The organism is Athalassotoga sp., assembly GCF_049965695.1.
Taxonomy (GTDB): domain Bacteria; phylum Thermotogota; class Thermotogae; order Mesoaciditogales; family Mesoaciditogaceae; genus Athalassotoga.
The window spans coordinates 1-57,671 of the sequence record NZ_JBMFWB010000011.1; the positions used below are offsets into that span (position 1 = coordinate 1).

The window sequence follows — 57,671 nt, forward strand, 5'->3', positions numbered from 1 at the left end:
ACCAGCTACCCGTCATCGCCTTGGTGGGCCTTTACCTCACCAACTAACTGATGGGTCATGAGTCACTCCTCAAGCGGTGCAGTTGCACCTTTCCTCTCCCGAGCGTATGCGGTATTACCGTCCCTTTCGAAACGCTATCCCACCCTTGAGGGTATGTCCCCATGTACTACTCACCCGTTCGCCACTCAGCACGATTCCTCCTTGCGGATTCCTCGCCTGTCGTCCGACTTGCATGTGTTAGGCACGCCGCCAGCGTTTGTCCTGAGCCAGGATCGAACTCTCCGTCCAAACCTTACTCTTATAGCTGCCCGTTTTTCAATGAACTATGTCAATCAAAATTTAAAATGAACTCTTTACTCAGGCAGTTACCTCGGAGGCATTCTGCCTTTCGTAAAAACGCGAACCGAAGAATATGTTACCAAATAGAGATTAACAAACAATGTTTCAAATGTAAAATATGCGTTAAATCTATTTCTTTTCCTCGCCTTTTTTGTACGTCGGAGATTTTCTTATCTCCTTTTTCATGTAAAATTCTATCTCATCGTTTGGCATGAAAGTTTCGAATCCTGTAAGCCTAAGTCCGCCTTCCTGCGGTGCTTCAAGGTTTTCCACGTCATCTTTGAAGTGTTTTAAAGCCTCTATCTGACCATCGAAGACAACGTTTTTGTTTCTCACGATCCGTGCCATGCAATGTTTTTCCACATGGCCCTCGTAAAGTTGAAAGCCCGCTATATTTCCGATTTTCGATATGTTGAAAATCTGTAAAACTCTCGCATGTCCAACCGTTTCTTCGATGATTTCCGGCTCCATCATGCCTGCAAGCGCAGCCTTTATGTCTTCGATAAGTTCAAAAATTATCTCGTAATTTTTTATCTGTACTCCGAGTTGATCTGCCTTAAGTTCTGTCTTTGGCTCTACTCCAACTCTGAATCCAAGTATAACGGCCTGATCCGCCGATGCAAGCAAGACATCGTTTATGTTTATGTTTCCTATTCCGGCATGAACGATTTCTATCTTTATCTCTTCGGGTTCGGTCTTTTCGATCGCCGTTTTGAGGGCGCCTAAAGCCCCGAAAGTATCTGCTTTGATTATAAGGTTAAGCACTTTTTGACCTTCGGACTGGGAAAGTTCAAAGATATTCTCAAGTCTGACCCTTTTGGGTTGCACTTGATTTTGTTCATCTTTGTATTTTTCTATGTATTCACGCGCTTCCTTTTGAGAAGGCATGACGTAGAGTATAGAACCCGAGTCGGGTAAATCCTCAAAGCCCATTATCACAATTGGATCTGCGGGATGGGCCTCCTTTAAACTTCGGCCGGTATCATCAAAGATAGATCTGACCTTTCCGCAAGTTCTGCCGGCGACGAAATTATCTCCAAGTTTTAGAACGCCATCTTTGATTATAACCGTTGCGACGGGGCCTTTGAACTTATCAAGTTTAGATTCTATGATTATCGCCCTTGCCCTGCCAACAGCACACGCTTTTATCTCTTTCAATTCAGAGACCAGCAAAATCATTTCCAGCAGTTCATCCACTCCTTTGCCTGTTTTGGCGGATATGGGAACTACCGGCGTGTCTCCTCCCCAGTCGTCCGGTATGATGTTCAATTTGCTGACAAGATCCTGTTTTGTCAATTCAAGATTCGCATTTGGTTTATCAACTTTGTTTATGGCCACTATCACGGGAACTCCAGCATTTTTAGCATGATCGTAAGCCTCTATCGTTTGAGGCATAACACCGTCGTCTGCCGCAACCACCAAAACGACTATATCAGTTGCCTGAGCGCCTCGTGCACGCATCTCCGTGAACGCTTCGTGGCCTGGAGTATCTATGAAAGTTATGTTTTTCCCGTTTATCACGGCTTTGTAAGCACCTATCGATTGCGTTATGCCTCCCGCTTCTTTTTCTGCAAGATGAGTTTTTCTTATCCTGTCAAGCAAAGTGGTCTTACCGTGATCGACATGGCCCATGATCGTTACGACCGGAGGCCTCAAAGAGAATTTGTCTTTGTTTTCCTGATAAAATTTATCAAACTCTATTTTAAGAGGATCTGCCACTTCAACTGGTTTTTGGGTCTTGAATTCGACACGTATCGAATATTTACTTGCTATTTCTTCAATAAGCGGATGATCGAGAATCGTGTTTATAGTCAGCGCTTTTCCTTCCATGAAAAGATCTTTTATGATTTTTGTCGGAGGGATTAAGGTAAGATCGCAGAATTCTCTTAGAGTTATACTTTTATTCTCGTCAAGTTCCACGGTTCTTTCGACGTGTGAAACGATTTTGTCTTCAACGTAAACGTCCTTTTTCTGGGTTTCCTCTTCGAACTCGGCGTTGTTCTCGATGTGATCTTTTGGCTTTGAAGGTTTTTTCGTTTTTAAAGAAAGGTCTTTTTCGTCTTCTTCAGATGCGTATATCTCTACAAGCATGTTGACGATAGAATCTTCAAGCGTCGACATGTGATTTTTTGCCTCAACTCCAAGATCTTCAAGTTCAGCAAGCAAATCCTTGCTGCTCATGTTCAGGCGTTTAGCCAGTTCATGAACTCTTATCTTTTTATCCATCAAATCCCTCCAATTGAACTTTCTTTAATTATCTTTTTAATTCCTTCTATAAAAGTGTCCTCGATTATTCCAACCGCTGATGCTTCGGATTTTCCTATTGCTTTTCCCAAATCCGCTTTGTTAACTTTCAACTCGACAAACGGAACACCTTGAGTCTTACACTTTTGAATCAAAGCACTAACGCTTTCACCATGATCCGATGCAAAAACAAGAAATTTTTTAACTTGAAAACCGGAAATGTAAGTTTTAAGTGCCTTTTGTCCCAAAACAATTTTACCAGTTTTCGAAGCAATTCCAAGTATACTCAATATTCTTTCTTCGTAACGCACTTTCATCAATTTTTAAAACCTTCTCCCATGAATTGGCGTATTTCTATCTTCCAGCCTGTTAACTTAGAGGCCAGTCTTACATTTTGACCGTCTTTCCCTATGGCAAGAGATATCTGAGTCGGAGAAACCGTTATGTACATCCTGTGATCGTTCTCACTCAAAGAAATATCCATAACCTTTGCCGGCGAAAGCGCATTCGATACAAATTGCACAGGTTCCGAAGAAAATGAAACTATGTCTATTTTTTCTCCGTTCAATTCTTTTATAACCTGGCCAACACGACTTCCGCCTTCTCCTATGCACGATCCGACCGGATCGACGTTCGGATCGGTTGAAATGACGGCCATCTTTGTCCTTGATCCGGGTTCTCTCGCAATGGCGACAATTTTAACAATTCCGCCTTCTATCTCGGGCACGTATTTTTCAAATAACTTCTGGACAAGTTCATTTGCAACTCTGCTTAAAATTACAACTGGCCCTTTGTTTTTCTTTTCAACGGCCATAACGTAAGATTTGACAAATTGTCCCGCGTAAAATTTCTCGCCGGGTATTCTTTCTTTAGCGGGCAAAACGGCATCAACTTTATTCAACCTCAGATCCACGTCTCCATTTGATGGACGTATAACTTCCGCCGACACCACTGTATGGTAAAGGTCCATGTACTCTTGAAAGAGATTTTCTCTTTCTATTTCTTTCAACTTCTGTATTAAAACCTGCTTGGCAGTCTGTGCGGCTATTCTTCCAAATTTTTTGGTGTTGAGAGTTTCTCTGACGACTTTTGTCTGTATGAGGCCATCTTCATTTTTCTCTTCGACGTTTTCGAAAACGTTTATTTCTCCAGTTATCGAATCTATCTTAACCGTCAAATTGTCATCCTGAACGTTGAAATTTTTCTTGTAGGCCGTTGTAAGAGCCCTTTCAAGAATTTCGATCACTTCGTCCCGGCTCATGTTTTTTTCGCCTTGAAGTTGTTCCAACGCCTCTAAAAGGTTTAAATTTAACATACTTTCTGTCCTCCTTAAAATTCAACCACAAGATTAGCCGAAATTATTTTTGAAAATTCATAAGATTTTGTGTTGCCTTCAATCTCTATCGAAAAGGTATCCGTATCGATATCGCAACCATTTATCCTGCCTGTGACGGAAACGTTTTTACCGCTTTCATCGACGAATTTTATCTTTGCAAGTTTTCCTTTGAATCTTTCAAAGTCTTCTATCCTTCTCAATGGTCTGTCAAGACCCGGAGAAGAAACTTCTAAAATGTAATTTTCTATATCGCTTTCGGCATCAAGAATCGGATTTATCTCCTTTGAAAATTTCTCGCATTGTTCCACACTGACGTAACCCATCGGATCATCTATCACGATGTTGAGTAAAGACCTACCTTTTTGTTTTCTAAAATTAACATCGAATATCTCGAGTTTCATCCGTTTGGCAACATCATCGGCGATCTTGCGTATGGTATCAACAGTTTCCAAAATAAACACCTCTCAAATTGTGAAAACAAATTCGAGGGCTTCAGCCCTCGAATCAAATATATTTTACCATGAATCAAAACATCTGTCAAGGCGTTATTTTACAATTGAATAAAACCACTTCAAATTTCTAATCTATACTTGATCATTTTTAAATGTGAAATATCGTTGGCTCCGGCAGGCGCCCCCTCGATGTCTGGTCCTCGCTACGCTGCGGAGGCCATCTCGATGGCATCCTGCCCTGCGCCAAAATCAAAATTTACATTTCACTTTTAAAGAGATTTAGTACACTAAACAAAATCCGGATTTGGAATCATCGCTCCGGCAGGCACCCCAGCCCCACCCAATCTTTATTCGTCACTTTTGACTGTTCTTGTGGCCACAACATTTGATCCGGTGTTGAGGATATTTTCAACGATCACATCTCCAATTTTTACGGGAGCCTTAACTTTTTTTGATTTGATGATTGACATCGTATCCCTTATAAGTCTTTTGGGAATGGTTTTGTCCGTTTTAACCGAAACAAGGGGCATTTTACCGCCCACAACTTTAACGCTTGAGGTCAGGACTCTTTTAGGATCGGTTACCTCATCACGTGCGTATATCTCTCCTTTTGGGCATTTATTTCCTTTGACAGACACAAAATGTCCTTCATCATCTAAGGTAACTTTAAGATCACATCCTATCGGGCAAACTATGCAGGTCATTTCAACCGTTTTCATCGTTTCACCCCTTTTGCCGATAATTCAACTTTACCTTTCAAATCATGTTTTTTAGGATCAAGCGTTACTTCTATCATTTCGCTTGGTCTCGCGTTAACAGCAGCCTTTATAGCCTTACCGTTAACATTCACGGTCGCTATTTCCATAGGCCTATCAACGCGTATGTAAATTTTGAAGGGTGCCGTCGCCGTTGTGTATCTCGCACTCACAACCCTTATGCCTTCTTTGGGAGACAAAAAACCAACTCTCGGCGGTAAACTTCCTCCTTTGGCAACTACCGCTGCATTTCGTCCTGCCATTTCTCCTTCTACCGTTGCGAAATCAACGAGGTCGTGAATGCAGACGTTATTTCCGCAGGCAAACACATTTTCATAATTTGTCCTCATGAGATCATCGACGAATATACCTTCATCGCTACCCATCTCTATTTTTCTTTTGACAAGATCGTTTTCCGGTATCAACCCGACAGAGGCCACGAGTGTATCACATTCAATGAATCTCTCCGATTCTTTTAAAGGAACGCCATTTTCAAATTTTGAAACCGTTACACCTTCAAGTCTCTTTTTACCGTGAATTTTTATGACGCTCGTAGAAAGATGCAATGGTATGTTGAAATCTTCCAAACATTGCGCTATATTTCTCGTAAGTCCTCCGGGATAAGGCATTATCTCGTAAACACCCTCGACTTCAATGCCTTCAAGGGTAAGTCTTCTTGCCATTATCATTCCTATGTCTCCAGATCCAACTATTATAGCCCTGTGACCCGGGAGATGATTCTCAAGGTTCACAAATTTTTGCGCAAGACCTGCCGTGAAAATGCCTGACGGTCTTGTGCCGGGTATTCTCAAGGATTCAAAAGGTCTTTCACGTGCTCCAGTCGCAAGCACAAGCGCCCCGTATTCTATATCGTGAATGCCATTCGAATTCATAGCCTTCATTTTGTCGTTATCAAAATCTATGGACAAAACCATGGTTTCGTAAAGTGCGTCGAAATTACCCATTTTATCTTTGTAAATCTCATGATATTCCGGCCCTGTCAATTCCGTTTTGAATACCTGCAAGCCGAAGCCTGTGTGTATACATTGGTTAAGTACCCCACCGGTGGATGCTTCACGCTCTATCAAAAGTACAGATGCACCATTTTCTTTTGCACCCCAAACGGCTCCCATTCCTGCGGCTCCTCCTCCAAGTACAACGACATCGTATTTCATCTTCATCTTGAAACACCGTCCACAACTTGGGACCCAGGAAGATTTTTTTCCATCTCTTCGAATTCTTCTCCAAGTTCCTTTTTCATTATCTTCATTATGTTAACCGTGCAAAAAGATCCCTGACATCTCCCAAACATGGCCGTCGTTCTTAACTTAACGCCGTCAAGGGTCCTTGCACCTCTTCTTATGGCCTCGACAACTTCACCTTCTGTTACCTTGTTACACCTGCATATAACCCTTCCAAAGGCGGGATCTTCCTTTATGAGCGCATTTCTTTCGTCGTCTTCCATCTCGTAAGGCCTTGGAATTGGCTTTCTGTAAGGATCAAAATCAGATCTCAATTTTAGTTTTTTTATATCGGCAACCCATAAGGCAACATCTTCCGCTATTGCCGGAGCAGATGTTAAACCCGGGGATCTCGTGGCCACGATGTTGACCATTTTATCGTCTTTAACTATGACGAAATCTTTCAATTCATTTTCAGGTCTTAAACCCGCAAATGTTCTTATGGATTTGGAAAGATTTATGGAAGGAACAAGTTTTCTCGCATTTTCAACAATTTTTGCAAGTCCTTCGGTGGTCGTTTCGGTGCTTTCTTTGTAATCGGGAGGAAGATCTTCAGATGTAGGTCCAAGCAATAAAGTATCGTGAATCGTTGGAAGCACAAGTATGCCTTTTCCGGCCTTGCTCGGTACCGGGAAAACAACGGTTTTAACGAGTTGCGGCTGATCCAAAAGTATATATTCGCCCTTTCTGGGATGTAAAGGCGTAACTTTTACTCCAGCCGATTCCGCAAGTTCATCGGCCCACAAACCCGATGCGTTGATGACAAAATCGAAAGGAAGTGCTTCAATCGATTTTATCTCTGTAGAAAGGTGCAATTTTGCCCCATTTTTAACGGCATTTTCCACCGCAGATTGTGCAACTTCCCATGGCCCGACTATACCCGTCGACGGTGCCCATAACGATGCGACGACTTCTCTTGAAAGGTTAGGCTCTTTCTCAAGAGATTCGTATTTTGAAAGTATCTTCAAACCTTCAACACCGTTTTTCTTTCCGTAATCGACCAACTCTTCAAGAATTTTAATATCTTCCTGATTAAAAGCCACAACAAGCGATCCTGTTCTTTTAAGAGGAAAACCGAGTTCTTCGGAGAGTTTTGTGTAAAGTGCATTCCCGTGGGCACAATACTTTGCCCTTACGGTTTCCGGTTCATCATCGTATCCAGCGTGAATCACACCGGAATTGGCTTTTGTCACTCCCCAGCCAACATCCGGCAATTTTTCGAATATCTCGACATCGACATCTTTATACTTTGTAAGGTTTCTTGCGATAAGAGAACCCACAACGCCAGCACCTATGACGGCTACTTTCAAGGTACCACCTCCAAAAATAAAAGCCACACACAAAAATGTGCGTGGCTCTCTCTTATTCTCTGCCGTACGTACTTTTTAGATTATACCATTCATTGGCAAGATCACCAAAGAAAATTTTTGCTTGTCGAGACGGCCACTATGCCACGTGCCGTAAGTGCATTGACCTGTTCCTTTGTCGTGACAAGCCCGCCGGCAATTAAAGGAAAAGAAAATCTTTTCAATTCATCTTCTTCAATGGCAATCAAGGCAAGTCCCGGTAAGATCTCAACAAAATCAGGATGCACCGATTGCACCAATTGCTGACCGCTAATCAGCGCTTCGGAGTCGATCATGAAAATCCTGTGTATCTGGATCAAACCATACTTTTTGGCAAGATCGAGGATGGTTTTGTGGGTGCTTATTATACCGTCAGGTTTGTTTTCTTTCAAAATGAAATCCAATCCCGCAGGATCGCTTTTTAATCCCTTTATGAGATCCAAATGCACGAAAACGTTATGACCACACTGTTTGAGCGTATCGATCTGATCGCGATATTCGTTAAGAGAGGTCTCAAGCAAAAAAACAACTCTGTCTTGCAAATGACAGATTATTCTTATGTCTTCACTTCTTCTTATCGCCGGAATAACCGGATTTACCTTAAGCCGTTCTATTATTTCTTTGACAGACATAAATATTCCACCTTTACACTTTACCGATGACTTTTCAGGCGTTACTTGTGACTGTTTGTCTTACTCGAGGGCATCCTGCTCTCCGCTTACAGTAAATAAGCATTCGGCTTTTAAAGTGAGTTAAGTATACCATCGACTCCGGCAGGCAAATGCCTGAGCCAACGATAATTCATATTTAAGTATATTTTTTGCCTTTAGCCAGTGCAATTGTGTACACGAAGACACTTTTTGCTCCGGCCAATTTTAGCACCTTTGAGCATTCGTTAACTGTAGAACCGGTTGTAAAAACATCGTCTATTAAAATGATGTTGCCAGATGTTTTGTAAAGCATTTCTCTTCTTACTCCATATTTTCCTTCAACAAGCGATTGACGTTCATGCTTTGCGGATCCAACCTGTTGCTTTCTTTGACTTATAACTTCCAACATGCTCAAAAATGGCAATTCCGTTTCTTTTGAGAGTTTTTTCCCCACAAGTTTCACATGATCGAATCCCTTCACTTTAAAAGAATCAAAAGTTATCGGAACAGAAGTTATGACGGAATACGGTAGAGGCGGAAAGATTTGAAAAAGTTCCGAAAGCATTTCGGAAAAAAGAGTTGCCAAAGACGAATGCTGGGAATATTTGTAAGCGCCTATAAGTTCAGAGATAATGCCTTCGTACTTCGATCTGTGGAAAAAAGCATCGAAATACCAGTTGCCTTTAAGATTGTTTTCCATCTCAACGGGAGGAATTTCATTTCTGCATCGAAAACAAATCAATTCATCGTATGAAATGATATTTCCGCAGACAGGACAGGTTTTAGGGAAAAACAAATCCAGCGTATCTTTTAACACACGCATGCGGCCATGTAACCGACTTCCTGATCGAAATCTTCGGATATTTCTCCACTCGTGGAATGTTTTAAAATTTTCGGTGTTCCTATTTCTGTCGATAGTAAAGTTGTTACGCAACCAAAACCACACATGGTTACATTTTCTTTGTCTATCGCATCGTAAATTTCTGATATGTTATTGGATTCAACGGCATTAATTATCAATTTGTCTTTGTATAGGGTCATTTCGTGATCTTCGTAGTGATTTAAATCCGTCGATGCGACTATCCAAAATCTTTTCCCGCTTAAAACTTTTCTCAGCGCATTTCCAAGTTCGCGCGCCACGTCTTTTCTCTGATCCATCATGCAAATCGGAAGTATCTTGAATCCAGTTCCAAGTGTGAACTGAAGAAATGGAATTTGCACTTCTATCGAGTGTTCAAAAATATGTGCTTCGTAATCGAGAGCGCATGGATGAAAGGTGTCAACAAGCGAATTCGCAACACTTTCATCGACGCTGACGCTTCCAAGCGGAGTTTTCCACGATCCCATCGGCCATACCGAAAGTTGTTTACCGTGGCCGGTGTGATTCGGCCCTATTATGACGACCAGGTCCGGCTTGCCAAATTCGGATGCCGCCAAATATGCGTAAGCGGCAGTGGTGCCAGAGTAGACGTAACCGGCATGCGGCACTATAAGGCCAACGTTTTTTTTAAATCCGTCCGGATCGGGCAATTCTCCAGGCCCTCTTTTAGACGTGAAAAGATCTCTTATGTAATCTCTTAGATCTTCAGGATCAGACGGATAAAAACTTCCTGCGGCGATAGGTTTTCTATCCATTCATCTCACCACCGAAGCCGTTATAAGTATGTTAAGATTATCCGTTGTATTCTGAAAAGTCGTCGACGTGAAGAATTGACCTATGAAAGGAAGATCACCCAGGAAAGGTATTTTCGTGACATTTTGAGATCTGTTTTGCTGTGTAAGCCCACCTATCATAAGCGTTTGGCCACTTGGTATGACGACTTTAACACTCGCGTTTCGTGTCACGACAGCAGGCACACCGTTAACCGCATGCGCCCAGTCTGCATCGCTTACCTGTATGGTTACGGTCAAAGATATCTGGCCGTTTGGAAGCACAACCGGCAATATGCTAAGTTGAATTCCGGTTGTCAAAAATTGAAGTTGCTGGCTTGTCTGACCAGTTTGGCTGTTAACGACTGTCGTTACGAGGTAAGGATATTGTTCGCCAACGGTAATCTGGGCTGGTTCGCCACTTTGAGTCATCAAAGTTGGGGCAGAAAGTACCGATCCGCTGCCGGTTGTTTGAGAAAGATTCGCCGTTATCGTTGCATTTGAAGACAAAACCTGATTTGCAAGATTTGAGATCAAATTCGAAGGATTTGCGGCACTTAAAACGCTGAATGTAAGCGTAAGGCCGTTGTTGAATATGAGTTGCGGCGTTATGACGCTTGTGTTGAAACTGTTGCTAACGTTGTTGTTGTCAGTCACATCCAAAATCTTGGCCTCTATTTGGACATTTTTCCTCGAACCGAGCAGACTTTGGACATCATCATCGAGTGTTTTTTCTGAATACGGAGTCAAACCATTCACGACTATAAGGCCTGTGTTTGGATCGGAATAAACATTTGCACCCAAAAATTTCGCAAGCGCGATTATTTGATCCACATTCCCACTGGCGTTGTAAACTTTTGTTATGCCTGAGGTGTTTTTATCGACAAAGACAACGCTTGATCCGGAAAAAGATATGCCGTAAGAACTTCCAACAGCCTGATCGAATTGATCAAGCGTTATGTTAGATAAATTCATGGTCACGTTTGGAAGATTTTGATCTATGAAAACGACATTTTTGGAAAGATCACCGTAAATTTTCTGAATCATGCTGTAAAGAGAGTAATCTTTCACATTCACGTTTATCAAACCATTTTTTACCTCGACGATTTGATCTTTCGATGATAAACTTTGAATGCTTTTTTGAATGAGGCCTGATGTCATAAGTAAGGCCGTAAGATCATTCACATTCTTATCCGATCCGACTATCGCGATGGTAGTGACGGTAGAAGAGGTTGAAGGTTTAGATGGGCCCAACATCGTCAAACCTTTTGATTCGACGATCGATTTGACGGTTTGATAATCTGCATTTCTGATGGTGACAATTGAAGTTATCGAGGTCGACGTCGAAGCGTAAGATTTTTGATTTATGAACTTTATCGCGCCATCAACCGTTTGAGGATTATTACCGTACAAAAGTGCTTCGCCAAGGGTAGGCAAATACGTCATTTGAACATCCGGGTACATGATGGATATAACTTTAGAAATGTCCGAAAAGACATTCGAATTGGAGATGGCAACGAAGTTGAAATGTAAAACCTGAGGAGTTACTTTCACAAGTGTACTTGCTATCGATTCAACGGATTTTGAAAAATCGTAAATCCTGTTTCTCGGACCAATCGCAAGATAAACAATTTCAGAAGATGCGGAAGTCGGAGATCCGTAAACCGTTATTCCGGAAAATTGTTTTGCAAATTGAGTAAAAGCGGGAATATTTTGAACCGGCACGACAAAAGATGTTGTAATTCTTGGGCCACTGTTTTCGATGATCTTCTGATACTCTGAGATTATCTCCGAAACGTTGTTGATATCACTTTTGCTTCCACTCAAAACGATCGTGGAAAAACTCTTCAGGTAGGTGAATTTCGTGTTGGGATACATCATACTTACCAAATTTTCAAGGTCTTGAACGGACGATTGATCTTCCCATGTTATCGTTTTGAAACTTTCACTCTCTTTCAAGAAATCTATAAGACTTTCTATAGTTTTCTGTTCTTCGGCATTCGCGTTAACTATCTGGTAAGATCCTATGCTTCCTATGATCTTGTTTTGACCAAAAAGGCCTTCGATGAGTGTTTTGAAATCCTGTGCGCTTATGTTTGTGGTCGAAAGATTGTAAAAACTAACGAAATTGTTGTAAGTTCCCGTTCCCAATTTTCCAAAATTCTGAATCAACTGTGTAACAGGCGCTATGTAATAAGTACCATCCGGCAAAATTGCGTATCCTACCCCCGGCGATGAGATCATGATATCGTAAAAGGCCTCTGCCGGCGTCACGTTGCTGAGCGTTATGTTAACCGGATTATTCGCTATCGAAGGATCTATTATCAGATTTCTTTTTAGAATTCTTGAAAGATATTTTATGGCAAGACTGAAATTGGAACCTTGCTGACCCGAAAAATCTATCGATATCCTCGATGATGGACCGGTAAGAGGTAAATTTTGAGAAAGACCCAATGTAACGAACTTGATCGTTAAAACATTTCCGCTTTGGGCAGTTGAAGCACTTACTATGAATGGAAAACTAAACGTTAAGATCGATGTATCGCCTGTTGCAGATGATGTCAAGTTCATGGAATTCCAAGACATACTTCCGGAAAACTTCTGAGAGATCTTTCCGGGAAAAGAAAGTTTTAAAGTATTTCCAAGCGTACCTGAAAGATTCCACGAAGGCAAAGAATCAAAAGATAAAGCGGCGATTATCTCATTACCCGTGGATGAAAAGGAAATATTTATCAAAGTTGATCCAAAGGAAATTGAAATAAAGCCTATCAACAAAATAAGACTTATAATTTCTGTCTTTTTCATGAATCTATCCCCTCTCATCTTAAAATCAAACCTCTTGAATTAACAACGTGAAGATTTCCCGTTGACAAATCCATAATAACCACACTCCCAAAAGACGGTGCTATATAAGTTACAAGGTACGTTTTCCCCTGAAAATCAAAAATCGAATCATCGGTAAGATTCAAAGTTGTGATATTCCCACTTACGTAAAGCGTTACCATGTTAGTGATACCCTTTGCCACTCCAACAACATATATGCTGTTATTCACGATTGTAGAAAGATCAGAGTTTTTTATGAGTTCTTCAAAAGAAGTTTGATCTAATTTTATCACAAGCGGTGAGAACACGTTCAAATCAAGAGAAACTGGTTTCACTTTTTCTGTATTGACTTTCTTTTGAAGCACAGAAGAAATCTCGGCCGTCAAATTAACGGTTGCTGGAGGTCTATAACTTTGATTTTTCGGAAAGAAAAGCACGTATCCAAGGTAAGCGAAAATCCCAATTATAAAGATTATAAGGATAATGACGATGATGTTCTTCATATCACCCTCCATAGACAGTTACGACAAAACTGTCAAGAACATATTTCGTGCCGGAATTACCGTAATTTGTCCCTTGATATTCGTAAAAAATCGGTGCATTTGAACTGAAATGCATTTTTACCACGGCAACATTTGTGTAAGCATCTATCAAATTCAAAAATTCATAAGGATCTATTTTAACCGGACTTTGAAGTGTCATGGTATCCCCGGAGATCTTAAAATTTGCATCCGGAGATATTTTCAACAGTGCATTTCTCAAGTTTTGAATGGATATGTTTTTTGAATTTAAAAGGTTACCGTATTCGGAAAGTTGTTTTTTCATTTCGGAATTTTGAGAATAAAGATTTTGGAATTTAGAAATGGAACTCACGGTTTTGCTTAAAGCACCAGAAAAAGACAGTAATTCTATTAAATCAGCCACGCCTATCAAAACTATGGCCGAAAAAATCACGATGATTGCCACACGTCTGTTCATTTATAACCTCCTACTGAAATGATTTCTTCGGAAGCCTTATACCAATTTTGAGATTGCGGATAGGAAATCGAAAAAGTGTAGCCTGAATTTTCAATTATTTGCCGTTCAAGATCGAGAATTGTCGAATCATCGGAGAGTGATATCTGGTTGAAAGTCAAAAGAGTTGCCGAATTACTCAAGTAAGAAAGCGCCGAGACGGTAAAAGTCGACTGTCCGCTTATCTTATCAAGCACATCGATTGATGAATGAAATTTGTTGACTTCATTCAAATCATCCTTCATTTTTAGAAGTAATTGAGATTGAACGTTAAGGTTATTTGAATAATTTTTTATAACTTCATCAAGTCTGTTTTGAATCTGTCCTTTTGACATTGAAAGAGATATACCGGCATTTTCAAGTAAGTTTCTGTCAGCCGATATGGCATGAGTGTAAAGATCGTTCACAAACACATCTATCAATTCGTAAGATAAAAATCCAACGCCAATTATTACCGCCATTAAAATTATGAATTTAGATAATTTCATCTTTCTGTGTTTTTGGTGGTAAAAATTAACTCTTGGCATTTTGGAGTACTCCTCTCATGGCCAAACTGTAAGCCCCTGCCGGCACATCTTTTTTTAAACCGGCAAAATCACAGTAACTACTTATATTTCCCATATCTGCTTCTTTCAAATTTTTAACCCATTCATCGACATGTCCCATTTTTTCGGATACACATATAACGTTATTCACAGGCATCTGTAAAGATTGTCTTGAGATCAGCATCCTTACAAGACGTTGGACTTCATCGGAAAGTTGGAGATAATGGATATTTTCAGCCGCTGGATTATCTTCTTCGAATTCGGCAGTCCCCATGGGTATGCTGTCAATTACGATGAATCTGCCGTCTTTAAAAATTTGTATGTAAGTGGAAGCGTTATCTTCAAAGGCAAGAACGGAAATTCCGGATCCAAGTTTCTTCTCCACGAGATAATTGAATTTGAAATATCCGGCATCCAAAATATCCGGCATCGGAAGATTGGCCTTAAAGAAGAAGTTCTTAAATTTTTCAATGTCTTCATTTCTTACTATGAAAGCAGAAACGCTTAAATTATCGGTTTCTTGTAAAACATCGACATCTACTGTTATATTTGCAGAAGATATTGAAAGTTCCTTTACTATCTGAAATTTTGCCGCATCTATTATCTGATTTTTTTTGGTCATCTTTGGCATTTTCATCTGTCTGAAAAGTACTTTATCGTTGAAAATAGAAGTCACTATGAAATCTTCCACATCAACTTTAAGCGTTTTTCCAACCTTTCCAAGCGATGAGATGATCTCATTTTCGTCGACTATTTCATCGTCATCAAAAACTTTTGTCGAATACGGCACCGACACTTGATTTATGAATTGTAAGTTTTTTCCGCTTTTTTTGATCTTAACGCCTTCAATTTTGTACCTTCCGATATCTATTCCAACGTAAAAAGTTGAAAAAATTCCCAAATTCATCTTTACCATCCCTCTTCAACTTTGATAAGACCGGTAACAGGCATAACGGTGATCGTCGCAATTTTAGATCCTCTGAAATAAACTTTCATCGTACCGGATATGTATGGAACTCCCTTTGAAAAAGCAAAACTTTGACATCCATTGACATCCACAAAAGACAAACGACCCTTTTCTTTCGATTCACCTGAAGTTATGATCTTTATGTCTTTTGAAAATTCGATTTTAACCTTATCTTCTAAACCATAAGAAAGATATTTGGTGTATCTGACAAAAGAGACGATTTTTTGTATTTCCGAATGAACGATCATACCATCAATCCATTTTTTCGAGACAGGAAAGATAATTGAAAGGAGAATTGATAAAAAAACCATCAAAACTAAAAGTTCAACAAAACTCCATCCATTTTTCATCAGAAATTTTGGCCGACACCTTGTTCAAGGTTAAACATGGTCTGGTAAAGGCTGAAAACAAGGATGCCGACGAAAAGTCCTATTACGGCTATCATTGCCGGTTCTATCATAGAAACAAGTTGCTTTAATTTTACGGAAGATTCCTGATCGTAAAAATCGGCAACTTTTGAAAGCATGTCATCCACCCTTCCGGATTCCTCGCCAGTACCGACCATCTCGACGAGCAATTGCGGGAAAAATTTAGTTTTTTCCATTGCCGATTTGAGAGTCCCGCCATTTTTCAAAATGTCAGTCATTATGGGTACTTTTCTTATAAGCCTGCGACTTCCCGTTGATCGTGCCGCCATATCGACGGCTTCTATTATGGAAACACCGCTTGAAATGAGAGTCGCCAAAGTTTTGCTGAAATTAGATGAATCTTGTAGGTGTTTCAAACTTTTTATAGGCGGAATTAAATTTCCAACAAATTCTTTTGTAGCCGCGCCATAAGAAGTTCTGAAAAAATAGACAGAGAAAATCAAAACTATAACGATAACAGCCATAGCATAAAACCAATTGTCTGCGAGAAAATTGTTCGTATTCATAAGTAATGCAACAATGCCACCAACTTTGGCATTTCCAAAGGCTCTGAACAAACTGGGTAATATGAAAAGGCTTATGATCATGAGAATGACAACGGCAAAAAGAGAAACGAAAAGCGGATAAGCCATCGCGGATCTAACTTCATCTCTGGTTTTTTTCACGTGCTCGTAAAAATCCGAGACTTTGTTAAGCGTGTTATCGAGAACACCGCCACTTTCTCCGGCCCTAACAAGGTTAACAAAAATAGGATCAAAGGCGCCTGTTTCATCTATCGCCTCAGACAAAGACATTCCTCCATCTATGGCGACTAATATACTGGTAAGGATTTTTCTAAACGATGGGGTAAAAGCATTTTGCTTCGAAAGTAAGGTAATCGCATCTTTTATTCTTACCCCGGCATCCATCATCGTGGCAAGTTGACGGGTGAAAAGCACGAGATCTGGTAGTTTGGCACGCAAAGAAATACGTTTTTTCTTTGCTTTTGTAGGTTTTACACCAAGCACAACGTATCCTTGCTGCAAAAGTTTGCTTACAAGTCCTATCTCGCTTTCGGCCTCAAGATGACCCATAACAGTTTTGCCCGCTGGCGTTATGACCTTATAAACGTATAAAGCCAAAATGATCAACCCCTTTTTGGCCAATTATAACATATACTAAACCAACTTCAAATTCAGAATCATCGCTTCGGCAGGTACCTACAACTGCAGGTAGCGTGTGCTCGTAGCACTTAAGAATTGTCAATTGAGATAACGCGTAATCTGCGATTGACAAAGTCTTTTACTGTTCACTCTTCACACATCACTTCTCACCAATTGAGGCATCCTGCCCTCCACTTACGGTAAATGACAATTCGGCTTTTAGTGAGTTTGGTATATATATAAGGGGACTCCACAAGAGTCCCCTGTTTTTTTGATCTGCCAAGACCTGGAGTCGAACCAGGGACACGAGGATTTTCAGTCCACTGCTCTACCACCTGAGCTATCTTGGCAATGGCGGGGACGACGAGGCTCGAACTCGCGACCACCGGTGTGACAGACCGGCATGCTAACCAGGCTGCACCACGTCCCCACGCTGTGGTGGGAATGGCAGGGATTGAACCTGCGACCTCTTGCTTGTAAGGCAAGCGCTCCCCCACTGAGCTACATTCCCAAAATACTTGGCGCCCTCATGGGGATTCGGACCCCAGCTGCCGGCGTGAAAGGCCGATGTCCTAGGCCTCTAGACGATGAGGGCAATTTCATATGTTCAACGGAAATATCTTACATTAACACAAGGTGTTTTGTCAAGTGGCAAATTATATTCTGCTTTGTATAAAAGAAAATCTTAACTTTTCAGCACTTATATTCATAACATATTTGGTTCTATCATTATTCGATATCTTCAAACGAAAGAGGTGGGGTGATATGGACATTTCAGAGCGTGTGCGAGATATCGCACGTTCCAATGAAAGTCCTTTTGTGGTGATGGATCTCGATATAGTCGAGGATAATTACGATCAGTTGATTAAAGACATAAGTGGCGTAAGGGTTTTTTATGCCGTTAAGGCCAATTCTCATCCGAAAATAATCAAAAGACTTTACGAGTTAGGTTCTTCTTTTGATGTTGCTTCCCGTGGAGAGATAGAAATGCTGCTTAACATGGGAGTCCCAGGTTCACGGTTGAGTTTTGGAAACACGATAAAGAAGGAAGAAGACATTCGCTTTGCTTTCAACAAGGGAATAAACTATTTTGCCGCCGACGCAGAAATGGAACTCGAAAAGATCGCACGAAATGCACCTGGTGCTCAGGTTTATCTCAGACTTGCGATGAACGGTTCAGACAGCGATTGGCCGCTTTCGAGGAAGTTTGGCACTAACATCGATCATGTCAAAAAACTCGTCGTTTATGCAAATGATCTTGGCCTTGCACCGATAGGCGTTTCTTTCCATGTCGGTTCACAGTGCTACGACAAATACAGTTGGAAAGATGCTTTGATGCAGGTGGCGGATATATTCTGGTTTGCAAAACTTGAAGGCATAAAGATGACGACTATAAATCTTGGTGGTGGCATTCCGGTGAAATACGTGAGAGATATTCCAACCGTTGCCGAAATAGCGAATGTCATAAATGAAAGCATAGATGAATATTTTAATTTCACTGAAAGGCCTACTCTTTTCATAGAGCCGGGAAGATCTATGGTTGGTAACGCCGGAATTTTGGTTTCAAGAGTACTTTTAAGATCTTCAAAAGAGAAAAAAGACTGGGTTTACATAGACGCCGGTGTTTACCATGGTTTGATGGAAACGATAGAAAATCTCAGATATACTGTCGTTGTTGATGGGAAAGATGATCATCCAAAGAAAACTTTCACCCTTGCAGGACCTACCTGTGACAGCATAGATGTTGTTTACGATGAGGTTGAACTGCCAGAAGACGTAACGCTTGGAGACATTGTTTATTTCGTCAATGCCGGTGCGTACACACTTGATTACAAGACACACTTCAACGGAATCGAAGGACCTTACGCGCTTTTCTTGGACGAAGTCACCGTTAGATCAACTCATGAAACCAATGTTGCCGACAGTTAAAAAAGATGGTATAATTTAGCAGACAAATTTTTGGAGGTGTGTTGATCATGAAAGCAGTTGTTGATGAAGATGCGTGCATAGGTTGTGGAGTTTGCGAAAGTTTGTGTCCTGATGTGTTCAAACTGGGTGAAGATGGAAAGGCTCATGTCATAGCAGATGATTGCAGTTCAGGTTGCTGTGAAGATGCCAAGGATTCTTGCCCAACGGGAGCAATTTCGCTTAAGTGAATTTTTAAATACATGAGGCGGGGCAAAACCCGCCTTTTAATTTCGTTTTTAAAAATTATTTGGTATATGTTATAATCGATTTCGGATTGTTTATACTTAATCAACTTTAAATTCCGAATCATCGCTCCGGCGGGTACCTCCTCGATGTCTGGTCCTCGCGTTGCTGTGGAGGCCATCTCGGAGGCATCCTGCCCTCCGCTTACGGTAAATGACAATTCGGCTTTTAAATCGAATTAAGTATACCAACAGAAAGGGGTACAAGAGATGTCAAGGAAGTGCGATATTTGCGGTAAAGGTATTGAAACAGGTCACAGAATAAGCCATTCTCACAGAAAAACGCTGAGAACATTTAAGCCTAACCTTCAACCCGTTAGCGTTAAAGACAAAGATGGAAAGGTGAAACGTTTAATGGTCTGCACACGGTGTTTGAAAGCCGGAAAAGTTCAGCGTGTTTGACCTTTTATGTAATCTAAAATATGAAAAGCAGAGATACTTATGCGGAGGTAAATACGGGCATTTTCCTCCGCAATATTTTTGAGATATCAAAAAGATCCGGCACACATGTTGCGCCTGTTTTAAAGGCCGATGCCTATGGCCATGGCGCTGTGAAACTCGCACAAGTTTGCGAGCAAAACGGAATAGGTTTTCTGATCGTTGCTTTTTTGGAAGAGGCCATAGAAATACGTGAAAGTGGCGTGCTGCTTCCGATACTCGTACTTAATTATTTCAATCCAAAATACGCAAAAACGGCGCTTTTCAACGATTTAAGCGTTACGATATTTTCTAAAGATCAAAAAGATGCCATTTCCGCTTATCTTGATGAAGATGACAGACTTAAGGTACATCTGAAAGTAGATACTGGTATGGGAAGGCTCGGTCCAACGGCAAATGAGGCCTTTGAACTTTACGATGATATACAAAAAGACAAAAAATTCATTTTTGAAGGAATTTACACACACTTTTCCGCCGCCGATGATCCTTCGGATGTGTTAAATGCACATCAAGTCGATGAATTCAACGAATTCATCAAAAAGATCAAGAAGCCAAAATATGTTCACATCTCAAACAGCGCGGCGGCAACGTGTCTTGACATAAAGGTTGGAAATTTTTCGAGAATCGGCATAGCGGCGTACGGACTTCAACCTTCTGGAAGGATAAAAATCGATTATCTTGAACCGGTTATGAGCGTTCATTCAACTGTGGCTTTCATGAAATCGATAGACCAAGGCAGGACGATAGGTTACGGTCATACTTTCACGGCTGATAAAAAGATGAAAGTTGCAACCGTACCTTTCGGATACGCAGATGGCCTTCCAAGATCGCTTTCGAACAGAGGACACGTACTTTTAAACGGTAAACGCGCAAAAATCCTTGGAAGAATAAGCATGGATCAAATCGTCGTTGACGTTTCAAACATAGAAAATGTTAAAATCGGAGATGATGTTGTTATAATTGGAAAGAGCGGCAAAGATGAAATAACATCTGAAGAGATTGCCGAACTTGCCGGAACCATAAATTACGAGGTAGTTTGTGGAATTTCAAAAAGGGTGCCGAGAATTTACATTTGAAAAGTGGTGAATTTGTGAAATTAGGAGACCTGTTTAGCGAAGAATATCTTGAAAAACTTGGATTTTCAAACAAAAATTCGATGGGCCGTAAGATGGTCGCCGACGTTATCGAAAATGACAATGTTGAGATAGATCTCAAAGTTATAAGCAAGAGATTGCAGGAATCAAAAGATGGAAAAAAATTTCTTCTACTCACTCTTGCAGATAAAACGGGTGAATTAAGGGCTGTAGATTGGTACAACGCCGGAGAAAACGATTCGAAGATAAAGATCAATTCCATTGTAAGAATAAAAGGACGTGCAAGTGTTTACTCGGATAAACTTCAAATAGCAATAGACAAAGACAGAGATGCCATCATGATCTTGAAAGAAGGAGAGTACGATCCGAATCTTTTCCTTTCGATTACCAAAAAAGATGTGTCGATCATGTATGGCGAATTTCAGAATATGCTTTCAAATGTATCGAATAAAGAGGTCAGAGAACTTTTGAATTTTCCGTTTCAAGATGAAAAATTTGTAGAATCCTTTCTCATTGCCCCGGCCGCAATAATCGTTCATCATGCCTACAAAGGTGGCCTTCTCGAACACACGCTCGGCGTTATGAAGTTGTGTGTCGAAATGGCAAAACTTTATCCGGATGTGAATATGGACATTCTTGTCGCTGGAGCCGCTTTTCACGATCTGGGAAAGATAAAAGAATACGAGATAAAACCCTACGGTATAGAGAGAACGACCGACGGCGAATTGATAGGTCACATAGTGCTTGGCGTTGAAATGGTCCGTGAATGGTCAAGGAAAATTCCGGGACTTTCTTCAAATTCGCTTCAGCACATTGAACATCTTATCCTTTCTCATCACGGTGAGATTGAACTCGGTTCACCGACAATCCCGAAAACAACTGAAGCGATAATACTTCACAGCGCTGATGATCTTGACTCGAAGATGGGCCAAATAATGGCTTTAAAAGAAAAAAAATCTGAAAATGATTGGAGTGATTACGATAGGTATCTTGGAAGAAAGATTAAACTCAACTGGGAAAATGAAGAGTGAGAGAGAGAATTGTCCGTTGGAGACTCAAAAATGACAAAAAAACTTGTGATTGTCGAATCTCCGGCAAAAGCCAAAACGATTCAAAAATACCTCGGAAAGGATTACGAGGTTTCTTCTTCTCAAGGTCATGTGAGAGATTTGCCGGAATCAAAATTCGGTGTTAAGATAAACGGTAAAATAGAACCGGAATTTGAAATAATAGAGGGAAAAGAAAAAATAGTAAAGGAATTAAAAAACCTTTCGAAAGATAAAGAAGTACTGCTTGCAACGGATAACGACAGAGAAGGAGAATCCATAGCGTGGCATCTTGCAGAGATCCTTGGACTTTCCGTAAAAGATAAAAACAGAATAGTCTTCAACGAAATAACCGAAAAAGTCATAAAAGAATCCGTTAAAAGCCCAAGAAATGTGGATCTGAAGATGGTCGATTCTCAATTGACAAGAAGAATTCTCGACAGAATCGTCGGATACAAGGTAAGTCCCATCCTTTGGAGAGTTTTTAAGGGTAAGTTAAGTGCCGGAAGGGTACAATCGGCAGCCTTAAGAATGCTCGTCGATCAAGAAAAGAAAGTGCGCACATTCAAGCCACAACAGTATTACGAGATTAAAGCACAGATCTTTGGAGAGAAGACAAAACTAAAAAGTTTTGACAGAGAGGATCTCGATAAAAAACCTTTCAAAAAAGCAGATGAAGCCCAAAAAGCCTTTGATTACATTTCAAAATCAAAATTTAAAGTCATCGATGTCGCAAATGCAGAGATAAAGGTAAAAGCACCACTTCCTTTTAAAACAAGCACACTTCAACAGACTGCTTCTTCAGTGTTAGGTTTTACGGTTTCGAAAACCATGAAACTTGCCCAGGAACTTTACGAAGGCGTTGATTTGGACGGAGAAATGACGGCTCTCATAACGTACATGAGAACAGACTCTTACAGAATATCTGATCTGGCCAAAACAGAATCTAAAAAGTACATAGAAAAGCATTTCGGCAACGATTTCATTGGTTTAAACAGAGTCATCAAAAACGCCGAAAATGCTCAGGATGCCCACGAAGCCGTAAGACCGACGTATCCGGATATAAATCCGGAAAAATTAAAGGGCAAACTTTCAAAAGATCTTTTGGCACTTTACTCGTTGATATGGAAAAGATTTATGGCTTCTCAGATGTCCGATTCTACTTACAAGAAAAGTACGATTACCGTATCTGACGAACAAAATCGTGCGATCTTCACAGTGGAATTCAGAAAAAGAATATTCGACGGTTTTGAGCGTGTGGATGACACAAAAGGAGAGACAAAAACTTTTCCTGATATCAAAAAAGGACAGAATGTCAACGTTGAAGATCTTTCCGTTGAAGAAGAGATGACTTCCCCTCCACCAAGATATACCGAAGCGACACTTGTGAAAAAACTTGAAACGGCTGGAATAGGCAGGCCAAGTACTTATGCGACTATAATACAAACTTTGCTTGACAGAAAATACGTCGTCCGAGATAAAAAAACGCTTATCCCTACTTTTCTTGGCATAATCGTGAGTGAATTTTTATCCAAAGAGTTCGCAAAGATAGTTGATCTTAAATTCACGGCGACTATGGAAGAGGAACTCGATCTCATAGAAAAAGGGAAAGAGAACTGGCAAAAAGTACTCAAGAATTTCAACACGGACTTCGAATTGAATCTCAATAACGTAAAGGCAAACCTGAAGGATTCATTTATTTCAATAGAAACAAATGTCAAAGCACCGGACGGTACTTACATGTATCTCAAATACGGCAGATACGGACCTTACCTTGAATCAAAAAACGGCGATCACAAAATGAGCATACCATCCGGATCAAAAATAGATTATGACTGGCAAAAAGTCAATATAGAAATTGCGAAACCAGAAATTTTGGATGAAAAATGTCCCAAATGTGGCGCTCCTCTTGTTAAAAGGATGGGCAGATACGGAGAATTCATATCTTGCAGCAGATATCCAGAATGTGATTACACAAGGGCAATACCAAAATATGCCCGTGGTAAATGTCCAAAGTGTGGTGGAAACGTTGTAGAAAGGAAAAGCAAAAAAGGGAAAACTTTCTTCATTTGCGAAAACAATCCTGCGACGTGTGATTTTATAAGTTGGTATGAGCCTTCGAATTACAGATGCCCCGAAGACGGAGAAGTACTTTATTACAAAAAGAAAAAGGGATCCGAGGTTCTCTTTTGTCAAACTTGCAAGAAAGAGTACGAAGAATCGGACTTAAAGAAAGACTGATTTTTGCTTCTTTAGCGTCTATCATAACGGCCATCTCCATGCCGGGGATGGTTTCTTCTGTTTTTGTCTGGTTTGGTCTTGTTCCGCTGTTTTTTGCCTTAAAAGACGATCGTGATTTTAAATTGCACGTTTCCTTTTTTCTGGGCTGGTATTTCGGCATACTTTATATGGGCCTGTCGATGTACTGGCTTTTGCCTACTCTTGTCAAAAACATAGCGCTTTTCAATAATTTTCCTGCCATATTTGGTGTATTGGCATTTGTGATGTTTGCCATCATAGAAGGATTATTTTTTGGCGCTTTTACCTTTTTTTACGTTTTACTTCAAAAGAAATCGAAGCATGTCCCATGGGTCATCCATATGCTTTCAATGGCAGGAATTTACATCATATTCGAATTTTTAAGAGGATACGGTGCGACAGGCTTTACAGGTTCTATGCTTTCAGAAGCACTTTACAATGAAATAGGCACTTTACAGATAGTATCATTTGTTGGAGGTCTGGGACTTACATTTCTCATTTTTTTATCCAATTACTTAATTTACAGATTTTTATCGAAGAAGAATTTAAAAGGCCTTCTCATAGTTTTGATCGTTATAGCGTCTTCATATGTTTTTTCGGCTTTTTACCCTTACATGATAAAGCCAGATCAGGGTAGAAAAATCTCAATAGGAGTTGTACAACCCAATCTTTCCGTTTCACAAAGATATTCGATGAGTTCGCAACAGATCTTCAAAGATGTCAAATGGGGCATAACTTCCCTTGCAACAAAGACGAAGATCATCTTTTTTCCGGAAGGTACTTTTGAATACGAGATATCTGGAACAGGTATTTATTCTGATTTAAAAACACTTCTGAAAAACGAAAATGTACATGCCATTATAGGATATCCGTCATCCAAGAACGGTAAAATTTACAATTCCGCAGGCCTTTTTGATGAAAATGGACTTAACGATATTTATTCAAAGCACATCCTCGTGCCATTCACCGAAACACTACCCTATCCTCAAATATTCGGCATCTTTGGTTTCTTAAAACTCAGTGAGTTTTTCACCCCGGGAAATAAATTCACCGTTTTTAATTTTGACGATTTGAATTTTTCAACTGATATATGTTTTGAAAGTTACTTTGGATGGCTTTCAAGGAAATTCACGAATGAGGGGGCACAATTCATAGTCACGATAACCGACGACAGTTGGTTCGATCAAAAGACTGCCCTTATACAGCACTTTTCTCAGGACGTTGTAAGAGCCGTGGAGAACAGAAAATGGATAGTGCAAGTTGCCGATACCGGAATAACCGGATCGATCAATCCTTACGGTCAGATAGTCGATCAATTGCCGGTTCATCAAAAGATAGCGTCGACCTTCGATATTTATCCAAACAACGTGAAAACATTTTACGACATGTTTGGTAACCTCATGATTTGGCTTTCAATCGGATTTGTAATCCTCGAATTGATAGTCATGATGGTCATAAAAAATGGCATATAACAAATGGCAAGTGCGGCTGAAAAAACAGCCTCTTTCAATGAGAGGCTGTTTGTTTTTGTGTATTTGTATTTTCCGAATCACCTTTGGTCATTATCTCTTTTACTTTCTCACCGACTCCACCTTTTCTGCCCGGAACGCAAAGATCGAATGAGGCATGTTGCTCAACTATTGCATGCGCATACGCCGCACATCCTGCGTAACCGCACATACCGCAATTTGCCCCGGGTAAAACCTTGATTATTTCTTTAACTTTAGGATCTTCTTTTACCTCGAATTTTTTCGCGGCCACAGAAAGTGCTAAACCTATTCCAAAACCCATTATTCCAAGTATCAAAATAGAATAAACAAATGTCATCATGTCACTCACGCCTTTATCATACCGTTAAATGCCATGAAACCCATCGAAAGCACAAAAGCCGTTATGAAAGCGGCCGGCATACCTTCAAAAACAGGGGGAAGTTCGTCTATGCTAAGTCTTTCTCTTATAGATGCAAATAGAATTATCGCAAGAGCGTAACCGAGGGCCGAACCGACCGTGTTGAAGATCGTCTGCATGAGATCGTAACTTTGATTGAGATTCAAGAGCACAACACCAAGCACGGCGCAGTTCGTTGTTATCAAAGGTAAGTATATCCCAAGTGCGTTGTAAAGCACAGGATTTGTCTTTTTAACGAAGATCTCTATGAATTGCACAAGTGCCGCTATAACAAGCACAAAGACCAGTATTTGTAAAAATTCCAAATGCCAGGCAATGAGCAAAAGGTTAAGTACCCATGCAGATATGCCCGAAACGACCATGACGAATATAACGGCTATCGACATTCCAACTGCCGTGTCTATCTTTTGAGAAACCCCAAAGAAAGAACACATACCAAGGAATCTTGAAAGTAAAAAGTTGTAAACAAGCATTGCAGAAAACATCAAAGCAAAAAGTTCACCAAAATTTGCATTCATTTGCTTTCATCTCCTTGAACTTTCTTCTGGCTTCTCATCTTTCCTATGTATCTGAAAAGCCCCATATAAAGTCCTATGACTAAAAAGGCCCCCGGAGGAAGTGCCACGACAAAGACGTTGTAAGCCGAAGACCAGATATGATATCCAAAGATCGTACCGGCATCGAAAAGTTCTCTTGTTATTCCTATTAACATTATGGCTCCAAGAAAACCTATGCCCATACCAAGGCCATCAAGAAAAGATTTCCACGGGCCATGTTTGGAGGCAAATGCTTCGGCACGCCCAAGCGGAACGCAGTTGACGACTATCAAAGGTATGTATATTCCAAGACTTACCCACAAACTATAGGTATAACCGTGCATTAAAAGGTTTATCATTGTGACAAATGCTGCTATTATGGATATGTAGACAGGTATTCTTATCTCATTTGGAATGATATTTCTTACAAATGATATAAAAAGATTTGAAATGGCAAGCACGCCAAGCGTGGCCAGTCCCATACCAAGTGCGTTTTCAGCACTTGTCGAAACGGCAAGCACGGGACACATACCTAAAACTTGAACAAATGTCGGATTTTGTTTTATCCATCCAGCCGTTAATACGGCCAAATTAGTTTCGCCATTTTGATTAGCCATCACTTTACCTCCTTTTCAAGGAATTCATACATGGCATTCAATGTGTTTGCAACAGAACGTGGAGTTATCGTCGCTCCGGTCATAACGTCGCTCGTAACGACAATCCCTTCTTTTTTGTAAGTTGAAATTTCAGATTTGTAATTTGATGGCAGCGGGAAAAGATCTGCATCTTTGTTTACTTTTACGACATCTTTGAGACCTGAATTTGGTATATCAAAAAATCTGCTTCTGACATCCGGATCGTTTATCTTTGCGCCAAGGCCCGGTGTTTCAGTTGAATAATCTATCACATCTATGGCATTTTCAAGGAATCCTCCATTTTGTTGCTGGATAAAAGATGCAACGGTTACAACTCTTCCACCAAAACCTATACCGTAACCCGTTAAGACGTAGATGTTGCTTCCGTCCTTTCCTTTAAACAGATATGCTGGAGAAAGCACGTATCCCGGCAATTTGGTGTTAGAGTAAAGCACGCCAGAAGGATTTGATTTCCATATTTTAGCGTTAAGTTCGGCCATCGTTTCAGGTATCTGGCTTTGACTGACAAGCAACTGCCCCGTCGTCTGATCTGTAAGCACAAACTTTATAGCCTCAAACTTGGCGTTCAAGTCAGCCTTGGCAATGGGAGCGTAAGTCATAAGATAAACGCCGGCAAGTATAACTCCTATTACGACCATCACAGTCGTTAAAATTAAAGCAATCTTGATGTGATTAGCCATTTTCTTTCACCGTCCCGAAGACCCTTCTTTTTGTGAACTGGTTTATGAATGGCACAAGTGCATTCATGAGAATTATGGCGAAATTAACACCTTCCGGATACGCACCTATGTATCTTATAAGTACAGTTATAACGCCAGCCCCTATTCCGAAGATCCATTTTCCTCGCGGTGTGACAGGGCTTGTGACCGGATCTGTCGCCATAAAGAGAGCACCTAACATTAAACCGCCAACCATTATCGAAGTTAAAGGATCGTAATAAGCGGAAGGATTGGCCATCCAGAAAATAGCCGATAGCACAAATGTCGTTCCTATATAGGCCACAGGTATTTCATAAGAGACTACCTTTCTCCACCATAAATAAAGGAAACCTATTATCAAAAGTAAAGCACTTGTTTCACCTGCGGAACCAGGAATTATTCCAAGAAATGAAGTCCAGTTCAAACCATGGAAAAGTTGTGTTGCGGCCGCAACACCGTGCAATTTCGCCTCTCCCAAAGGAGTTGCCGTTGTCGCCACATCATACGCCGGCGCCCAGAAGTGAAGCCAGTTAACTTGCGGCCATGTTATCATGGCAACCGGAAAGGAGATGTACATGAAAAGACGTCCAACTAATGCTGGATTGAAAGGGTTGTTACCAATACCTCCGAATATCTCTTTACCTATTATTATCGCAACTAAAATACCCGTGGCCATTGTCCACCATGATATTCCGGCCGGTACGTTGAAAACAAGCAAAAGCGCAGTAACCGAGGCCGAAAGATCCGGAACAAAATCTTTTTTCTTTCTGAAAACCCTCATCACAAAAAATTCCAAAAACTCTGCAAAAGCCATAGCTCCTATTTCCAAAAGCAGCATGTACCATCCCCACATCAAAACTGCCAATATGGCTGCCGGGGTTAAAGCTATCAACACATCCAACATTATCCTTCTTGTCGATATATTATCGTGGATGTGAGGAGCCGGCCCTGTCAAAAGTTTCATCCGATCATCGCCTCCCCAATGTTCTGACGACGAGTTTTGCCGTCTTGAAAGCCTTGACATGATCTATGTTGGCAGGACACACGTAGGCACATGATCCGCATTCTATGCAATCCATAAGATGTGTTTCCTTCATCTCGTTGAACATTTTCTTCTTGAATTGTTTGTAAAGCAGGTAAGGCTCGAGATTTGTCGGACATGCGTCAACACACCTGTAACATCTTATGCAATTTGTCTCTGCGGCTTTTTTCACAATCATTTCGGGTAAAACGGTTATGCCGGAGGTACCTTTGGATATGCCGATATCAAGCGACTCAACTGCCACGCCGGTCATAGGCCCTCCAAGGATAACCCTTTGTGTGTCTTCGGTTGGAGAAGCATAATTCACGAGATCTGACAGAGGAGTGCCTATTCTTGCAAAAACATTTTTAGACGCTTTAACGCCTTCTCCCGTTATGGTTAATCCTCTTTCTATCAAAGGTTCACCATATTCAAGTGCCCTGTAAATGGCCCTTGCTGTGGAGACGTTATCCACGACAACACCCACATCCATCGGCAGACCGCCTGATGGTACCTCTTTTTTTGTTATCGCGTATATGAGATGTTTTTCAGATCCCTGAGGATATTTTGTCGGAAGCACAACGATTTCTATTCCCATAGGATCCCCGGCCTTTTTCATTGCCTCTATGGCATCGGGTTTGTTTTCTTCTATGCCTGCGAATATTTTCGTTGCCCCAATGGCTTTTGCTATTGCAACCCCACCTTTACAGATTTCGTCGGCATACTCGACCATCATGCGATGATCTATCGTAAGATAAGGCTCACATTCTGCTCCATTTAAGATAACGGTATCAACTTTTTTGGAAGGAGCAAGTTTAACATGGGTTGGAAAGGTCGCACCACCAAGTCCAACTATGCCTGCTTCGACGACACGTTTTTTGATCTCATCAGGCGTATAATCGGTATATGGTTTTACAGGATCGAGTTTGATCCATTCATCTGCTTTGGTTTTTTCTATCACAACCATATCCGCCGGTCTTCCAGTAACGGGATGTTTTTCTTTCTTTATTTCCACAACCTTTCCGGTAACCGGAGAATGGAGCGGGACGGAAACAAAACCATCGGCATCGGCAATTCGCTGACCGGTTTTAACCTCGCTTCCTGCCTGAACGATCAACTTTGGTGGATTACCGGCATTCTGGGCAAGAAAGAGATAAAAACGTTTTGATGACTCCATCTTCTCAATTTTGGAATCTTTTGCCAATTTTTTCGTTGGCGGATGGATTCCTCCCTTGAACTTCCAGACTATCAAGATATCTCATCTCCTTAAATTTTGAATATTTTCAAGTTTTTCTTTACATCCTCAATGTGTTGTTTTTGTGCTTCGTAACCTTTTCTGTTCATCAGAGCGTAAGTATTTTGTTTCCCGAGTTCTACGCCAGGTTGATCAAAGGTATTTATGTTGTAGAGAAAACCCATGACAGTTACAAGCAATTCGTAATAGCCAAAAAATCTTCCGATTTCAGTCTCATCTATTGAATCAAAGGAAATGGTAAGATTTGGTCTTCCGTGTTCCAAAAGTGCAAGTGATGTTGCTTCCTGTTCATAATTTATGAGATCCTTCATTTCGTTGTTGCAAAGGTAAGAAAGTTCTTTTCTGTCCTGATGAACGACAGGAATTTTCAAATTTCTTCTGAATGACTCTACTCGCAAAAAAGTTATAACTTTGTCATTTGGGCCTTCCATGTAAAGTTGAACCTGTGAATGTTGATCTATCGTTCCAAGAGATTTTATAGGAGTTTGTCCGGCATTAACCGTTTCTCCAGTCAAAGACTTTTCTTTTCCAAGTGATTCTGCCCATAACTGCCTGTACCAATCGGCAAGCGTGTAAAGTGCGTTTGAATAAGGCATCATGACGGAAATGGATTTGCCACTGCGGGAATAAAGGTAATGAATTGCCGCATTAAGCAATACAGGGTTTTTGAAGGTATCATCCTCGTTTTTGAATCTGTCAACTTCTTCCTGTGCACCATCAAGCATTTTTTTTACGTCAACGCCCGTTGAGGCCCCACTCAAAAGACCAACGGCGGTTAAGACGCTGAATCTTCCGCCAACATTTGAAGGCACCTCAAGTGCCGGAATATTTTCATCTATTGAAATTTTTCTCAGCACGCCTTCATTTGGATCTGTCGTGAAAACAAGATGTTCCCGTGGATCAAGACCGCGTGCCTCAAGAATGCCTCTTACGACGAGGTAATTTGCCATAGTCTCAGAGGTTGAACCGGATTTGCTGACGATGTTGAAGACGCTTTCGGCTGGATCTACGATATCCAAAATTGATGCTATGTGTTCCGGATCAACGTTATCCATCACAAAAAATCTTGGAAATCCATTTCTTTTATCTTTTGGCAAACTGTTCCACATAGGATGAAACAACGCGCCAAAAACAGCCTGATTGCCCAAAGCCGATCCGCCTATGCCGACGAGCACGAAATTCTCAAATTTTTTGCATTTATCTGCTACCTTGAGAATTTGTTCAAGATGTGAAGAATCTTTAAAAACCTTTACAAAGCCTGGAGGATTTTGCCTGAAATTTTCCAAAAAAGCATGAAGCCTGCCCGTAATACCTTTTATGTCTTCGTATTTTATGCCATCAAGCAAATTCTCACCAAGAGCGTTGGTGAAGTCGAATTTCAAAATCAATTCCTCCTTTCAATATGTCAAAAGACTTTTAACATCGTAATTTCTAAGATTTTTTCTTGGTTCAAGGAAAGAGAGTTCACCAAGAAAAGCCATACCACAAACGATGCCTCCCAATTTCTCAACAAGATGTGCCATAGCAAGCGAGGTTCCGCCTGTTGCAAGTATATCATCTATTATGACAACTTTTTCATTAGGATCGATGGCATCAACATGCATTTCGATCTTCGCTTTGGCGTATTCGAGGTAATATTCTTCGTTTACTGTAAAATAAGGTAATTTACCGGGTTTTCTTATCGGAACAAATCCAACCTTTAGATTATACGCTATGGGCGCCGCGAAGATGAATCCTCTTGCTTCAGCCGCGACTATTTTATTTGGACTCCATTCGGCGACAATTTTTGACATTTCTTCAATCGCAAAGGCAAAAGCTTCCGGACTCTTTAAAAGTGGCGTTATATCTTTAAATGCGACTCCATCCTTCGGAAAATTCTGAATGTCCCTTATGTAAGATTTCAAGTCTAACAACGTTTACACTTCCTCCCGATCGAATTTACACATAAAGTATGATATCACAAAAATGGTCTTTGTGATATATACCCATGCGTGTTGACAACATAAGTTTTTTGTGCTATGATTTTTCAAAAGGATTTTTGGAGGCAAAGCATGTTCGTTTTTTCTAAAACAAATAACAATAATAATCCGATCGACACTGGTCGATTGGGTTGATTTTTGATAAAAGAAATTCCCAATAGGCCGGTGAAATAAAATCACCGGCCTTAATTTTTGTATAGGAGGTATGCGGATGAAAGAAGAAGAATTACTTAAAATCATCAAAGAAAAAAATGTAAAGATCGTGAGACTTCAATTTACGGATCTGGATGGTACGCTAAAGCAGGTAAGCGTTCCAACTTCGGATATCAACCGTGTGCTCGATAACAAAGTAATGTTTGATGGTTCTTCCGTTGAGGGTTTTGCGAGAATAAACGAATCAGACATGTATCTGAAACCAGATTTATCAACATTTACTTTAATTCCATGGGAAGATTCAAAAGCGGCAAGGATCATATGTGATGTTATGGAACCAGATGGAAGTAATTGTAAAGAATCTCCAAGGTACATTCTAAAAAAGGTCGTCGATCAGGCACGCCAAATGGGTTTTGATGCCCATGCTGGACCGGAACCCGAATTTTTCATCTTCGAAGGAGATGGCCTTAATCTTAAAAATGCTTTTGTCGATTCCGGAAGTTATTTCGATATGCTGCCTCTAAGCAGAAGCGAACTTGCAAGACGTGAAATAGTTCAAACACTTGAAGAAATGGGATTTCAGGTTGAGGCAGATCATCATGAGGTTTCTCCTTCACAACACGAAATAGATTTCAGATACGCGGATATTTTAACAACCGCAGATAGAGTTCAAACATTTAAACTTGCAGTTAAAACAATAGCGATAAAAAATGGGTTACGTGCAACTTTTATGCCAAAGCCCATAGAAGGTATAAATGGTTCTGGAATGCATGTACATGTAAGTCTTTTTAAAGACGGACAAAATGCTTTTTACGATCCGAGCGGGGAATACCAGTTAAGCGAAACTTTTACACATTTTGTCGCAGGTCTTCTTGAACATTCAAGGGCTATAACGGCCATAACAAATCCGACCGTTAATTCTTACAAAAGGCTTGTCCCCGGCTATGAAGCACCCGTAAATGTTGCGTGGGCAGTAAGCAACAGGTCTGCTCTCGTAAGAATTCCTCAGGCAAGGGGTGAAAGAACAAGGCTTGAGTACAGAAGTCCTGATTCTTCATGCAACGCTTATTTGGCTTTTGCAGTCATTCTCGCCTCCGGACTTGATGGCTTGAAAAGAAATCTTATGCCTCCAAAGCCGATAAATCAAAATATATTCAAAATGAGTGATTCGGAGAAAACAGAAAACAAGATAAAATCTCTTCCTTCAAATCTCATTGAAGCACTCGAACTTTCAAAAAAGGATAAGTTAGTGGTGGAAACCCTTGGAGAAAAAGCCTTTGAGATCTTTTTAAGGATGAAAGAAACGGAATGGAAGAAATTTTCTACGGCAGTTACAGATTGGGAAATAAGAGAATACTTTGAAAATGTTTAAGTATATGCTAAATAGGCAAAATTTAGATCTCGAATCGCAGCGATGGCATGTAGCGTGTGGAAAAAATAGTAACGCGTGATCAGTGAACAGCGGGTGGCTCGTAGCACGTGGAAAAAACAGTGACGCGTAATCTGTAATCATACTGCTCACTTTTCACTGCTCACCGATCACAATTTTATGTCATCCTGCCCTGCGCGATGGTAAATAAGCATTCGGCTTTTAAAGTGAGTATATACACAGTTAGACTTTTAAGGCAAAATTGTTATATAATTTAGCGAAAGGAGTGATCAAGTATGGAAATTAAAGTTCCTCTTGATGTTCCGAAGGATAAACGTATAGAATACACCAAAAATTACGAAGAAATGACGCATGGCATTGGCAGGTTGATGCTTTTTGCCGGAGATCAAAAAGTTGAGCATTTAAACAAAGATTTCTATGGCAAAGGTATATCCATAGACGATGCGGATCCAGAACATCTTTTTAAAATCGCCAGTAAGGCTAAAATCGGGATTTTCGCAACACAACTCGGTCTGATAGCCAGATACGGAATGGATTACAGGGAAGTCCCGTATCTTGTGAAGTTGAATTCGAAGACAAACATCGTTAAAACGGATCAAATGGATCCATTTAGCAACCAATGGATAGATGTCGATCAGGTTGTTAAATTCAAAAAAGAAACGGGGTTAAAGATATTAGCCGTTGGATACACGATATACCCGGGCAGTAAATATGAAGGAGATCTTTTAAGGCAAGCAGCCCAGATTGTGTACAAGGCTCATGAAAATGGTCTTGTCACCGTTATATGGGCATATCCACGCGGAATAGCCGTAACGGATGAACTCGATCCTCATCTCATAGCAGGAGCAACAGGCATAGTTGCAACTCTTGGAAGTGATTTTGTTAAAGTCAACTATCCAGAGGTCAAAGATGGAGGAAATGTGGCAGAATTGTTCAAAGAAGCAGTTATGGCTGCCGGAAGAACAAAGGTTTTGTGTGCAGGTGGGCCAAGTATAGATGTCAAAGCATTTCTTCAAAGGCTTCACGATCAAATCTTCATAAGTGGGGCATCCGGAAATGCAACGGGAAGAAACATTCACCAAAAATCTCTTGACGAAGCCATAAAAATGTGTAATGCAATTTATGATATAACGGTGGAAGGTAAAAGCGTTGATGAAGCGATAAAAGCATTTTAGAAAACAGGCTCTCAGTTGAGAGCCTGTTTTTTTCAATCAAAGTTTTAATATTTGGGGCCTTTTGTAATTTCTTCCATTTATTTGCACATCTTGATAAGGCCATGTGCTGTTTTCATTCACACTGAGAAGTTTCATTCCTGATTCTGTCCTTACGTAAGTATCTTCCAATTTTGTCCCCGTTATGGTCGGGTTCCATGCAAAAGACATTCCGTTTGATATCTCAAATGGCATGTGAGGTGTTGCAACAATTTCACGCGTTTTATATCCTGCGATTCCTCCTTGATGGTGCAATCTCCATTCATCTGGGTAACCATGAGAAGAATAAGATTTCTCTATTTCAAAGAAAACCTGCCCAATTGAATTTGATCTGTACGTTGCATCCAAAATTTCACTTTCAACTTGCATGTTTACCATGTATTGTTTTTCAAACTTTTCGTCCTTTTCGAATTCGATCGTTCTCGTCGAAGAAATTATTAAACCATACATTTTTGCGCATATTGACCCAAAACACCTTTTTCCGATCTTCACGTTCCTCGGAAGATTATGTCTGTAAGTAGTCCTGCTCTCGTCACCAAAAACAAGCACAAGTAAAGAATCGAGACCTTCATTTGCAAGTTCTTGTTCTATAAGTCCTTTCCCCTGGAGTTCTGTCATCTGCGGTGTGATCCTTTTCATAGCCCTTTCAAGTGCAACAGCACTTTTTCTTCCAACCTCAGCATATCTCTGAATTTCATATTCACTTAATTTTATCCTTGAATTGATCAAAAATTCGGCAAATTGTGGATCTGCTTCGAAGAGTATGTTTTGATCGTCTAAAATTTTTCTAATTGCACCGTTGGGATCTGAAAACCATTCAAATTCTATAACTTTTAAATTGCCGGGCAGTTCCTCTTTTTTCAATCTTGCTGCCTCTATATTTTTCGTGATAACGTAAGCATCATCAGCCGTAACAAGCAACCACGCAGAACCCGTTGAATCGGTCAGAGCTATGTAAGATCGCGCTCCAGATGTCAACCACGCGAAATTTTCAACTGACGAGATCACCGCTCCTTTTTTCCCTCGTGAATGTATGTATGATCTCACCTTTTCTATCTTTTTTGTAACATCTTCTTCCCTTGTCAATTTTTATCCCTGCCTTTATCTGTCAATTTTAAGAATATTCTGTCAAAATTTCTGTCCGAAGAGTTTATGGATCTAACCGGAATTTTAGATTCGGAGATGAGTTTTATTATTTTTTCAAGTTCATTCCCGTCCGAATAGAAGAACTTCATCGTGTTTCCAGTCATCTCAAGTTTAATTCCACTTTTATCGAAAAAAGCCTTGTAATTTTTGGAATCATTTTTTTCTACTTCAACGATAAGATCCTTTTGATCTTCTGCCATGATGGAAAGTTCAGCAGGTGCCCCAAAAGCAACAAGTTGCCCAAGATTAAGAATCGCTATTTTTGTCGCCAATTCTTCAACTTCACTGAGAATATGAGTTGTAAATACAATGGTCTTGTTTGAAGCGTTAATCTCTTTCAAAAGTCTCTTAACGGTTAGAGCACTTTTTATGTCGAGTGAAGCCGTTGGTTCATCAAGAAATACAACCTTTGGATCGTTCATCAAAGCACGCACGATGTTGACCCTTTGCTTCATACCGAAGGAAAACTTTCCTACTTTTTTATTTCTCCATTCCCACATTTCAACATCTTTCAAAAGTTTTTCGGCCCTTTTTAGAGCTGTTTCTCTTGATAAATGATACAATTCTCCAAAGAAAACCATATTTTCCATAGCCGTTAACCTATCGTAGAGAATGAAATTCTCAGAAACAACGCCTATCTGCTCTCTGACTTTTTTGGGATATTTCTCTATATCGTATCCAAAAATTTCGACTTTTCCTTCGTAGTGCTTTAAAAGTGTCGTCATTATTTTCAAAAGTGTTGACTTTCCCGCCCCATTTGGACCAAGTATTGCAAGAAATTCACCGCTTTTTATTTCAATGGAAATATCTTTAAGAACATCAAAATCACCGAATCTCTTTTTTAAGTTTTTAACCTGGATATCGTTCAAAAAAATCACATGCCTTTCAACAAATACAAAGATATTATATACTAAATTGTTTTTAAAAGTGAAATGTAAACAGTTAAGAGTGACGCGTGATCGGTAATCAGCAAAACAGCACGTAGCGGGTAGCCGGTAGCATGTGGAATCGCCGGAATCGCCTTTTGTCTTTGACTGCTTACTCGTTAACGATTACGCGTCACAAATTTCTCTAATGTCTGATCCTTAATCTCTGTTTTTTTTTACGTGCCACGAGCTACACGCTACCTGCCATCGCTGCGATTCGGAATTTAAAACTGGTTCAGTATACATGTTTTATGATGCTAACTATGTATCCTAACACTTTGCCAGCAACGCGAATGCTTTCTCTTTTGATCGCGCTGTACGTCAATTCAAATAAAAACGTCAAAAAAACGGCCGAAACGGTGAAAACAAATGGAAGTGAAAGACCATAAACCGTGATTATGATAACTGTGTCAAGAAATAAGAGAATCACGTCTGGAATTTTAGGGTTTTCGTTGGACTTAACCTCAAATTTTTCTATTATGTTATGTATGAATCTTGAAAAAACCTCCACCATGAAAGTCACAAATATAAAAGCAAATATAACCCAGAAATTAGCCCAAAAATCGTTGAGATATCTGGAAACCGTAAATCCCACTATCCACGGAAATCTGGAAAGAATTAAGACAATTGCTACAAAGATCGGACTTGAAGATATAGAAAGAGGCTGATCGTTAAACCTTAAGATCAAGGACAACGACAGCGGAACAATGAAAAGCACAAAAAACAACGCCCCTCCTATGTCGTTAAAGGCAAAAACAAAAATAGTTGAGACCACGATAACTTTTATCCATTCTGAAAATGAACGCTCTCCCGCATAAACAAGAGGAATAAGGCTTAAATAACTTACGACCGTGCCAATTCCAGCGATCAATTGCATGGTATAAATCAAAGCCGTTAAGCCACCAAGGATAGCACCTTCAGATATTTCAGATATTCTTTGCGACTCACGTCTATAATCCAAAGTATCACCTCCAGACATGACGCGATCTTTTTTAATTATACCATCAAAAACATAAAAAAGATTCCGGCCGTCAGGCCGGAACGATTGTTAACGTTGAAAAATATGATTGCAAGTATACTGAACCAACTTTAAAAGCCGAATGCTTATTTACCATCGCACAGGGCAGGATGCCATAAAATTGTGATCGGTGAGCAGTGAAAAGTGAGCAGTATGATTACAGATTACGCGTCACTGTTTCTTCTATATGTCGCCTTTGTCCAGCAACTCTCGCATTCGCCCTTCGGTGTCTGGTCCTCGCAAGTTGCGGAGGCCACCTCGCGGCATCATGCTCTCCGCCCGCTGTCATTCCAGTCGAAGAACTGGAATCGCCTTTTGTCTTTGACTGCTTACTCGTTACCGATTACGCGTCGCTGTTTTTTTTACGTGCCACGAGCTACATGCTACCTGCCATTAGGGGTACCTGCCATCGCTGCGATTCGGAATTTGAATTTTGTTTGGTATATCTCATTCGTACCTTAATGCTTCGACGGGGCTCTTTTTAGAAGCCATATAAGCAGGATACAATCCGAAGAACAAACCTATGGCAACTGATACTCCAAATGAAAGCGCTATGCTTGGCCACGTGATGATTACCATAAGTCCCAACCCGCTTGCAAGATATGTCACTATCATGGCAATGAGGAAACTAAAACCAACTCCTATCGCTCCGGCAACTATGGTTATGAACATACTTTCTACAAGGAATTCTCCCAAAATCCTTCTTCTTGTCGCTCCCATAGCCATTTTGACACCAATCTCTTTTGTTCTTTCGGTAACTGATACAAGCATGATGTTCATTATTCCTATACCACCGACTATCATTGAAATGGCTGCTATAGAAGCAAGCAACAAGGTTAAAACATCTGTTGTCTGACTTACGGTCGACAAAATTTGATTTTGACTTATGACACGATATTGATTGGAGTTTTGAAGTCTCATATAAAGAATGTTGTTGATCTCTGATACCGCATCTAATGCCGTATTTGCAGATTTTGCGGATGCAATTATCTGAGAAACACCACCATTCAGTTGGATTAATCTTGCCGAAGCCGTTGTGTATGGAATCATAAGCATGGTATCCGGGTTAAAAGTGAGTTTACTTCCAGTCTCCTGCAATTCTCCTATTATGGTAAGGGCAACCTTAATATTTCCATTTGTGACGTAGATCGTTTGCCCAACAGGATTTTGATTTCCGAAAAGTGTAGTTGCTATTGTGTTACCTATGACTGCGACGTTGGCGTAATTTTGCTCATCCTGTTGGGTTATGAGCCTTCCATATTGGATTGGAAGTCCAAGAATCGAAAATGTGTCCGGATACGCTCCAAATACGGTGGCCACGGTATTTGTGGCCTGATAAAGGATGTTAAAACTTTTTTGAAGAACAGGCGTTACAGTCCCAACATCGGGTGCCATATTTTGAATGTTTTGAACATCCGTTTCTTGAAGTACACTTGTCAAAACGGATGCAGCCCTTCCACCAAAACCTCCGGAAAAACCAGGTGTTACTATTATGACATTCGATCCCAAAGAAGAAATTCTTGCAGTGACATTTGCAGTTGTACCCGCTCCTATGGCTATTGCAACTATAACCGCTATAACACCAATGACTATTCCAAGCATTGAAAGGAAGGTTCTTACCTTATCTTTTCCCAGAGATCTGAAAGCTTCCATCAAAATTTCCATAATATCACCTTGTCCTCTCGTCGTTTACTATGCTTCCATCCTCTAAAGTTATCGTACGGGTGGCTTCTTCACCTACAAGAGGATCGTGGGTGACTATTATGATCGTCTTTCCAGATTCGTTTAATTTCTTGAATATATCGAGGATTCTTCTCCACTGATTGACCGCAAGGTTGCCGGTGGGCTCATCGGCAAGGATGACAGCCGGATCATTTGCGAGTGATCTTGCTATTGCCACTCTTTGCTGCTGACCGCCTGAAAGTTGATTTGGCCTATGATGCCCTCTTTCTTCCGGTTCCTCGAGTCCAACTATTTTTAAAAGTTCCATAGCCCTTTTTCGCCTTTCTGCTCTTGGAACACCAGCGTAGATCATCGGCAGTTCGATGTTTTCAAGCGCACTCAGATTGCCTATGAGGTTAAAACTTTGAAAGACAAAGCCTATTGTTTTGTTTCTGAATCTTGCGAGTTGAAAATCATTCATGTTCTTGACAGCCGTACCGTTTATTATGATATCACCGTCAGTTGCCCTGTCAAGGCATCCCATTATCTGCAACAAAGTCGATTTTCCACTTCCTGAATGACCCATTATCGCGGTGTAAGATCCCTCTTCTATGGAAAAAGATACGCCCTTTAAAGCCTCTACCTGTATATCTCGCCCCATATCGTATATTTTTTTTACATTTCTCAACTCTAAAAGGGCCATGCCTTATCATCTACCTCCGAATACGCCACGGAACGCGTTACCCGTTTGCTCAAATTGAGAAGGCACTTTCATTATAAGCACATCACCATCTTTAACTCCACTCGTAACCTGAACCATCATTCCACTTTGGCTTCCAAGTGTGACAGGAGATCTTTCGTAACCAGAGGCTGTTTTCAAAAGCACATATCTTTGATGATTTTGATCTGTAAAGATCGCCTGATATGGAATCAAAACTCCCTTTGAAACGCTTAAAAGAAGATTTATGTTACAATCAAGACCATAAATAACTCCGTATTTCAGAGGATCCTGATCGAAGGTTATGTTTATGGGTATAACGGTTAATCCGCTTTGAGTCGTCGCAAATGGTTGAACGAAAGAAACCTTTCCTTTTAGCGTCAAATTGTTGAGTTGCGTAAAGGTTATCAAAGCAGTTTGACCAACTTTGATGTCGGCAAGATCCACTTCGTTAACATCTGCAGTTACCCACATGCCTGTATTTTGTATTATGGTTATCAAATTCGAAGATGATGTCTGAGCATTCACAAAATCACCCGTCGCGACGTTCAAATTCTCTATAAACCCTGTGGCCGGAGAGGTGATCGTCGTGTAATTTAAATTTTCCTGGGCAAGTTGCAATGCCAGTTTGTATTGTTGTATGACGGAGGACGCATCCTGACTTAAAAGTGCATTGTAATAATTGTTCAAAGCCTGAATGTAATTAAGTTGGTATTGGGTTGAATTCAACTTTGCAAGAGGCTGGTTTATGCCCACAAGTTGGCCTTGCTGAACGTAGACATTCGTTATCTGTCCCGAAATGTACGGTCCTATGTTGTAAGTATTACCCGTAACAGAACCTACAAGTGGCAAATAATTTCCTATACTTGTAGCACTTACCGTGTATAAGACATGGGCTCCATTTACAACGGCAAGATCTGGATTTGTACTTGAAACGGTGCTCGTGGCAGGTTTCCTAAATCCAAAATACCATACACCCACTCCAACAACCACAATTGCTATTATGACTATAACGACAATCCATTTTTTCAAATTCCTTCACCTCCAAAGGAGATTCCTTCCGTTTGCATTATTTGAATTTCATTTAAAAGTATTTGTTGCTGTACCTGTTGCTCGCTTAACAACGATTCCTGATAACTCAAATTGGCAAGTGTGTAATTATCTTGACTTTCAAGTCCTTCTTTGTAAAGTGCTTCAGCCGTTTGAAAGGCCTGTAATGCTGTTTGCACGTTGTTTTGGGCAGCCGTTAGACTTATTTCAAGAGATTTTTGCTTCAAAATCAAGCCATTCAAAGATAAAGTATCCGTAGTTGTGGCATTTTGAAGTTCTTCCTGACCGATCTGGACATTTGTCAACCTTTGCTGAGACTGAATTACGTTTGATCCACCGTTGAGCAATGAAAAATTAAGGCTTAAAGATATAGACCATTTTGAAATGTTATTCAAAGGTACGGCAAAAGTAATTGTCGGATTTGGAATAAAAGGCAAAAACCACAAATTTCCCTGCGCCTGATAGGCCTGATATTGATATTGAAGTGCTTTTACGTCATTTCTGTTCGATATAACATCGTTTACGTTTATATCGGTTGAAAAATTAGATGTTATCGAAGAGACAAAGGTCATTGTATCCTGGTAAAGTTGTGTCGAATATGGAGTGAAGTTTGGAAGTGGCTGAATGGTCTGCAAAGAATTTTGATAATTCGCAAGAGCGGATTGGGATGAAAGTAATTGTTGATAAGCCGCATTTTGCTGGGTGTAATTTTCAGGATTTATGGAATTGTAAACATCTTTAAGCACGCTAACCTGTTGCGTATAAAGATTGACCATTTGATTGTAGTAATACCAGTTAAATATATTTTGAACGAGCGTTGTAAGATATGACCATTTCGTGTTCTGTATAGACCACAATGCGTTTGAATACGCAGATTTTGCCTGCATCATATCTGCCTGATCTTCAACGATAAGACTTCTTGATACGCTGAATTCTGGTGCTTGAAAACTCATGTTGCTAACGTTAAGAGGCAAAGAAAATCCAATTGTAGTTGAGTACAAATTCAATATGCCAAGATTTATATCCAAAAAAGACGTCGAATTTTCTAAGCCCGTTGCGTTAAAAGTCAGTCCAACGGATGGCGTTGTCAGGCTTAATGTGGGTACAAAAAAAGATGTAAGTGAATTCAAATTATTTTGTGCCTGTATGAAATTGATATTTGCACTTTGATAGGTTGGATCCTGATTGAGACCCGAATTGTAAAGATTCAAAAATGAATTTGAGGATGCAAATATTACCACAGGTAAAATCAAAAGAGGTATCAAAAGGTATTTCCTCACTGCAATGCCACCTCCGGCTTCAACCCAATTGAAACTATGTAAGGCACAAGATCGTTCCAGTAAGTTTCAAGAGAATTGTAATAGGAGAGTTGAGCGTTAAGATACGGTATCTTATATTGGCTGAGATAGTTTACAGTAGATATAAGTCCCGAATTGTATTCATTAGTGTAAAAAACAAGGTTATTCGTTGAAATATCGAGATTTGCTTTTGCATTTAAAACGCTTTGATAATCGTACTCGAGTTTCTGGATCGATGACGAATAGTTGTTTTGTGACGACAGAAGGGCATTACTTTGATTAAGCAAATCCTGTTGAACTGCCATCTTTGCCATTTCAATCGTGTATTGTGAGGAATTCGATGGAGTGGTGTTCAAGTTGTACTGTGCATTTTGAAGGTTGAGATTTGCAAGTTTTAGATTTAAATCGCTGTTTATCCACGTTTTCATGTCCTGCGGTATTTTTGAAAGATCCGGCACAGAAAACGTAATTTCCTGCCATTTTGACCCCGTTACGTTTTGAAAATTTGAAAGATTAAAGTTGTAGTTCCATACGGCATTTTTAAGGTTATTTTGATCCGTTGCAACCGTTACGGATGCCTGCTGAAGAGATACCGTTGATGCCATTGTTTTTTGAAAAAGCGCTAAAGTACTCGCATAATTCATGGTCGCAACATTCAAATTCATTTGGGCAATTTCAACATTTATATTTGCTATTTTCACTCCAAATGCTGCATTTAAAACGTTGGAGTAATAACTTTTGATATCATTTTGATAGGTCTGAAGGCTGGATGTATATGCGATTTGAGCCGATATCTGTCCGCCTTGATTGATAACAGGCACTGAAGATTGAATCATGTTCATCTGATATGTCATACTTGCCTGCTTTAAGGTGATATTCGCTATCGCATATGTCGTGTTACTCGCCTGTGAACTTTGAAAAAGTTGTGGTAGGTTCATTGAAAATGCATAAATTGGAATCACGAATAAAATCAATGTCAAGAATCTTTTCATATTTCCTCCTTTTAAAATCGCGTGTGGCAAACGCCACACGCTTTTTCCTTTTGAAGGGGATGATTTTTACTGCGCTTTAAGTTGAAGCGTGTTTATCACAAGATCGTAGATCGGGAAATTGACAACTGCGTATATCAAGTCAGGTGATCTCAACATTTGCATTCTTGCATTCTTTCCAAAATTTTGGAAAAGATTCATCATATTGTACATTTCTTGAGGATTCACGGTAACGTTGAAATTGAAATTTCTGTTTGGTAAGGCCTTTCCGATTTCATTTTTCGCGTTAGGACCAAGTAGTTGACGCTGCATCTGCATTGCTGATTTCTGGAAATAATTCTGAAGCAAAGACAATTGTTCGAGAGTTATCGTTGATTTGATATTGGTTATCAAATTTTCGGTTAATTTCGCATATTGAGAGTTCAACTTTGCAACTTCAAGATTCGCGGCTTTTATACTTGTACTGTCATTTGTAACAAGTGCATCTCTCAAAGTTGTAAGTGCTTTTATCCTTTGATCCTGAAGTGCATTCACTTGAGTTTTAAAATCTTTGAGATAACTCTCAAGATCAGATGCCTGTGCAGATGTGAGTTTCATGGCGTTGAAGACCTTAAGCATCTCAATTTGAACTTGAAGTTGAACGCTTTGAGAACCCTGAAGCAATGCATTCATGTTGGAAAGTAGCCCTCCAACGTTGGATTGTGTGGTACCAGCCGATGCGGCAAAAATTCCCGTTACGAGTAAGGGTATGAACAAAAGAACAAGAAACTTTTTCACAAAAATCACTCCTTTCAAAACCGTTTTATTTTAGTCATTCATAATTTTGACATTAAAAAAAAGAATGAGTTCTATTTTTTCACATTTCTTTCACAACTCACGTTTGAAACAAAAAATCTTCCGGCTAAAGCCGGAAGATGAAATTTTAATTTCAATTTTCTTTTTTCTCTGGAATGTATTTTTCATTTGGTATTATGGTGCTTATGGCGGCTTTGTATATCATGTTGCTTTGCTTTTGGTCTTCTGAATCCACAAGTACAACGAAAGGATCAAAATCTTTTATGATGCCTCTTATCTGAACTCCATTTGTGAGATATATCTTTACCTCCATTTTGTTGTTTTGAAGGTAACTTAAAAAACTGTCCTGAAGACTTTCTTTTGCCATCATCTTTTCCTCCATGTCATTTTTTATTCGATCTTTTAACAACTAATCTTGTGTGTTTCATTCTGTGCCTTTCAATGAACTTTATAATCGGACACCTCATTTTCCATTTTTCAAATAAATTCAAAAATTTCACCTCTTTAAAAAATATCGTTATTTTATATGACAAAGATATTTTACCACTTTGTTGTATGCTAAGCAATTTTTAGATTCTAAATCATCGCTCCCGCAGGTACCCGTTTGGAATCTACCATCGTAAATTGAATATATTTTGAGTTAATTTGAGGATTTGAAACGTAATTGGCTTTAATCATGATATTTGACTGTAAATAGGTAAAAAACGGTTTAAAAAGGGTTTGAAAAAAATTTTTTAATATTTTAAAATGTAATCGATTACACAAAGGGGATGTTTGAATTGACTGTGAAGATCAAAGACGTCGCAAAGACCGCAAATGTTTCCGTTGCAACTGTCTCAAGGGTTATAAATGCTTTTGGAAATGTAAAACCAGAAACTGAAAAGAAAGTTCTCCAAGCGATAAAAGAATTGAATTATTTTCCTAATCATTCTGCAAAAAGTTTGAGAACGAATTCGAGTGAGGGGATAGGTATAGTTATTTCTCACGATCTCGATTATTTCATATCTTTCCCTTATTTCGTGGAATTCATTCATGGAATGAGCATTGTACTTTCAGATCTCAATTATCATCTCGTCATATCAACTGCCAAAAAAAATGGAATAAATCCATACCTTGAAGTTGCAAAAAAAGGCATTGTAGACGGAATGATAATTTTTGACGTAAAAGACGGCGATGAAAGAATTTTCTCACTAAAAAAATGTGGAATTCCTTTTGTTGTAATTGGAAGACCCAAAGATGTCGGTGATTATATTTTTGTTGATACCGATAACGAAAGCGGCGGTATGTTAGCAACTCAGCATCTTTTTGATGTTGGGTGCAAAAAAATTCTCTTCATAAACGGTCCGAAAGGTCATGCCGCGACAAGATTCAGACTCAACGGATACATCAAAGCACACAAAAATATGGGCATCCATTACGATGAGAAACTCGTAAAGTATGTTGAAAAAAACTCTGACAGGGAAAACGGTTATGAGATAACAAGAGAATCTTTGGCTTTGATGAATTTTGATGGAATATTCGTTTCCGGCGATCTAATGGCAACAGGTGCCATAGCAGCCATAGAAGAATCCGGTCTAAAAGTTGGGAAAGATATGCCCATTGTTGGTTTTGATGATGTGCCTCTTGCATCAATGGTTAACCCGCCCCTGACGACCGTAAAACAACCGATTCATGATGTTGGCAAAACATCGGCAAGTATTCTAATAAATATGTTGAATGGCAAGAAAGTCGAATCACAAATTTTGGGTGTCTCTCTTGTAAAAAGGGCATCAACTTTTAGGGGATGATCTTATGTACACTATAAAATCTGGAAATATCATGGCTTTGATTGGAGATAATGGTTTTATCGAAGGAAATACCTGTGGACTGTATTTCATGGACACAAGAATTATCGGAAAGATGGTACCAGAGTTATCTTTAAAATTCAACTTGCTTGGTCTTGGGGAATACAGAACTAACTCGGTATTCTTCTGGTTCATATCCAAATCTCCGGATAGTTTGCATGACATGGATTTAATTTTAAAACTCAGTTATAGCATTGATAAGGATAAATTTACTGTTAAATCAGAGTTTTTTAACTATTCGAAAAAAGAAGTTTGTGTTTTTGAAAATTTTGTAATCGATTACACATTCAACGATATATTTGAAATAAGAAGTGGAAAATTTGAAGACAAGAAGAATAAAATAACAAAAAATCAGAAAGAGTCTGTAAAATATGAAAGTCAGCATCTCCAAATTGAGACTAAAATTCACGGATCGATTTCAAATGAAGTTAACCTTAAGCCTCATATTTTAAATTCGGTAAAATTTTCAATTATTCCTTCTGTTCATTTTAAAATTCAGACAAAAGGAACGATGCTTTTTGATAACGTCGTAAATTCAAATGTGAATTTGAATCTGCCTCATTTTAAAGGCAAAATTATGAGACTTGTGAAAAAGTCCACTGAAGATCTCGAAATGCTTTTACTCGATACAAAATACGGTAAATTCCCTGCAGCCGGTCTTCCATGGTTTGCCACGATTTTCGGAAGGGATTCGCTTATTTTTACATTGCAAACTATGGATATATTTCCCGAGATCTCTTACAACATCCTTAAAGTACTTGCCATGACCCAATCTAATTTTGTGGATGATCAAAAAGATGCACTACCGGGGAAAATCATTCATGAAATAAGAGTTGGAGAAGACGCGCTTTCGGGTAAAGTCCCCTTTTCAACATATTACGGTAGTATCGATGCAACGCCACTGTTTTTAATGGCAGTTGGAAAATACTCAAAATTATATGGCAAATCTGTTTTCAAAGAGTTAAAAGATGCGATTGAACTTTCTGCCAGATATATAGATGAAAATATAGATTCTCGTGGATATCTATACTACAAATCAAAATCTTCAAATGGCCTTTCAAATCAAGGATGGAAAGATTCTGGCGACTCGATGGTATTTTCCGATGGGAAAGTGGCACAACCACCTGTAAGACTTGTTGAAGTCCAAGGTTATCTTTATGAGGCTTATCAAACACTCTCACAATTTTACGATGGTGAAAGATCGTTGAAATATCTATCAAAAGCCGAACTTTTGAAAAAAAATTTCAACGAAGATTTTTGGATGGAAAAAGAGAAATTTTTTGCGCTTGCGCTTGATAAAGATGGAAGACAAGTTGATTCGATAACTTCAAATCCAGGCCATTGCCTCATGACAGGTATTATCGACAACGAAAGATCCAAATTCATCGTTGACAGACTTATGCAGCCTGATATGTTTACTGGCTTTGGAATAAGAACGATGTCATCAAAAATGGTTTCATATAATCCCATTTCTTATCACAACGGATCTGTATGGCCCCATGATACTTCCATCACGATGATTGGAATGTGGGATAAAAATTTCAAAAGGGAAGCAAAAACGTTAGGCAAATCTTTGCTTGATGTTGCAGAATATTTCGAATGGCGCTTGCCGGAACTTTTTGGAGGCAATCAAAAGAAAGGGAAAAATATAATTCCATATCCTGTTGCTTGTTCTCCTCAACTCTGGTCAGTCGGAGCGGGGTTTGTAATATCAAAAATTTTAAAGGAGGGATCAAAGTGAAAAACAAAGTATTTCTGTTGGTCATCGGATTGGCAGCGATCTTCTCGATCGGGACTTTTGCCATCACCGTGGTAACTCTTGGCGGCTGGGTTTCATCGCCAGTTGAACAGCAGGCAATGGAAAATGTAGTTAAGGCATTTAATCAAAAATATGCAGGTCAGATTGAATTGCAATACCAACCTATACCAGGTGATTATCTGGTCAAATTAACAAGTGAACTTTCTGCAGGTACTGCTCCAGATATCTTCTATCTTGATTCATCTTACGCACAACAGTTTATAAGATCTGGTGCTATATATCCACTTGATTATTTTGTTCAGAAATACAATTTCCCAGTATCAGATTTCGCAACATCTTTACTTCAGCCATTTGAATACAACGGTCACATCTATGGATTCCCAAAAGATTTTTCAACTTTGGCACTTTTCTACAACAAAGCCCTGTTTGATAAGTACAATGTTCCATATCCGACGAATAACTGGACATGGCAAGATATGCTCAACGCCGCACAAAAATTGACTCATCCCGAAGATGGAGTTTATGGACTTTCTCTTAGTCCAAATGCCCTTGATCGTGTGATGCCATTTATATTCCAGAATGGGGGAGAGGTTGTCAATTCTCAAATGCAACCTGAACTTGACTCTCCTCAGGCAATTCAGGCAATCCAATTTTACTTCGATCTTCACAACAAATATCATGTCGCAATTCAGCCATCTGACGTAGGTGCGGGATGGAATGGCGATGCTTTCGGACGTGGCAAAGTTGCGATGATAATGGAAGGCCCGTGGGCGTATTCTTTCCTTAAGGAGACCTATCCTCAGATAAACTTTGGGATGACAGTTATGCCAATGGAAAAAACACGTGCAACTATGATATACACAGTTTGTTATGCAATGTCAAGAAGTACGCCTGATAAAGATGCGGCATGGAAGGTCATGGAATTTTTGCTTAACGATGGCATGAAGGTATTCACAGAGAAACTCGGAGTAATTCCAACAAGAATCTCTGTCCAACAATCAGAGAATGTTTTTAACAATCCTGCAGACCAGGTTTTCGTGGATCAAGTCAATTATGGTCACGGGTGGTTTATTCCAACGGCAAATGGAAATTCTTCAAAATTGCTTGATAACATAAACAATGAACTTTACAACATCTGGCAAGGGAAGATTACAACCCAGCAAGCCGTTGATTACATAGTTAACAACTGGAATAGTTGGGCTTCTCAGCAATAAATTCAGGGAGGTTTAAACCTCCCTGCTTTTTGGGGTGATAAATTGAAAAGAACGCAAATAAGAGAATGGATTGCGGGTTATCTTTTAATACTTCCAATCATCGCGATTATAGGTACTTTTATAATATATCCCATAGTTGCATCTGTTTATTACAGTTTTACAAATTATAATCCTTTAAGGCAAATGGAATATAAAAACACTTTTAATTTACAAGATCAACTTGAACAATATCTACTTGTTTTCAATATGAAAGGCCTTAACACCCAGCATCTACTCTCTCAATTCGATCCTGTTGATTTTATTCAAACCCAGTTGGGAATAAAAATTGATACTTCTCAAAAATCGGCCATTAAAAAATACTTCGATTCTAAAAAGTTGATCGATGACTTTGTTTCCATGAAGACCAACGAAAGAATAAACGGTACAGAATTATTTTCAAGATATATGACAAAAGATAAAAATATGTTTGCAGGATATATTCCGACATGGGTTGGCTTTCAAAATTTTTTACATATGATAAATGATAACCTTTTCTGGACAACGCTTTGGAATTCGGTTTTCTTTGCAATTGTTGTTACTCCGGTTCAAACTTTTCTTGCACTTATACTTGCAGTTGCGGTTAATCAAAAAATAAAAGGAATTAAATTCTTTAAATTAAGTTTTTATATTCCTTCAGTTACGTCTTCGGCTGCGATATCGATGTTATTCATGTTACTTTATTCGAAACCAGGACTTATCAACAGGATTCTTGGATTCATTGGAATTCCACCGATAAATTGGCTTTCAAACACCTCGACGGCTTTACCTGCCGTAATGGCAATGAATGTATGGACAACTGCAGGGTACTTCATGATAGTTTTTCTTGCAGGGCTTCAAAATATACCAAAAGATCTGATAGAGGCATCAGAACTCGACGGGGCAATTGGATGGACAAGATTCTGGAAAATAATAATGCCTCTTCTGAGGCCCCAGATCTCTTACGTCGTAACTCTTGGATTGATAGGAACTTTGCAGGTTTTTGATCAGATATATTTTCTCATACAAAATCAGCAAAATTACACAACGGCAATGTACATATATGTTAACGCATTTAATTACAATCAAATGGGGTACGCATCGGCAATAGCGGTGTTTTTCTTAGCATTTATAATGATTTTAACACTAATTCAAAGACGATTCGTCAAAGAAGAAAGTTACTTTTGAGGTGTGAATGATGAGAAAATGGCAACTGGCAAGAAAAATTTCCTACATAACTCTGATAGTTTATGCCGTAATATCTTTGACACCTTTCATATGGGCATTGCTTGTTTCAATTGCTCCTATGAGTTATCTTTTAAATGGAAAATCGACAGGAGTAAATATAATGCAATGGCCGCCAGAGATAAATATTTTCAAATTACCTCCGGAAGTCTTTGGCGCACCATCAACGCTATCAAATTATAATCAGGTTTTCACGGTAACACCTTATGCAAGATGGATTTTAAACACGGTTATATATGCTGGTTTTGTTACGATCGGGAACCTTTTCTTCGATGCGATGGCCGGTTACGCCTTCGCAAAGTTGAAATTTCCAGGAAAAGATATAATTTTCACCATACTCCTTGGAACTTTGATGGTGCCATTTCCAGTTACCATCATACCGGTTTACAATTTGCTTGTGAATTTTAATCTTGTCAACACTTATGCAGGTCTTATTTTCCCTAAAATAGCTTCCGTTACCGGTTTGTTTCTCATGAGACAATTCTACATGTCAGTTCCAGATGAACTTGATGAAGCGGCAAAGGTAGATGGAGCCGGAATATTCAGAAGATTCTGGCAAATAGATTCTCCGGTGGCATTGCCGGCATTTGCAACACTTGCAATTTACACATTCATGGGAATGTGGAATGATTTTTTCTGGCCTTTGATCGTCACCTCAAACAAAAATATGTTCACGTTAGCAATGGGATTGAATTACTTTAGAACATCATATTACACCTTCTGGCAACTCATGATGGCTGCATCTTTACTTATGACCATCCCTATGATTGTAATCTTCCTTTCGTTCCAAAGATATTTTGTTGAAACTGATATCTCAAGCGCAGTTAAAGGATAAAACAGAAGATATTTTGAGATAAACGAAGTATTTTGCATAAATCGACTATTTTTGGCTGAATTTGATTTATAAATCTCTAAAATAGCCTTTGACATTTTTTAAAAGAGATTGTATGCTATTTTTGTTCTGTGTGGAATCGGTTTCATATAGGAGTGTGATTTTACCTTGAAAACGACAATAGACGATATCGCTAAAATGGCCGGAGTATCTAAATCAACTGTGTCACGTGCTTTAAATGGCACCGGTTACATTTCCAAAGAAAAAAAAGTAAAGATTCTTGAACTTGTCAAAATTCATAATTACGTTCCAGATTCTAAGGCCATAAATTTAAGTAAAAAGAAGACCATGACCATAGGCCTCGTTTTGCCTTCGGTGGCAGGACCTTTTTACAGTGAGGTAATTCAGGGAGTTGAAGAGATTCTAAGTGCTAACAGATATTTCACAATTTTTATGACTTTTGATGAAAATTCATCAGAAAAAAACCGTGAAAGGTATATTTCCCTTATGAGTTCAGGAAGAGTCGATGGCATGATAATTTTTGATCCGGAAGTAAATGAATCAACCGTTGATAAAGTTATGAAGTTTGAAATACCGATCGTATATCTTGGTGAGGACATCCATGGAATGAATGTAGATACAATCCTTGTTGATAATTTTAACGGCGCTTATTCGATGACAGAACATTTGATAAAGATCCACAAACACGAAAGAATCGCATTTATAACGGGACCCGCGCAAAGTTTCGACAGCGTCGAAAGGCTTCGCGGATATAAATATGCCCTTGAAAATCATGATATAAAATTCGATCCAAACCTTGTGTGTCGGGGAGATTTTACAAAAGAAAGCGGTAAAAATGCAGTCGAAAATTGTCTCAAAAACGGCGCGACGGCCATTTTCGCTGCCAACGACGAAATGGCCCTTGGAGTCATAGAAGAATTAGAAAGAAAAAAGATAAAGGTTGGAAAAGAAATTGCCGTCGTTGGTTTTGATGATACATTCTGGTCAAGGTATATTCAACCACCTTTAACGACCGTACATCAACCCATGCACAGCATTGGGAAAATGGCGGCAAAGACGATTCTCGACAGGATGAATTCCAATGATGTCGTTAAATCTCCGATGAGAATTGTTCTAAGTACAAGATTGATTGTAAGAAATTCATGCGGTTGTGAAATAAGTTTCACAAATTGAAAGGAGGAAGTTTTATGAAAAAGGTCAGTTTTTTTTTGATTTTTGCATTGGCTCTTTCAGTCGCAATCTTTGCTGCAGGCGTTAATTACGGAGGGACTTTGAATGTCGTCATGCCATGGGGACAATTGACGAATAGTGTCAATCCGTTTTTGCCAACTTCTCAGACTTTACAAATGCAAAACATGATTTATGAAAGTCTTTTCTACGTCAACAGTCTGACAGGTCAACTCACACCTATGCTCGGCACATCTTACAAATGGTCAGATGACAACCTTACTTTAACTGTCCCGATTAGAAATGGGGTCAAGTGGTCTGATGGTACACCATTCACTGCCAATGATGTTGCTTTCACGTTTAATCTGATCAAAAAATATCCAGCCTTCGATTTGGGAGCATTGTGGGCCAAAGACAATTATCTCCAAAGCGTTGTTGCGAGCGGTGACAGTGTGATCTTCACCTTCTCAAAGCCAAACACACCTCTACTTTACGCACTTCTTGGACAACTCATAGTACCGGAACATATCTGGTCAAAGTTATCCGATCCGGCAACGTATCCGAATCAAAATCCGGTTGGAACTGGTCCGTTTTTGCTTGATTCGTTTAATCCAACGACCAACACGATAACTTTGGTTAAAAATTCAAATTACTGGATGACAGGAAAGCCTTACATAGACAGGATAGTCGTAAGGTCCGTCGAATCGAATACAACCGTAATGTTAGAACTTTTAAGAGGTACGGCAGATTGGAGTTACGTCTACATTCCGGACGTTCAAAAAACATGGGTAAGTAAAAATCCATCTACAAACAAAATATGGTGGCCGATGAACAGCACTTTGATACTTTATTTAAACACACAAAAATATCCTTTCAACAATACTGTTTTCAGACAGGCAATATCGATGGCGATAGACAGATCAGCAGCGGAAGAAAAGGCTTATTTCAACGCGGGAGGTCCTTCAAGCGCTATTGGATTACTGCCAGCCCAGCAGTCTGAATGGCTCGATCCTACTTTAACCGCTTTGAATTCGTCTCTTTCGCAGTACGATCCACAAAAAGCGCAGGAACTGCTTGCATCAATAGGATTTAAGAAAAACGCAGATGGTAATCTTGTCGGTCCGGATGGCAAAGTACTTCCAACGTACAAATTACCGGTTGTTGCCGGCTGGACGGATTATCTAACGATTTCCCAGATAATAGCCCAAAACCTTAAAGAAATTGGTATAAATGCGATAATAGATCAGGAATCTTTTGGATCATGGTGGTCAACTATAACAAAGGGAATGTACGATATGGCCTTTGCTTGGGCAACCGGAAGCGGTCCAACCCCTTATTTTTACTTCAATCAGGAACTTAATCCCTCCTTCGCCGCACCTCTTGGGCAGACAGCCACATCTAACTGGTCCGGCTACACTAATCCTTTGGTAACATCGGCATTGAATACTTACGCACAAACGAGTAACCTGAACCTTCAAAAACAAGCGATGTATTCCATTGAAAGAATCTTTGTTGAAGAGATGCCTTTCATTCCTGTCGTTTACGGAACTGAATTCGATGTCTTCAGTGAAAGTCATTTTGTCGGATGGCCGTCTGATTCCAATCCTTACGCAACTGGAGCCGGAATAGGATCGGCTGAAGGCGAAATGATCGCTTTGAACATACATTTAAAATGAATTAGGGCAGGATGTTTCATCCTGCCTTTTCTCAATAGGAGGTGTGATTCGTGAAAAAGTATCTTTTGGTTTTTTCGATTATGTCGATCTTCATAGTCGGATCGATTATGGCTGTTACTATAACCGTTGCGCCACCGGATGCACAATCTTTCAACTATCTTCAAAGCGTGATCCCAGTTTTTGAAAAGCAAAACCCGGACATCACGGTTCAGGTAGTCGCACAGCCAAATGGAAGTCAGATAGCGGCACTTGTGGCGGCAGGTAATGCCCCGAATATCTTTGTGGGACCTGTTTCCATGAATTACGTTCAAAATGGTCTTTTGCTTGATTTTACCAAGATGCCTGGATACAATCAAATAGCGTCAGAACTCATAACTGGCATTTTCCCTTACAATGGTGGTGTTTACAACATACCATGGATGGTAACGACACAGGTAATGTTTTACAACAAAACGATTTTTAAACTTGCAGGACTTAATCCCGATGATCCGCCTCAAACATTTGCCCAGTACCTTTACGATGCAAAGAAGATAAGCGAACTTCCACCTGGACCTTACGGAAAATATTACGGACAATTTTTCTGGAATGAGATGCTTCAATACTCTTGGTATTGGGGTATGTTAGAACAAATATACTACAATTTCAACGATGCAAAATATCCTCATTTAATAGGTCAATATGGACTTTCACTTGATTTCACAAACCCAAATGCGCATTTTGTCGATTTCTTAAAATTCTGTAAAGAGGTTCAGCAGTACAGTTCGTCAGGCATGCAACAGGCTTCTATTTTTGGAAGAAACGTTGGAATGTGGCTGCAATTTGCCTATGGATGGACTTTTAACCTTCAAAATTCGACAGGAGGCCCTATGATTTATGGCAAAGATTACGGTCTTGCTCCAATACCCACGAATTCAGATTCAGCAACGGCCATTCATTGGTCAACACTTGCACAAAGACCTTTGATAGTTTTTAAAACAACACCACAACAGGACACGGCCTCATGGAAGTTCATTCAATTCTTAATGGAGCCGCAAAATGAACTTCAGGCATGCGAAGAGATAGGATGGCTAACTTCCGTTAAAGAGAATGCCAATAATCCTTTCTTTTCAAGACCTGATGTAAAACCTTACGTTGATCAACTTGCGCATGTTGTCGTCACAAATCCTTTTGATGAAAATACAGCCGTTACACAGGCCGTCTTAAATGCATGGGGCCAGTACGTTGTGAGTAATTCAATTTCGACTGCCGAGCAGGCATTTCAAACGGCAGCCCAAAACGCTCAATCTGCTTTGAGTTCATCAGGCTTATGAAAGATTTTTTAAGAACGCTTAAACGATCCAAATGGGGCTACATCTTTGTAGCCCCGTGGATCGTTGGCTTTTTGGTTTTCAGCGCTTATCCTCTGTGGCTCGGCATAAAGATGACCTTTTTGAATTACAACCTTGTGGCGCCACAATCGATAAAATTCATTGGCTTTCAAAACTGGATAAATGGTTTTACAGATCCGCTTTTTTGGAAAAGTCTCGTCAACATCCTTTACAACCAGGCCATATTCATCATTTTAACTTTTTTCATAGCATTGCTTGTCGCATATTTACTTTTCAAAATTTCTAACGGAAACAAATTCTGGAATGCATTTTTTAGGAGTGCTTATTTTGTACCTACCATAACCTCTGTTGTCGTCGTCATGCTTGTGCTTGGAAACATAACGGCACCGTACGGTCCTATTCAAACTTTGCTTGTAAAATGGCATATTTTGAGTCAGCCGATAGTGTGGAATTTAACGCCGATCCTCATAATGCCGGTTATAGCGGTCATAACTTCATGGATGTCATTTGGAATTCAGGCGATAATTTTGCTTGGCGGAATGGGTACAATTCCGACCGAATTCACAGAAGCGGCGAGAATAGACGGCGCAAAGGAAGGCACTATATTTTGGAGGATAATCTTCCCGCTTTTAAGACCACAGATAGTCTTCATAATGGTTATGAACGCAATAGGAGGACTTCAGATGTTCACCCAGGTTTACGTGAATTTTGGTGTTACAGGTGGGCCGGATCAGGCCGGAATGACTCCTGTGCTTTACATATATAGCGAAGGACTGAGTAAATTTCAGATGGGATATTCGTCGACATTAGGTTTTATTCTCAGCATTTTGATAATCATAGCAACGGTTATAACGCTTAAAGTGCTTCAAGAAAGAAGTTAGGTGATTGAATGTTAAAGCAGGAAAGAAATGAAAGAACAAGGGCATACATATTCTTAAGCATAGGCCTTATAATAACACTTTATCCTTTCGTGCTCATGGTGATGAGTTCATTCATGACTCCATCCCAACTTTTGAACAATCCATCGATGATAATTCCCATGCCTTGGACCTTTTCCGGTTATACAGGGTTATTCAAAGATCTCAATGTTTTATTACTTTTCAAAAACACGATCATAATAGCCGGATCTGTAACGCTTTTGAACTTATTCTTTGATTCTTTGGCGGCATTTGCACTTGCCAAGTTAAAATTCCCCGGCAAAAACGCACTTTTTGGTTTTATGCTCTTTACACTGATGATCCCGGGCGTTCTGTTTTTCATACCAACTTACACGATGCTTTACAACTGGGGCTGGGTTAACCATTACAGGGCCCTTATAATTCCGAGTTTTGTCCAGTTTTACAGTATTTTCCTGATGAAACAATTCATGGAACAAATTCCGGATGAGGTCATAGAGGCAGCCCGAATAGATGGCGCAAGTGATCCCGTTATATACGCAAGAATAATAGTTCCAATGAGTATACCCGTTATGGCGACGATAGCGATACTGACATTTATGGGCGCATGGAATGACTTTTTCGGTCCTTTACTTTATTTAAGAAGTCCGAGCATGTGGACGGTGCAACTCGGCCTTCAAATGTTCTCAAGTTCTATCCCCGGCCAAAATATACAGGTGCTCTGGGCAGGTGAAGTTGTGATAACTTTGCCTATACTTATAGTCTTTCTATTCTTGCAAAAATATTTCATCAGGGCTTTCACAAATGTTTCTTTCAAGTAGGCGATCGATTTGAAGAAAAAGATCATCCTGTACTCTGTAATTGCTTTGGTGGTTTTGATAATCTTCTTTGCAGGATATGTGGCTGCATGGATGCAGACAAATAATTTTGCCATAGAAAACTACAAAAAGGCCGAAGAGGCCCTAAAGGCTGGAAAATATCTCGATGCGATCAACGGATATCAGGTTTTCGATGCTAAACTTCAAAAATATGTGACTTATGTGGGTTTTACTCAGATTTCAACGATGTTCGAAGGGCATCCTATTTTTGGTATACCATCAATCGTTGAAAAAGCAAAAAAAGAGGTTATGAAGTTAATAGTAACGATGCCAACAGACGATCTTGAAACTTACTTTCAAAACACGGTAAGAAACAAAAATCCATATATACTTTACGTCCTGGCCGAATTAATACACAGAACATCGGATCAATCGAAGATAAGCATGTATGAGAATATCTTTTCTTTG

The 57,671-nt window shown here is 39.7% G+C and carries 55 protein-coding genes, 4 tRNA genes and 1 rRNA gene (1 of these 60 running past the window's edge); 20 read left to right on the forward strand and 40 right to left on the reverse strand.

Features of this window, described 5'->3' with window-relative positions; all coding sequences use genetic code 11:
• From ACP5NR_RS04735 to ACP5NR_RS04840, 22 genes are all read right to left on the reverse strand, one after another.
• Window positions 1-288 (reverse strand): 16S ribosomal RNA (locus ACP5NR_RS04735); the annotation flags it as partial.
• 180 nt (window positions 289-468) lie between these two features.
• The gene (gene infB, locus ACP5NR_RS04740) at window positions 469-2,565 is read right to left on the reverse strand and encodes a translation initiation factor IF-2 (protein WP_428005410.1); all 2,097 of its coding nucleotides are present in this window, start codon (window positions 2,563-2,565) and stop codon (window positions 469-471) included.
• Window positions 2,565-2,900: a L7Ae/L30e/S12e/Gadd45 family ribosomal protein gene (locus ACP5NR_RS04745; protein WP_428005425.1), complete on the reverse strand. Its 336-nt coding sequence runs from the start codon at window positions 2,898-2,900 to the stop codon at window positions 2,565-2,567. The genes infB and ACP5NR_RS04745 overlap by 1 nt, the downstream gene beginning before the upstream one ends.
• The gene (gene nusA, locus ACP5NR_RS04750; protein ID WP_428005411.1) at window positions 2,900-3,898 is read right to left on the reverse strand and encodes a transcription termination factor NusA; all 999 of its coding nucleotides are present in this window, start codon (window positions 3,896-3,898) and stop codon (window positions 2,900-2,902) included. The genes ACP5NR_RS04745 and nusA overlap by 1 nt, the downstream gene beginning before the upstream one ends.
• 14 nt (window positions 3,899-3,912) lie before the next feature.
• Complete coding sequence (gene rimP, locus ACP5NR_RS04755; protein ID WP_428005412.1) at window positions 3,913-4,371, reverse strand: ribosome maturation factor RimP; 459 nt, start codon at window positions 4,369-4,371, stop codon at window positions 3,913-3,915.
• A 347-nt stretch (window positions 4,372-4,718) separates the two neighbouring features.
• Complete coding sequence (locus ACP5NR_RS04760) at window positions 4,719-5,090, reverse strand: DUF1667 domain-containing protein (RefSeq protein WP_428005413.1); 372 nt, start codon at window positions 5,088-5,090, stop codon at window positions 4,719-4,721.
• Window positions 5,087-6,307: an NAD(P)/FAD-dependent oxidoreductase gene (locus ACP5NR_RS04765; RefSeq protein WP_428005414.1), complete on the reverse strand. Its 1,221-nt coding sequence runs from the start codon at window positions 6,305-6,307 to the stop codon at window positions 5,087-5,089. The genes ACP5NR_RS04760 and ACP5NR_RS04765 overlap by 4 nt, the downstream gene beginning before the upstream one ends.
• Window positions 6,304-7,677, reverse strand: a complete 1,374-nt coding sequence (locus ACP5NR_RS04770; protein WP_428005415.1) for an NAD(P)/FAD-dependent oxidoreductase — start codon at window positions 7,675-7,677, stop codon at window positions 6,304-6,306. Before ACP5NR_RS04770 ends, ACP5NR_RS04765 begins: the two co-directional genes overlap by 4 nt.
• A gap of 101 nt (window positions 7,678-7,778) precedes the next feature.
• Window positions 7,779-8,345: a glycerol-3-phosphate responsive antiterminator gene (locus tag ACP5NR_RS04775; protein WP_428005416.1), complete on the reverse strand. Its 567-nt coding sequence runs from the start codon at window positions 8,343-8,345 to the stop codon at window positions 7,779-7,781.
• Between the two features lie 175 nt (window positions 8,346-8,520).
• Window positions 8,521-9,159 carry a ComF family protein gene (locus ACP5NR_RS04780; RefSeq protein ID WP_428006038.1) on the reverse strand — a complete coding sequence of 213 codons (639 nt, stop codon included), beginning with the start codon at window positions 9,157-9,159 and terminating at the stop codon, window positions 8,521-8,523.
• Window positions 9,160-9,173: 14 nt separating this feature from the next.
• Window positions 9,174-9,998: an AmmeMemoRadiSam system protein B gene (amrB, locus tag ACP5NR_RS04785; RefSeq protein ID WP_428005417.1), complete on the reverse strand. Its 825-nt coding sequence runs from the start codon at window positions 9,996-9,998 to the stop codon at window positions 9,174-9,176.
• Window positions 9,999-12,818 carry a type II secretion system protein GspD gene (locus ACP5NR_RS04790; RefSeq protein ID WP_428005418.1) on the reverse strand — a complete coding sequence of 940 codons (2,820 nt, stop codon included), beginning with the start codon at window positions 12,816-12,818 and terminating at the stop codon, window positions 9,999-10,001. It abuts the gene before it with no gap.
• 14 nt (window positions 12,819-12,832) lie between these two features.
• Entirely contained in the window at window positions 12,833-13,339 is a 507-nt protein-coding gene (locus ACP5NR_RS04795) for a hypothetical protein (protein ID WP_428006039.1), read from the reverse strand.
• 1 nt (window position 13,340) lies between these two features.
• On the reverse strand, window positions 13,341-13,814 hold the full coding sequence (locus ACP5NR_RS04800; RefSeq protein WP_428005420.1) for a hypothetical protein: 474 nt from the start codon (window positions 13,812-13,814) through the stop codon (window positions 13,341-13,343).
• Complete coding sequence (locus ACP5NR_RS04805; protein ID WP_428005421.1) at window positions 13,811-14,377, reverse strand: hypothetical protein; 567 nt, start codon at window positions 14,375-14,377, stop codon at window positions 13,811-13,813. The genes ACP5NR_RS04800 and ACP5NR_RS04805 overlap by 4 nt, the downstream gene beginning before the upstream one ends.
• A complete protein-coding gene (locus ACP5NR_RS04810) occupies window positions 14,364-15,302 on the reverse strand; it encodes a hypothetical protein (RefSeq protein ID WP_428005422.1) in 939 nt (312 codons plus the stop codon). The genes ACP5NR_RS04805 and ACP5NR_RS04810 overlap by 14 nt, the downstream gene beginning before the upstream one ends.
• A gap of 2 nt (window positions 15,303-15,304) precedes the next feature.
• Window positions 15,305-15,712 carry a pilus assembly FimT family protein gene (locus ACP5NR_RS04815; RefSeq protein WP_428005423.1) on the reverse strand — a complete coding sequence of 136 codons (408 nt, stop codon included), beginning with the start codon at window positions 15,710-15,712 and terminating at the stop codon, window positions 15,305-15,307.
• Entirely contained in the window at window positions 15,712-16,911 is a 1,200-nt protein-coding gene (locus ACP5NR_RS04820) for a type II secretion system F family protein (protein ID WP_428005424.1), read from the reverse strand. Before ACP5NR_RS04820 ends, ACP5NR_RS04815 begins: the two co-directional genes overlap by 1 nt.
• A gap of 298 nt (window positions 16,912-17,209) precedes the next feature.
• A tRNA-Phe gene (locus ACP5NR_RS04825) sits at window positions 17,210-17,282 on the reverse strand.
• A 2-nt stretch (window positions 17,283-17,284) separates the two neighbouring features.
• Window positions 17,285-17,362 (reverse strand) — tRNA-Asp (locus ACP5NR_RS04830).
• A gap of 6 nt (window positions 17,363-17,368) precedes the next feature.
• Window positions 17,369-17,443 (reverse strand) — tRNA-Val (locus ACP5NR_RS04835).
• Between the two features lie 8 nt (window positions 17,444-17,451).
• Window positions 17,452-17,527 (reverse strand) — tRNA-Glu (locus ACP5NR_RS04840).
• Between the two features lie 170 nt (window positions 17,528-17,697).
• Between ACP5NR_RS04840 and ACP5NR_RS04845 the strand changes: the two genes are divergently transcribed.
• The 7 genes from ACP5NR_RS04845 to lnt all read left to right on the forward strand — a co-directional run bounded on the left by ACP5NR_RS04845 (window position 17,698) and on the right by lnt (window position 25,451).
• Window positions 17,698-18,861: a type III PLP-dependent enzyme gene (locus ACP5NR_RS04845; RefSeq protein WP_428005572.1), complete on the forward strand. Its 1,164-nt coding sequence runs from the start codon at window positions 17,698-17,700 to the stop codon at window positions 18,859-18,861.
• A gap of 47 nt (window positions 18,862-18,908) precedes the next feature.
• Window positions 18,909-19,088 (forward strand): ferredoxin, encoded by a 180-nt coding sequence (locus ACP5NR_RS04850; protein ID WP_428005573.1) that lies wholly within the window; start codon window positions 18,909-18,911, stop codon window positions 19,086-19,088.
• A gap of 264 nt (window positions 19,089-19,352) precedes the next feature.
• On the forward strand, window positions 19,353-19,544 hold the full coding sequence (gene rpmB, locus ACP5NR_RS04855; protein WP_428005574.1) for a 50S ribosomal protein L28: 192 nt from the start codon (window positions 19,353-19,355) through the stop codon (window positions 19,542-19,544).
• Window positions 19,545-19,564: 20 nt separating this feature from the next.
• Window positions 19,565-20,656 carry an alanine racemase gene (gene alr / locus ACP5NR_RS04860; RefSeq protein WP_428005575.1) on the forward strand — a complete coding sequence of 364 codons (1,092 nt, stop codon included), beginning with the start codon at window positions 19,565-19,567 and terminating at the stop codon, window positions 20,654-20,656.
• A gap of 14 nt (window positions 20,657-20,670) precedes the next feature.
• Complete coding sequence (locus ACP5NR_RS04865; RefSeq protein ID WP_428006040.1) at window positions 20,671-21,705, forward strand: 3'-5' exoribonuclease YhaM family protein; 1,035 nt, start codon at window positions 20,671-20,673, stop codon at window positions 21,703-21,705.
• 30 nt (window positions 21,706-21,735) lie between these two features.
• Window positions 21,736-23,961, forward strand: a complete 2,226-nt coding sequence (gene topA / locus ACP5NR_RS04870) for a type I DNA topoisomerase (protein WP_428005577.1) — start codon at window positions 21,736-21,738, stop codon at window positions 23,959-23,961.
• Window positions 23,910-25,451 carry an apolipoprotein N-acyltransferase gene (gene lnt, locus ACP5NR_RS04875; RefSeq protein ID WP_428005578.1) on the forward strand — a complete coding sequence of 514 codons (1,542 nt, stop codon included), beginning with the start codon at window positions 23,910-23,912 and terminating at the stop codon, window positions 25,449-25,451. Before topA ends, lnt begins: the two co-directional genes overlap by 52 nt.
• A gap of 34 nt (window positions 25,452-25,485) precedes the next feature.
• Here the strand turns inward: lnt and ACP5NR_RS04880 are convergent, their stop codons facing one another.
• From ACP5NR_RS04880 to ACP5NR_RS04915, 8 genes are read right to left on the reverse strand one after another with little or no spacing between them, the layout of a single operon-like run.
• Entirely contained in the window at window positions 25,486-25,809 is a 324-nt protein-coding gene (locus tag ACP5NR_RS04880) for an RnfABCDGE type electron transport complex subunit B (RefSeq protein WP_428006041.1), read from the reverse strand.
• Between the two features lie 5 nt (window positions 25,810-25,814).
• Window positions 25,815-26,405: an electron transport complex protein RnfA gene (locus ACP5NR_RS04885; protein ID WP_428006042.1), complete on the reverse strand. Its 591-nt coding sequence runs from the start codon at window positions 26,403-26,405 to the stop codon at window positions 25,815-25,817.
• A complete protein-coding gene (gene rsxE, locus ACP5NR_RS04890) occupies window positions 26,402-27,040 on the reverse strand; it encodes an electron transport complex subunit RsxE (protein WP_428006043.1) in 639 nt (212 codons plus the stop codon). Before rsxE ends, ACP5NR_RS04885 begins: the two co-directional genes overlap by 4 nt.
• Window positions 27,040-27,759: an RnfABCDGE type electron transport complex subunit G gene (locus ACP5NR_RS04895; RefSeq protein ID WP_428006044.1), complete on the reverse strand. Its 720-nt coding sequence runs from the start codon at window positions 27,757-27,759 to the stop codon at window positions 27,040-27,042. The genes rsxE and ACP5NR_RS04895 overlap by 1 nt, the downstream gene beginning before the upstream one ends.
• Window positions 27,752-28,741, reverse strand: coding sequence for an RnfABCDGE type electron transport complex subunit D (locus ACP5NR_RS04900; protein ID WP_428005450.1), 990 nt, complete (start codon window positions 28,739-28,741; stop codon window positions 27,752-27,754). The genes ACP5NR_RS04895 and ACP5NR_RS04900 overlap by 8 nt, the downstream gene beginning before the upstream one ends.
• A 4-nt stretch (window positions 28,742-28,745) precedes the next feature.
• Complete coding sequence (rsxC, locus tag ACP5NR_RS04905; RefSeq protein WP_428005449.1) at window positions 28,746-30,050, reverse strand: electron transport complex subunit RsxC; 1,305 nt, start codon at window positions 30,048-30,050, stop codon at window positions 28,746-28,748.
• A gap of 14 nt (window positions 30,051-30,064) precedes the next feature.
• Window positions 30,065-31,438: a glucose-6-phosphate isomerase gene (locus ACP5NR_RS04910; RefSeq protein ID WP_428005451.1), complete on the reverse strand. Its 1,374-nt coding sequence runs from the start codon at window positions 31,436-31,438 to the stop codon at window positions 30,065-30,067.
• Window positions 31,439-31,450: 12 nt separating this feature from the next.
• Window positions 31,451-31,966, reverse strand: coding sequence for an adenine phosphoribosyltransferase (locus tag ACP5NR_RS04915; protein WP_428005448.1), 516 nt, complete (start codon window positions 31,964-31,966; stop codon window positions 31,451-31,453).
• 277 nt (window positions 31,967-32,243) lie between these two features.
• Here ACP5NR_RS04915 and ACP5NR_RS04920 point away from each other — a divergent pair, with 277 nt between their 5' ends.
• Window positions 32,244-33,557, forward strand: coding sequence for a glutamine synthetase family protein (locus ACP5NR_RS04920; protein ID WP_428005447.1), 1,314 nt, complete (start codon window positions 32,244-32,246; stop codon window positions 33,555-33,557).
• Between the two features lie 293 nt (window positions 33,558-33,850).
• Window positions 33,851-34,750, forward strand: a complete 900-nt coding sequence (locus tag ACP5NR_RS04925; RefSeq protein ID WP_428005446.1) for an aldolase — start codon at window positions 33,851-33,853, stop codon at window positions 34,748-34,750.
• Between the two features lie 36 nt (window positions 34,751-34,786).
• Here the strand turns inward: ACP5NR_RS04925 and ACP5NR_RS04930 are convergent, their stop codons facing one another.
• The 10 genes from ACP5NR_RS04930 to hfq form a co-directional block, all read right to left on the reverse strand.
• Window positions 34,787-35,872, reverse strand: coding sequence for a M24 family metallopeptidase (locus tag ACP5NR_RS04930; protein WP_428005445.1), 1,086 nt, complete (start codon window positions 35,870-35,872; stop codon window positions 34,787-34,789).
• Entirely contained in the window at window positions 35,869-36,801 is a 933-nt protein-coding gene (locus ACP5NR_RS04935; RefSeq protein ID WP_428006045.1) for an ABC transporter ATP-binding protein, read from the reverse strand. Before ACP5NR_RS04935 ends, ACP5NR_RS04930 begins: the two co-directional genes overlap by 4 nt.
• 292 nt (window positions 36,802-37,093) lie before the next feature.
• Window positions 37,094-37,819, reverse strand: coding sequence for a hypothetical protein (locus tag ACP5NR_RS04940; protein WP_428006046.1), 726 nt, complete (start codon window positions 37,817-37,819; stop codon window positions 37,094-37,096).
• Window positions 37,820-38,323: 504 nt separating this feature from the next.
• Window positions 38,324-39,541: an ABC transporter permease gene (locus ACP5NR_RS04945; RefSeq protein WP_428006047.1), complete on the reverse strand. Its 1,218-nt coding sequence runs from the start codon at window positions 39,539-39,541 to the stop codon at window positions 38,324-38,326.
• A gap of 4 nt (window positions 39,542-39,545) precedes the next feature.
• Window positions 39,546-40,241, reverse strand: coding sequence for an ABC transporter ATP-binding protein (locus tag ACP5NR_RS04950; RefSeq protein ID WP_428005441.1), 696 nt, complete (start codon window positions 40,239-40,241; stop codon window positions 39,546-39,548).
• Between the two features lie 6 nt (window positions 40,242-40,247).
• Window positions 40,248-41,288: an efflux RND transporter periplasmic adaptor subunit gene (locus ACP5NR_RS04955; RefSeq protein WP_428005440.1), complete on the reverse strand. Its 1,041-nt coding sequence runs from the start codon at window positions 41,286-41,288 to the stop codon at window positions 40,248-40,250.
• The gene (locus tag ACP5NR_RS04960; RefSeq protein WP_428005439.1) at window positions 41,285-42,586 is read right to left on the reverse strand and encodes a TolC family protein; all 1,302 of its coding nucleotides are present in this window, start codon (window positions 42,584-42,586) and stop codon (window positions 41,285-41,287) included. Before ACP5NR_RS04960 ends, ACP5NR_RS04955 begins: the two co-directional genes overlap by 4 nt.
• Window positions 42,583-43,596, reverse strand: coding sequence for a TolC family protein (locus tag ACP5NR_RS04965; RefSeq protein ID WP_428006048.1), 1,014 nt, complete (start codon window positions 43,594-43,596; stop codon window positions 42,583-42,585). Before ACP5NR_RS04965 ends, ACP5NR_RS04960 begins: the two co-directional genes overlap by 4 nt.
• 66 nt (window positions 43,597-43,662) lie before the next feature.
• Entirely contained in the window at window positions 43,663-44,370 is a 708-nt protein-coding gene (locus tag ACP5NR_RS04970) for a hypothetical protein (RefSeq protein ID WP_428006049.1), read from the reverse strand.
• A gap of 151 nt (window positions 44,371-44,521) precedes the next feature.
• On the reverse strand, window positions 44,522-44,755 hold the full coding sequence (hfq, locus tag ACP5NR_RS04975; RefSeq protein ID WP_428005192.1) for an RNA chaperone Hfq: 234 nt from the start codon (window positions 44,753-44,755) through the stop codon (window positions 44,522-44,524).
• Window positions 44,756-45,158: 403 nt separating this feature from the next.
• Between hfq and ACP5NR_RS04980 the strand changes: the two genes are divergently transcribed.
• From ACP5NR_RS04980 to ACP5NR_RS05030, 11 genes are all read left to right on the forward strand, one after another.
• Entirely contained in the window at window positions 45,159-46,175 is a 1,017-nt protein-coding gene (locus ACP5NR_RS04980) for a LacI family DNA-binding transcriptional regulator (protein ID WP_428005191.1), read from the forward strand.
• Between the two features lie 4 nt (window positions 46,176-46,179).
• Window positions 46,180-47,973, forward strand: a complete 1,794-nt coding sequence (locus ACP5NR_RS04985) for an amylo-alpha-1,6-glucosidase (RefSeq protein WP_428006050.1) — start codon at window positions 46,180-46,182, stop codon at window positions 47,971-47,973.
• Window positions 47,970-49,205 carry an ABC transporter substrate-binding protein gene (locus ACP5NR_RS04990; RefSeq protein WP_428006051.1) on the forward strand — a complete coding sequence of 412 codons (1,236 nt, stop codon included), beginning with the start codon at window positions 47,970-47,972 and terminating at the stop codon, window positions 49,203-49,205. Before ACP5NR_RS04985 ends, ACP5NR_RS04990 begins: the two co-directional genes overlap by 4 nt.
• 42 nt (window positions 49,206-49,247) lie before the next feature.
• Window positions 49,248-50,408 (forward strand): carbohydrate ABC transporter permease, encoded by a 1,161-nt coding sequence (locus ACP5NR_RS04995; RefSeq protein WP_428006052.1) that lies wholly within the window; start codon window positions 49,248-49,250, stop codon window positions 50,406-50,408.
• A gap of 7 nt (window positions 50,409-50,415) precedes the next feature.
• A complete protein-coding gene (locus ACP5NR_RS05000; protein WP_428005187.1) occupies window positions 50,416-51,300 on the forward strand; it encodes a carbohydrate ABC transporter permease in 885 nt (294 codons plus the stop codon).
• A gap of 165 nt (window positions 51,301-51,465) precedes the next feature.
• The gene (locus ACP5NR_RS05005) at window positions 51,466-52,491 is read left to right on the forward strand and encodes a LacI family DNA-binding transcriptional regulator (protein ID WP_428005186.1); all 1,026 of its coding nucleotides are present in this window, start codon (window positions 51,466-51,468) and stop codon (window positions 52,489-52,491) included.
• A gap of 14 nt (window positions 52,492-52,505) precedes the next feature.
• Entirely contained in the window at window positions 52,506-54,161 is a 1,656-nt protein-coding gene (locus tag ACP5NR_RS05010) for an ABC transporter substrate-binding protein (protein ID WP_428006053.1), read from the forward strand.
• 50 nt (window positions 54,162-54,211) lie between these two features.
• A complete protein-coding gene (locus tag ACP5NR_RS05015; RefSeq protein ID WP_428005184.1) occupies window positions 54,212-55,471 on the forward strand; it encodes an extracellular solute-binding protein in 1,260 nt (419 codons plus the stop codon).
• A complete protein-coding gene (locus ACP5NR_RS05020) occupies window positions 55,468-56,370 on the forward strand; it encodes a carbohydrate ABC transporter permease (RefSeq protein WP_428005183.1) in 903 nt (300 codons plus the stop codon). Before ACP5NR_RS05015 ends, ACP5NR_RS05020 begins: the two co-directional genes overlap by 4 nt.
• 8 nt (window positions 56,371-56,378) lie before the next feature.
• Window positions 56,379-57,206: a carbohydrate ABC transporter permease gene (locus ACP5NR_RS05025; RefSeq protein ID WP_428005182.1), complete on the forward strand. Its 828-nt coding sequence runs from the start codon at window positions 56,379-56,381 to the stop codon at window positions 57,204-57,206.
• 9 nt (window positions 57,207-57,215) lie between these two features.
• Window positions 57,216-57,671: the 5' portion of a hypothetical protein gene (locus ACP5NR_RS05030; RefSeq protein WP_428005181.1), read on the forward strand. It continues 66 nt past the right edge of the window; 456 of the gene's 522 nt are visible here — the first part of the coding sequence; the start codon lies at window positions 57,216-57,218; its stop codon lies beyond the right edge, outside the window.

Coding starts and splice junctions, on each gene's coding strand:
- ACP5NR_RS04805 (WP_428005421.1), bottom strand. CDS start 14,377: ATGCCAAGAGTTAATTTTTACCACCAAAAACACAGAAAGATGAAATTA.
- ACP5NR_RS04810 (WP_428005422.1), bottom strand. CDS start 15,302: ATGAATTTGGGAATTTTTTCAACTTTTTACGTTGGAATAGATATCGGA.
- ACP5NR_RS04845 (WP_428005572.1), top strand. CDS start 17,698: ATGGACATTTCAGAGCGTGTGCGAGATATCGCACGTTCCAATGAAAGT.
- ACP5NR_RS04765 (WP_428005414.1), bottom strand. CDS start 6,307: ATGAAGATGAAATACGATGTCGTTGTACTTGGAGGAGGAGCCGCAGGA.
- nusA (WP_428005411.1), bottom strand. CDS start 3,898: ATGTTAAATTTAAACCTTTTAGAGGCGTTGGAACAACTTCAAGGCGAA.
- infB (WP_428005410.1), bottom strand. CDS start 2,565: ATGGATAAAAAGATAAGAGTTCATGAACTGGCTAAACGCCTGAACATG.
- ACP5NR_RS04775 (WP_428005416.1), bottom strand. CDS start 8,345: ATGTCTGTCAAAGAAATAATAGAACGGCTTAAGGTAAATCCGGTTATT.
- topA (WP_428005577.1), top strand. CDS start 21,736: ATGACAAAAAAACTTGTGATTGTCGAATCTCCGGCAAAAGCCAAAACG.
- ACP5NR_RS04965 (WP_428006048.1), bottom strand. CDS start 43,596: ATGAAAAGATTCTTGACATTGATTTTATTCGTGATTCCAATTTATGCA.
- rpmB (WP_428005574.1), top strand. CDS start 19,353: ATGTCAAGGAAGTGCGATATTTGCGGTAAAGGTATTGAAACAGGTCAC.
- ACP5NR_RS04895 (WP_428006044.1), bottom strand. CDS start 27,759: ATGGCTAATCACATCAAGATTGCTTTAATTTTAACGACTGTGATGGTC.
- ACP5NR_RS04920 (WP_428005447.1), top strand. CDS start 32,244: ATGAAAGAAGAAGAATTACTTAAAATCATCAAAGAAAAAAATGTAAAG.
- ACP5NR_RS04815 (WP_428005423.1), bottom strand. CDS start 15,712: ATGAAAAATGGATGGAGTTTTGTTGAACTTTTAGTTTTGATGGTTTTT.
- ACP5NR_RS05025 (WP_428005182.1), top strand. CDS start 56,379: ATGTTAAAGCAGGAAAGAAATGAAAGAACAAGGGCATACATATTCTTA.
- ACP5NR_RS04850 (WP_428005573.1), top strand. CDS start 18,909: ATGAAAGCAGTTGTTGATGAAGATGCGTGCATAGGTTGTGGAGTTTGC.
- ACP5NR_RS04880 (WP_428006041.1), bottom strand. CDS start 25,809: ATGATGACATTTGTTTATTCTATTTTGATACTTGGAATAATGGGTTTT.
- ACP5NR_RS04790 (WP_428005418.1), bottom strand. CDS start 12,818: ATGAAAAAGACAGAAATTATAAGTCTTATTTTGTTGATAGGCTTTATT.
- ACP5NR_RS05020 (WP_428005183.1), top strand. CDS start 55,468: ATGAAAGATTTTTTAAGAACGCTTAAACGATCCAAATGGGGCTACATC.
- ACP5NR_RS04985 (WP_428006050.1), top strand. CDS start 46,180: ATGTACACTATAAAATCTGGAAATATCATGGCTTTGATTGGAGATAAT.
- ACP5NR_RS04885 (WP_428006042.1), bottom strand. CDS start 26,405: ATGAATGCAAATTTTGGTGAACTTTTTGCTTTGATGTTTTCTGCAATG.
- ACP5NR_RS05010 (WP_428006053.1), top strand. CDS start 52,506: ATGAAAAAGGTCAGTTTTTTTTTGATTTTTGCATTGGCTCTTTCAGTC.
- hfq (WP_428005192.1), bottom strand. CDS start 44,755: ATGGCAAAAGAAAGTCTTCAGGACAGTTTTTTAAGTTACCTTCAAAAC.
- ACP5NR_RS04745 (WP_428005425.1), bottom strand. CDS start 2,900: ATGAAAGTGCGTTACGAAGAAAGAATATTGAGTATACTTGGAATTGCT.
- ACP5NR_RS04760 (WP_428005413.1), bottom strand. CDS start 5,090: ATGAAAACGGTTGAAATGACCTGCATAGTTTGCCCGATAGGATGTGAT.
- ACP5NR_RS04945 (WP_428006047.1), bottom strand. CDS start 39,541: ATGGAAATTTTGATGGAAGCTTTCAGATCTCTGGGAAAAGATAAGGTA.
- ACP5NR_RS05000 (WP_428005187.1), top strand. CDS start 50,416: ATGATGAGAAAATGGCAACTGGCAAGAAAAATTTCCTACATAACTCTG.
- ACP5NR_RS04925 (WP_428005446.1), top strand. CDS start 33,851: ATGGAAATTAAAGTTCCTCTTGATGTTCCGAAGGATAAACGTATAGAA.
- ACP5NR_RS04800 (WP_428005420.1), bottom strand. CDS start 13,814: ATGAACAGACGTGTGGCAATCATCGTGATTTTTTCGGCCATAGTTTTG.
- ACP5NR_RS04795 (WP_428006039.1), bottom strand. CDS start 13,339: ATGAAGAACATCATCGTCATTATCCTTATAATCTTTATAATTGGGATT.
- ACP5NR_RS04950 (WP_428005441.1), bottom strand. CDS start 40,241: ATGGCCCTTTTAGAGTTGAGAAATGTAAAAAAAATATACGATATGGGG.
- alr (WP_428005575.1), top strand. CDS start 19,565: ATGAAAAGCAGAGATACTTATGCGGAGGTAAATACGGGCATTTTCCTC.
- ACP5NR_RS04980 (WP_428005191.1), top strand. CDS start 45,159: ATGTTTGAATTGACTGTGAAGATCAAAGACGTCGCAAAGACCGCAAAT.
- amrB (WP_428005417.1), bottom strand. CDS start 9,998: ATGGATAGAAAACCTATCGCCGCAGGAAGTTTTTATCCGTCTGATCCT.
- ACP5NR_RS04900 (WP_428005450.1), bottom strand. CDS start 28,741: ATGAAACTTTTGACAGGGCCGGCTCCTCACATCCACGATAATATATCG.
- rsxE (WP_428006043.1), bottom strand. CDS start 27,040: ATGGCTAATCAAAATGGCGAAACTAATTTGGCCGTATTAACGGCTGGA.